Origin of the sequence: Paraburkholderia sp. J76 (genome assembly GCF_905220295.1) — a bacterium.
Lineage (GTDB): Bacteria > Pseudomonadota > Gammaproteobacteria > Burkholderiales > Burkholderiaceae > Paraburkholderia.
Genome location: NZ_CAJMZJ010000015.1, coordinates 57,157 through 113,847, shown reverse-complemented (window position 1 = coordinate 113,847; position 56,691 = coordinate 57,157). Strand labels below are relative to the sequence as shown.

Genomic DNA, 56,691 nt, shown 5'->3' with positions numbered 1-56,691 from the left:
CTCAGAGCGAGCGCCGCCAAGGCGCGAGCCTGAATTACGACGCCCAGGCTCAGACCGATCATGAAGCCGTGCGGGCCGAGTTTGAGCGCCGGTTCGGTCCCGGTAGCGTCGGCCCGACAGGCGGGCACCTGTGACAACCCTGTGGCGCTGTACGCCAACCATCATTGCCCCGGAAGGTCGCTGGATTTATCGCGGCCCGTGGGGCGAGGTGCTGGCCGAAGCAGTTAGAGGCGACTGGCGCGAGACAACCTGGCGACAAGAAGGCCCAGGCGATCCGTGGCAGCTAGTCGATGTCGAGGCAGTCCCAGAGCAGCCCAAGCCCGTAGCGGCCCGCTCAAGCGGTCCAGAGCCGTCCCCCTTCCTGACCCGTAACCAGCTTGGGCTTTCCAGGCGCGATCACTGACCATTCAAGCTATGTCCGACTCCCTGCACTCAAACATCATTCTAGTCAGCACCACCATTGCGAGCGGCGCTTGCGAAGGCAACGCCGCGACGCCGGAAGCATCCCCGAAGCGCGTACGCAAGCCCGCGACCCCGGCGCAGATAGCGCGATGGCGGGGCAACGCGCGGCAGCGGCGGGTAATGGCGCAACTGCGAGAGAAGGCCGTCGCATATCGAGCGAGTGAGCCCGAGCCTGGCATGAAGCGCAAACGCGAGCCCGAGCAGGTACCACAGACCGGCACCTCACTGGGCATGCTTGCTGCGTTCGAGATCGAAGTCCGAAGCCCTGCGCGGTCCTTGCGATTCCGTAAGGACTGGGTCGAAGTTCCGCTAGCTGATTCGGCCTACCATGTGCGCGTCGCTTTGTGGGACTTCCAGTGGCTTTACCACGTGAAGGGCATCGCCCGCCGAGGGTGGACGTGCGGGCCGCAAGGCGAGATACGCGCGGCACTCCGGGGAGCACATCTCGTCGGACATCACGACCACGGCTACGACTACGACGTCGGGGCGCTCCTGCTTGGCCTGAGGGACGGCGAGAGCTACGAGCAGGACTATCCCTATTGTCTGACGCCCGGGACGCTGCGCAAGGTCGAGAAGCCGCGGCAATCGCGCAAGGTCGCTTGATGCCCGCTGGCCTTCAAATACGGGACGAGAATGGCTTCGTCATCTGGGACACCAGCGACTACACGTGCCGAACCCTGGGGTATGTGGACGCGGGGACTGGCGCTGGTTCCGTTACGGACGACCGCTTCACCACCGGGACGCCGTGGGCGTTCCCCGTGATGTCCGCGAACGTCAATGCGAGCACGGGCTCATCTTCCGGGATGGTTGACGTCAACTTCTGGGCAACGGCTCCGGCCATCGCCTTCTCGGGGAACCTGATGACCTGGAATCGCGATGGCAGCAAAAACCCCGGCTTCTGGACTACTCCAGGGTGTCGAATCTACTACGGAGTACGCTGAATGTCCGCAGGTCTTCAAGTCTGGAATGACGCCCTTACGTTCCAGATCGACGGGTCGACGCCTATGGTTACGCTCGCCCGTAAGGGTACAGCGGCGAGCCAGGGGACGGACTTTCCGACCAACGGAGCGAACGCGTTTTGTCTAGTTCGAATCCCGATTAGCGATGGTGAAATTCTTGCGGTCGATTGCGGGCTCCCTTTCCATATGACAGGCATTCGCAACGGTGCCGCCGAGTTCGCCATTCTGGGCGCAACTTCGACGTCGATGGACTATTGGGTCTTCGCGCCTCATACGGACTCCGGGATCAGGTTCGGTATGAAGGTGTTCTCGGAGACGGGGGCGCTGATCTATGACACCGGACGCCCGCCCATGCGGGTCGCCGGGACCGTCGAAGGTGTCGGGACGTTCGGCGGATTCCCAACGGGGCGCAGGCTGGCCCTGGTTGTCTGGGCGCAGCACACGTATATCCAACGGCGCGTCCTGGTGAATCCCATCCCGAACACCGGCTTCACGTCTGTCTCGGGGAACTTCGCGCGGTGTGCCCAGGACGGCACGGTCTATATCAGCCCCGACACCAGCTACGCCATTTACCAGGCCGCATTGTCCGGTAGCACCATCTCCTTCGCCGGCGATTGGGACAACGGGCTACAGAACAAATACACCGTCGCCGATGTCACCGGCATGTAAGCGCCCGCCATCGAGCGGGCTATTTTATTCACGGAACCGAACATGGAAACCACGAAGCAATGCAGTAAGTGCAAGGCCCACAAGCCGCGCGAGGAATTTTATGTAGACCTGAGCCGCCGCACCGGTCTCACGGCCTCGTGCAAGGTCTGCAATGACGCCGCCCGCAATGAGCGCCGCCACCGCGTCGCACTCGCCAGAGCCGTCGCCAAGGCCCAGAACCGCGCAGCGAACCCCGTGGCCCGAGAGGTCGCTGGTTTGGCCGGGGCGCTCAGGGAGGCACTGGCCGCGCGGGGTGTGCAATGAGCCTTCATCTAGAATGCGCCGAGAAGCGCTTGGCCGCTTCACATGCCGATGTTGTGGAAGCGGAGGCGACAGCGTGCGGCCCCGAGGACTGGGCGATTCTCTTGGACGCCTATGACGCGCACGCCCGCCTCCTCCACGAGTTGGCTATAGATACCCGAGACTGAATGATCTGTCCGTGTTACACTCGCCGCCACTGTGTCAATTCATGCGGCGGATTGCACTGACGCAAACCCCGGGAGGCCTTATTCCACGGTGGTCTCAGGTAGGTTCGAATCCTATCGCTCCGACCAGTCATACCGAGGGGTTACACGCCATTGGCCTGTAGCCCCTTTTCTTTTTCTTCCGTTTGGTGTCGTACGCGCTCGCGTTTCGTCGGACGCCTTTCGGTCCATTTGAAAAGCCGCCGAGCTTATAAAATACGGATCGGCCACAACCTCGTGGCTTTTCGCACCCTGGCAGCCATGTTACGTTTATCCGAAGTCAAACTCCCCCTCGACCACGCCGAAAGCGAACTTGAAGCCGCGATTCGGGGACGTCTCGCGGAACTCGGCGTGGCGGCTGATGCGCTCGTCCGCTACACCGTCTTCCGCCGTGCGCACGATGCGCGCAAGCGCTCGGATATCAAGCTGACCTACATCGTCGATCTCGAAGTCAGGGACGAGGCGAAGGTGCTCGAGCGGATCGCCGGCAAGCCGCATTGCGGCGTGACGCCGGACATGACCTACCGCTTTGTCGCGAAGGCGCCGGAGCACTCGGCGCGTGCGCGGCCGGTCGTGATCGGCATGGGGCCGTGCGGCCTGTTCGCGGGACTGATCCTCGCGCAGATGGGCTTTCGTCCCATCATCCTCGAACGCGGCAAGGCCGTGCGCGAGCGCACCAAGGACACCTTCGGCCTGTGGCGCAAGTCCGTGCTCAACCCGGAATCGAACGTGCAGTTCGGCGAAGGCGGCGCCGGGACATTCTCCGACGGCAAGCTGTACAGCCAGATCAAGGACCCGCACCACTACGGCCGCAAGGTGCTCGAGGAGTTCGTCAAGGCCGGCGCGCCGGAAGACATCCTGTATCTGAGCCGCCCGCACATCGGCACGTTCCGCCTCGTCAGCATGGTGGAAAAGATGCGCGCCACCATCCACGAACTGGGCGGCGAAGTGCGCTTCGAAACGCGCGTCGAAGACATCGAGATCGAAAAGGGCAAGGTGCGCGCGCTCAAGCTGTCGAACGGCGAGACGCTGCCGTGCGATCACGTCGTGCTGGCGGTGGGCCACAGCGCGCGCGATACGTTCCAGATGCTCCACGATCGCGGCGTGTTCATGGAAGCGAAGCCGTTTTCGCTGGGCTTTCGTATCGAGCATCCGCAGGGCCTGATCGATCGCAGCCGCTTCGGCAAATTCGCGGGCCACAAGCAGCTTGGCGCGGCCGACTACAAGGTCGTGCACCACGCCAACAACGGCCGGGCTGTCTACAGCTTCTGCATGTGCCCCGGCGGCACGGTGGTCGCGGCGACCTCCGAACCGGGGCGCGTGGTCACCAACGGCATGAGCCAGTATTCGCGGGCCGAGCGCAACGCGAATGCGGGCATCGTCGTCGGCATTACGCCGGAGGATTATCCGGGCGGGCCGCTCGCGGGCATCGCGTTCCAGCGCAAGTGGGAAGAGCGCGCGTTCGAACTCGGCGGCGGCAATTACCAGGCGCCGGGCCAACTGGTCGGCGACTTTATCGCGGGCCGGCCGTCGACGTCGCTCGGTTCCGTGGTGCCGTCGTACAAGCCCGGCGTGCATCCGACCGATCTGGGCACGGCGCTGCCCGATTACGTGATCGAGGCCATCCGCGAAGCGCTTCCGCAGATCGACAAGAAGATCGCGGGCTTCGCGATGCACGATGCGGTGCTCACCGGCGTCGAGACGCGCACGTCGTCGCCGCTGCGGATTCGCCGCAAGGACGATTACCAGAGCGTGAACGTCGAAGGTCTGTATCCGGCCGGCGAAGGCGCCGGATATGCCGGCGGCATCTACTCGGCGGCCATCGACGGCATCGAAGTGGCGCAAGCCGTGGCGCTCGATCTGACGTCGGCGCACGCGTCCTGATCCTGACAGGCGGGAAAAGGCGGCCGGGCGCGATGCCCGCCTGCCTGCGCGATTCCGCAATGGGTCGCATGGGTCGTAATGGGTCGCATGGATCGCATGGATCGCGAAATTTATCCTTCCCTTATTTCCCGCCTTCCTCCAATCCTGAAAAATACTGTATAAATATACAGGTGGAGGCGAATCGACCTCCTTCCTGCCGATGCCCCATTTTCTTGCCGGGCAGGGCGGAGCATTCCCTATTCCCATTAACCAGGCCACGAACCATGGCAGCAGCCCAAACCACTGCTCAGCTTGCCGCGCACTTGCCTCCCCGGCTGCAAAGCCGCGTATGGCAAGGCGATCAGCTCGCGCATGCCAGCGAGCGCTCGATGCCGAGCGGCCACGCCGTGCTCGACGCCCAGCTTCCCGGCGCGGGCTGGCCCGCAGGCAGCCTGACCGAACTGCTCGTCGAGCAGGGCGGCGTGGGCGAGATGCGGCTCGTCGCTCCTGCGCTGCGCGCGCTTACCGCGCAGGCGGGCCGGCATGTGCTGCTCGTCGCGCCGCCGTGGCGACCCTACGCCTGCGCGCTCAAGGCGTGGGGGCTTGCGCTGGAGCGCGTGATCTGGGTGCGCGCTGCCGAGGACGAGGCCGCATGGGTAGCCGAGCAGGCGCTCAAGCAGGAAGGCATGGGCGCCGTGCTGCTCTGGCAGACGAAGGCGCGCGCCGACGCCGTGCGCCGCTTGCAGGTCGCCGCCCAGGATTCGCAGGCGCTCGCGTTTCTGGTGCGCCCGCTCGCCGCGCGCAATCAGTCGTCGCCGGCGCCGCTGCGCATGACTTGCTCGCCCGTGCCGTCGCCCGACGACGGGAGCGTGAACCGGCGGCAATGGATGCAGCTCGCCGCGCTTTCCGTCGATATCTTCAAGCGCCGCGGGCCGCCGCCCGCCCAGCCACTCGTCATTTCATTGCCGCTGCAGGACGCGGTGCTGCCCCAGCCGGATGCAGCTTCCGCCGTCATGCCGTGGCCCGGGATCAATCATGCTGTGGATCGCCGTCACCTTGCCGTTGTTGCCGCTGGAGGCCGTCAGACCTCTAGTGCCGCCGGCGCCGTCAACATCGCGCCTGCCTGAAAACGCCGATGCCGATGCCGATGTGGCGAGCGCGCCGCGCTGTTATGCGCTCGCCGACCACTCGCGCATCCTGATTGCCGATCTCGACGCGTGGCGCCTGGGCGTCGAGCCCGGCAACACGCGCTCGCATGCGCTCGCGCTCGCGCCGGGGCTCGTGCTGCTCGAAGCCGATCCGGCGCGCGAGACCCGCGCGTTCGAGGCGCTCGCGCTCGCATTGCTCGCCTATACGCCCAAGGTGTCGTTCGCGCAGTCGCACACGCTCTTGCTCGAAGTCGGCTCGGGCTTGCGTCTTTTCGGCGGCATGCGCGCGCTGCTCGGCAAGGTCGCGGCAACCGTGGCCGGTTGCGGGCACGCCGCGCGCATAGCCTGCGCGCCCACGGCGTGGGGCGCGTGGACGCTCGCGCAGGCGCGCGTCACGCGCTCGTCGCGCCGCTGGCGCGTGCTCAAGGAAACGACGCTCGCGCGCGTGCTCGATGCGCTGCCTGTCACGCTTGCGCCGTTCGCCGCGCAGCACGATCACGCGCTCACGCAGATCGGCTGCGCGACGCTCGGCGATCTGCGGCGGCTGCCGCGCGACGGCATCGTGCGGCGTTTCGGCGATGGCGTGCTCGGCTGGCTCGCGCAGGCGCGGGGCGAAGCGCCCGATCCGCGCGTGTGGTTCGCCGCGCCGCCGTCGTTTCACGCGTCGCTCGAATTGCAGGCGCGCGTGGAGAGCGCCGAGGCGCTGCTCTTTGCCGCCCGCCGGCTCGTGATGCAACTGGCCGGGTGGCTCGCCGCGCAACACGCGGCGTTGAGCGGCTTCGAACTGCGTCTGGAGCACGAGCTGGCTTCGCGGCACGCGCCGCGCACGTCGAGCCTCGCGATCGCCTGGGCGTCGCCTTCGCGCGATGCCGAGCATCTGCTGTGGCTGCTGCGCGAGCGCCTGAATCAGACGGAGCTTGCCGCGCCCGTGATCGGGCTTGCGCTCGTGGCCTCGCACGTGAGCGAATACGCGGCGCCCACCGACACGCTCTTTCCGATGGCCGAGGCCGCCGAGGCATCGCTCGGCCAGCTCTTCGAGCGCATCGGCGCGCGGCTTGGCGAGCAGAACGTGCTGCAGCTTTTCGTCGAAGACGATCATCGGCCCGAACTGGCGATGTCGGCGCGCCCTTACCGCGAGAGCGGTGCGAAGCGCGCGCGCAAGCCGCGCAAGGCAGGCAAGCCGCAGCAGGAAACCGGCGCGAGCGCGCCCGTGCAAAGCGCCTTCGACCTGCCCGAGGTGCCGCTGCCGGCCCAGCCGCGCCCGGCGTGGCTGCTCGAAAAGCCGCTCAAGCTCGCCATGCGCGGCGACCGGCCGGTCTATCGGCGGCCACTCAAGACGCTCACGCGCACCGAGCGCATCGAGTCCGGCTGGTGGGACGGCGAGGGCGTGGAGCGCGATTACTACGTCGCCGCCGACGATCAGGGCCGCATGTTCTGGCTGTATCGCGAGCGCATGGGCGGCCAGTGGTATCTGCAAGGGCTTTTCGGCTAGCGCTCAGGTTTCAGGAATCATGTCGCCGCCTTCACCGTTGCCCGCGCAGTTGCCTCACTACGCGGAACTGCACTGCCTGACCAATTTCACCTTCCTGCGCGGCGCGTCGCGCCCGGGCGAGATGGTCGATCAGGCGATCCGCCACGGCTACCGCGCGCTCGCGATCACCGACGAATGCTCGTTCGCGGGCGTGGTGCGCGCCTGGAGCGCGCTCAACGAATACGACGAGCCGCGTAAAAAAGCCTATGACGAAGCCGTGCGCGCGGCCGGCGAACGCGGCGGCGATACAGCCGCGGCGGCATTGGGCCCGTTCGAGCCGTCGCTGCATTTGCTGATCGGCAGCGAGCTGAATCTTGTCGATGAACATGGCGCGCCATTCTGCACGATAGTTGCGCTGGCAACGAACCGGGAAGGCTACGGCAACTTGTGCGAGCTGATCACGCTTGCGCGCTCGCGTGCGGCGAAAGGCAGCTATCGCGTGCACCCCGCCGATTTCACCGCGCCGCAGCCGGGCTTCGAGCATTTGAAGCATTTGCGCGACTGTGTGCTGCTGCTCGTGCCGCAGCGCGCGGCCACGCTCGCGCAAACGCTGCGCGCCGCGCACTGGCTCGCAGGCTTCGCGGCCGACCGCGCGTGGCTCGCGCTCGAACTCTGGCGAACCGGCGGCGACGAGGCGCAGACCGAAGTGCTGCGCCACGTTTCGCAGGAAAGCGGCTTGCCGCTCGTCGCGGCGGGCGGCGTGCTGATGCACGTACGTTCGCGCAAGCCCCTGCAGGACACGCTGAGCGCGATCCGCATCGGCAAGCCGCTCGCGTCGTGCGGGTGCGCGCTGGAGGCGAACGCCGAGCGGCATCTGCGCTCGCGCGTGGTGCTCGGCTCGATTTATCCGCGCGAGGCGCTCGACGCGACGCTCGACGTCGCGCGCCGCTGCACGTTCTCGCTCGGCGAGCTGGCCTACGAATATCCCGAGGAACTGGTGCCGCCCGATGAGACGCCCCAGACGTGGCTGCGCAAGCTCGTGATGAAGGGCGCGCTGGAGCGCTGGCCGGACGGCCTGAACGACAAGCGCCGCAAGCAGATCGAGGCGGAACTCGTGCTCATCGAGGAGTTGAAGTACGAGAAGTACTTCCTCACGGTGCACGACATCGTCCACTTCGCGCGCGAACAGAAGATTCTGTGCCAGGGGCGCGGATCGGCGGCGAACTCGGTGGTTTGCTACTGCCTGAAGATCACCGAGATCGACCCCGTTCACATGAACATGCTCGTCGCGCGCTTTCTGTCCCGCGCGCGCAACGAGCCGCCCGACATCGACGTCGACTTCGAGCATCAGCGGCGCGAAGAAGTCATTCAGTACATCTATCGCAAGTACGGCACGCGCCGCGCCGCGCTGGCCGCGACGCTCATCACCTATCGCTCGCGCAGCGCGTTGCGCGACGTGGGCAAGGCGCTCGGCCTCGACAATGCGCTCGTCGAAAAGCTCTCGGGCGCGCATCAGTGGTGGGACGGTCCCGATTCGATCGCGCGCCATCTGGAGGAGGCCGGCTTCTCGCCGGACTCGCACGTCACGCAGCAGTTGATCCGCCTCACGCGCGAGCTGCACGGTTTTCCGCGCCATCTCTCGCAGCACGTGGGCGGTTTCGTGATCGCGCGCGACAAGCTCTCGCGCCTCGTGCCGATCGAAAACGCGGCGATGAAGGACCGCTACGTGATCGAGTGGGACAAGGACGATATCGACGCGCTACGTCTGCTGAAGATGGACGTGCTCGCGCTCGGCATGCTCTCGGCGATCCGGCGCTCGCTCGAATTCGTGGCGCTACGGCGCGGGCTGCCCGAGATGCGCGTGCAGGACATTCCGGGCGAGGACCGGGCGGTGTATCGCATGTGCGCGAAGGCCGATACGGCAGGCGTGTTCCAGATCGAGTCGCGCGCGCAGCAGAGCATGTTGCCGCGCTTGCGGCCGCGCACCTATTACGACCTCGTGATCCAGGTGGCGATCGTGCGGCCGGGGCCGATCCAGGGCGACATGGTGCATCCGTACCTGAAACGCAGGCACGGAGACGAGGTGGTGGAATACGCGAAGGAAGACTTGCGCCCCGTGCTCGAACGCACGCTCGGCGTGCCGATCTTCCAGGAGCAGGTGATGCATCTCGCGATGATCGCCGCCGGCTATTCGGGCGAGGAAGCCGACAGGTTGCGCCGCGCGATGGCCGCGTGGCGGCGCGACGGCGATCTGAGGCCGTATCAGGCCGACCTTACGGCTCGCATGCTTGCCAAGGGCTATGAAAAGGCCTTCGCCGATCGCATCTGCAAACAGATCGAGGGTTTCGGCGACTACGGCTTTCCGGAAAGCCACGCGGCGAGCTTCGCGCTGCTCGTCTATACGAGTTCGTGGCTCAAGCGTTACGAGCCGGCCGCCTTTCTCGCAGGACTCCTGAACAGTCAGCCGCTCGGGTTCTATTCGCCTTCGCAGCTCGTGCAGGATGCGAAGCGCCACGGCGTGCCGGTGCGCGCGCCCGACATCGCGCTAAGCGACTGGGAATCCGTGCTGGAAGTGCGCGGCAAACCCGGCAAGCGGCTCGACGACCAAACGGGCCGCATCCGCCGCACGCGAGCCGCGCATTACCACGCGCAATTGCTGGCCGCGCTCGCGCGCCGCGCGCGGCCCCGCCTTGGCGAACTCATGAGCCGCCATCGGCGCCTCGTCCGCGTGCGCGCCGCGACGGCGCCGCAGTATTACGGGCTTGGCGGCCCGGCCGTGCGCCTCGGCTTCAGTCTCATCAAGGGCTTTTCCGAAGAGGCCGCGCGGCGTGTGATGCAGGCGCGCGAGCACGCACCCTTCACCGATGTCGACGATCTCGCGCGCCGCGCGGCGCTCACGCGGCGCGAACTGGAGGCGCTGGCTGCGTCGAATGCGCTGGCGAGCATCGCGGGCCACCGGCGCGAGGCGTGGTGGGCCGTGACCGCGCAGCACGCGGTGCCCGCGCTGTTGCGCGATGCGCCCGTGGCCGAAGCGCCGCTCGCGTTGCCGCGTGCTTCCGAGGGCGCGGAAATCGTCGCCGATTACGCGAGTCTGCGGCTCACGCTCAATCGCCATCCGCTCGAACTGCTGCGCCACGGCCTCGCAAAACAGGGGTTTCGCACTGCGGAGCAACTCGCGCATTGCACGCACGGCAAGCGCGTGCGCGTGTGCGGAATCGTCACGGTGCGGCAGCGGCCGGGCACGGCGAAAGGCACGATCTTCGTGTCGCTCGAAGACGAGACCGGCAGCATCAACGTGATCGTGCACGCCACGCTCGTGGAGTCGCAGCGCAAGGAGTTGCTAGGGTCTTCGCTGCTGGCGGTGGCGGGCGTGGTGCAGCGCCAGGACGAAGTGGTGCACCTCGTGGCGCACCGGTTGGAGGACCACAGCCGGCTGCTCGGACGGCTCGCGACGGAGAGCCGGAATTTTCACTGAAGCGCGGGCGGCAGGGCGCTAGCCGTTTTTCATGAAAGCGTCGAGCACGGCGCGAATCGCCGCGTCGAACGGCGTGCGGCGGCCCATGCCCAGTGTTTCGAGGCGGCTCGAATCGAGATGACAGTCGCGCGGGCGCGGCGTCGCGTCGGCGGGCGTCGGTTGCGCGAGCAGACGCGCCTGAACGCCAAGCGTCTGCGCGATCCGCTGGGCGATGTCGTACTTCGTCATCGGCTCGTCGCCGGACCATTGCGCGACGCCGCGTACGGGCTCGCCGTCCGCGCAACGCAGCAGTAGTTCGCGGATCACGAACGCCACGTCGGGCGTGAAGGTGGGAAAGCGCGTGGCCCATGCGTCCATCGGCGCCGCCTGAGCGCCGGGCCGCGCCGAAGCGAGGATGGCCGGCACGAGGCTCGTGACCGCGGACTCGTGCCAGCCGACGATCGGCCCGTACAGCAGCGGCAGGCGTAGTACGAGGGCGTTGTCGCTCGCTTCGAGCAGGGCGCGCTCGCCTTCGAGCTTGCTGTGACCGTAGGCGTTGAGCGGATTCGGGGTGTCGTCCGCGCGATAGGGCGGCTGCGTGCCGTCGAACACGTAATCGGTGGAGATCGAGAGCACCCACGCGCCGCGCTGCCGCGCCGCCGCGGCGATGCTGCGCACCGCATCGACATTGAGCGCGCGCGCTGCCGCCGGATCGTGCTCGCACACGTCGGGGCGGCGCTCGGCGGCGGCCAGCACGATCGCGTCGGGCGCCTCGCGCTCGACGAATGCATTTACGGCCTGCGCGTCGCGCACGTCGAGCACGGTCTGCTGCGGGCCGCCGTTGCGGAACGCGGTCGGGACGACTTGCCAGGGGGTATCGGCGGCGAGTTCGCGCACCACGGCGCGCCCGAGCAAGCCGGACGCGCCGATCACGGCAACCTTGAACATGGCGCGGCCTGTCAGACGTTGACCGTGCCGACCACGGTGTAGCCGGCTTCGTCGATCGCCGACTTCAGGACTTCGGCGCTCTGGCTCGATTCGACCTTGACGCGGCCCGCGGCCAGATCGATCTCGACTTTTGCCTGCGCGTCCTGCTCGTGAATGGCGCGGGTGACGGCGCCTACACAGTGCTGGCAGCTCATGCCTTCGACGTTGAACTGGATCATCGTGTGTTCCTTTTTCAGAGATTGCGGCTGGTGACTACGCCATACGAGCGATATGAGGCCGCGGGCGGATTATGCCAGCCGAGGGCGATCGCCGTACTGGAGCTTCCCATCATGGGAAGGTGTACGATCAGACCATTCATCAAAAAGCGGGAGAACGGCGTGAACATCGGCGAAGCGGCGCGCGAATCGGGCGTCACGGCAAAAATGATTCGCTACTACGAAAGTGTCGGGCTGCTGGCGCCCAAAGGGCGCACGGAGTCCGGCTACCGCGTTTATGGCGCGCAAGAGGTGCATTCGCTGCGCTTCATTCGCCAGGCGCGCCGGCTTGGCTTTCTCGTGGACGACATCCGGCGCCTGCTGGCGCTTTGGCACGACCGCTCGCGCGCGAGCGCCGAGGTCAAGTCGATTGCGCTCGAACATGTCGCCGAACTCGATCAGCGCATCGCGGAACTGTCCCAGATGCGCGATACGCTCGCTCACCTGGCCTCGCATTGCCAGGGCAACGACCGGCCCGACTGCCCGATCATCGAACGGCTCGCCGAAGCTACCGCGACAGATTGTCACGAATCCGGTCACTCGCCGTGAACGAAGGTGCAACCGCAGCGGGCAAATTGAAGCAGCGTTAAAAGGTGATTGCACCATATTGGTGCTGTTGTTCCTTCTTCACGCCAGGCATTCGCGAAATCGCTCGGAAATGTGTCGATAAAACATGAAGTTGCCGATCCGTGGCCGCCAGTCATTCCAAAATGGAATGCCCGGCATTCGGGCAATTCACTAGCAAATTTGGGTGCAACCGCTACAATACGGGTTATCCCTGATGAGGGTTATCCCTGATGCGATTTCACCGGGGATCGCCGAACCGAATCCTTGGAGCACACCATCATGTTTGCATTCCTTCTCGAAAAGCTGAGCAACTGGTTTGAAACTGCGGAACGTCGCCGCCGCGAAGCGTATCTGGCATCGTCGGCCGATATCGTGCAACTCGAACAGCGCATTCGTTCGATCGAGTCGAGCGGCTACTCGCTGTAAGCCGGTTTCAAGCCGTACCGCTTCAAGCCCCGCATTTGGCGGGGCTTTCTCATTCCTGCACCGCCGATTGAAGCGAGTCTGAGCCTTCCCACCGGGGTAAGGTAAAGTCTTTTTGCGACAAGCCGTCATAGCAATGGTGTCGCTTTCTCTCCGGGGGCCGTTATGGTGCAAAACCGCATTTCCCAACGCTTGCTGCGTCGTTTTTCTGCTGCGCGAGCGTGTCTCGTGGCTGTCGTCGTGGCGTGCGCCAGCGCCGGCGCGCAAGCGGGGCAGCCGCTGATTCTGGATACGCAACGAGGGATCAGCGACGGCCAGCCGGGCGTGGTTCTGCAAAATGCGCCGCTCTCGCACGAGCCGATGGTTCAGGCGACGCAGCCGGCCGGTCTTGCGCCGGATTCGTCTCAACCCTTCATCGTCGCGCCGTATGTGGAAGTGCAGCAGGGCGGCGGCCGTCCGAATCCGCCGCCGCGTCCGCCGCGGCCTCCTCATCGCCCCACGCCGCTTCCGCAACCGGTGCCCTCCGGGCAGTGACGCGGCTTGCGCGAGGTGAGTTCGCCGCTCAGTCGCCGCGCGACTCGATCCTGAATTGTGCGCCGGCGTCCTGGCCGAGCGTTTTCACGAGCCACGGCAGCGCTTCTTTCATCGCCGCTTCGAGCGTGTAGGGCGGGTTCAGGATGAACATGCCGCTGCCGTAAAGACCGAAGCCGTCTTCGGGTGGATGGCTCACCGAAAGCGTGAGGTGCAGCCAGTTCTTGTCCTGCAGACGCTTGAGTTGCTCCGGGAAGCGCTGCGACTCGGAGCGCGTGACCTGCGGATACCAGACCGCATACGTGCCGCTCGCGAAGCGCTTGAGGCTCTCCTCGACGCACGCGAGCGTGCGCGCGTAGTCGCGCTTGTCCTCGAAAGACGGATCGATCAGCACGAGCGCCCGGCGCGGCGGCGGGGGCAGAAGCGCCTTGATGCCGTCGAAGCCGTCGCCCTCGTAGATCATCACGCGGCGCCCCGCGTCGTGGAAGCGGTGGCGCAGCACGTCGATTTCCGTGCTGTGCAACTCGAAGAGCCGCATGCGGTCCTGCTCGCGCATGAGACGCCATGCGAGATACGGAGACCCCGGGTAGAAGCGCAAGTCGCCATCGGGGTTCAGCGCCGCCACTTCGTCGACGTAATCCGCGAGCGCCGCAGGCAGGTCGTCGCAGCCCCACAGCTTGCCGATGCCCGTGTCGAATTCGGCGTTCTTCGTGGCGTAGCCTTCGCGCAATGCGTAGGCGCCGGCGCCCGCGTGGGTGTCGATGTACCAGTACGCCTTGTCCTTCTTGCCGAGGTAACGCAGCAGTTGCACGACGACGGCGTGTTTCAGGACATCGGCATGATTGCCGGCGTGGAAGGCGTGACGGTAGCTCAGCATGATGGACGGTGAGAACGGGGAAGACGGCAGCGGCGGCGCGATTGCTGTACGGCCGGCGAGGCCGCGTATTGTACGCCACGCACGTAAGCCATGTACGCCGCCGCCATGCGTCGCACGCGGTACGGCGGCCGCGCGTCAGTCGTAAGCGTCGCCGACGATCGCCTCGATCTGCGCCTTGATGTCCGGCGTGATCTTTTCCGCCACGTCGCGCGCCTTCATGTTTTCGCCGATCTGCTCGATGCGCGACGCGCCAGTGATGACCGTGCTCACGCGAGGGTTCTTCAGGATCCACGCGAGCGCCAGTTGTCCCACCGAGCAGTCGAGTTGTTTAGCGAAGTCGGCAAGCTTTCCGACGATCTCGTTCTTTTGAGGATCGGTGACATTCTTGCGCAGCCAGTCGTAGCCCTGCAGTTCCGCGCGGCTGCCCGACGGCACGCCGCCGCGGTACTTGCCGGTGAGCAGGCCCGAGGCAAGCGGGCTCCAGGTGGTGAGGCCGAGGCCGATGTCCTCATAAAGCCGACGGTATTCGTCTTCCACGCGCTTGCGATGGAACAGGTTGTATTGCGGCTGTTCCATGACTGGCTTGTGCAGGTGATGGCGCTCCGCGATTTCCCACGCGGCGCGGATTTCGTCGGCGCTCCATTCGGACGTGCCCCAGTAGAGCGCCTTGCCGCGCGTGATCATGTCGCTCATCGCCCAAACGGTTTCTCGACCGGCGTGTTCGGGTCGGGGCGGTGGCAGAACACGAGATCGACGTAATCGAGCTGCAGCCGTTTGAGCGAGCCGTCGATGGCGTTCATCAGGTACTTGCGGTTGAGCGTGTGGTACTGGTTGGGCGCTTCGTTCAAGCCCCAGAAGAACTTCGTGGAGACCACATAGCTCACGCGCGGCCATGCGAGTTCCTTGAGCGCCTCGCCCATGAGTTCTTCTGACTTGCCGCCGGCGTAGGCCTCGGCGTTGTCGAAGAAGTTGATGCCCGCGTCGCGCGCCGCCGCGAGCGATTCGCGCGCGAGCCTTGCGTCGACCTGGTTGCCGTAGGTGACCCACGAGCCGATGGACAGTTCGCTTACCTGCAGGCCTGAGCGGCCCAGTCGCCGATAGTTCATTAACGCCTCCTTGTGAGCCGACAACGCTAGCACGACTTGGCCTTTGCTGCCGAGCGGGCTCGCGAGCGCTGGCTTTCCGCGCCGCGCCTTGCAGTGCGGCGAAAATGGCCTTTGCCTGTCTTGCTCGCTGCTTCGACATGACGTGTTCATGCACAATAGCCCGGTTGGCCGCGACGCAACATCCGGCCGGATGGCATAAGCCATTCGTCAGGTTTGACGGCGCGCGCTCCCAGGTTTCATTCTGTTGCGTTCACTCACATGGAGGTGCCCGATGTCGTCTCTCTCTCTGAACACGAAACTCGATGGCAAGGTCGCGGTCGTTACCGGCGCGGCCAGCGGCATCGGCAAGCAAATCGCTCTCACGCTCGCGCAGGCGGGCGCCGCGGTCGCCATCGCCGACCTGAACCAGAGCGGTGCGGACGCCGTGGCCGAAGAGATCAAGGGCGCGGGCGGCAAGGCCATGGGCGTCGCCATGGACGTCACCAATGAGGACGCCGTGAACCAGGGCATCGACCGCGTCGCGGCCGAATTCGGCCCGGTCGACATCCTCGTTTCGAACGCCGGCATCCAGATCGTGAACCCCATTGAAAACTACGCGTTTTCCGACTGGAAGAAGATGCAGGCCATTCATGTGGACGGCGCGTTCCTCACCACGAAGGCGGTGCTCAAGCACATGTACAAGGACGACCGCGGCGGCGTGGTGATCTACATGGGTTCGGTGCATTCGCACGAAGCGTCGCCGCTCAAGTCCGCGTATGTCGCGGCCAAGCACGCGCTGCTCGGCCTCGCGCGCGTGCTTGCGAAGGAAGGCGGCAAGCACAATGTGCGCTCGCACGTGGTGTGTCCGGGCTTTGTGCGCACGCCGCTCGTGGAAAAGCAGATTCCCGAGCAGGCGAAGGAGCTGGGCATCTCCGAGGAAGAAGTGATCAAGCGCGTGATGCTCGGCGGCACGGTGGACGGCATTTTCACGACCGTCGAAGACGTCGCGCAAACCGTGCTGTTCCTCTCGGCGTTCCCGAGCGCCGCGTTCACGGGCCAGTCCTTCGTGGTGAGCCACGGCTGGTTCATGCAATAACGCAAACATCGGGCGCAGGAGGCGCAGCAATGGCGCAACGCAGGAAGGAGCAGGTTCAGTCGAGCGCGGTCGACGACGAGGTCGGCGCGCACACCGGTGCATACACCGGCGCGCACATCGCTCGCGCGCCGCAGCCGCGTGATTCGCAGTGCGGCGCGCAGGCCCGCGAGTGGGAAACCATCGCGCTCACGCTGCAAGGGGGCGGTGCGCTCGGCGCGTATCAGGCGGGCGTGTACGAAGGGCTTTTCGAGGCGGGCGTGGCGCCCAACTGGATCGCGGGCATTTCGATCGGCGCGCTCAATACCGCCATCATCGCGGGCAATGCGCCGGAGCATCGCGTGGCGCGCCTGCGCGAGTTCTGGGAGACGATCTGCCAGCCGGCCTATAGCCTCCCCCTGCCGCCCTTCGTCGAGCATGCGCTATTCAATTCGACTGCCGCCGTGCGCAAGACCTTCACGGCCATGCAGGCGGCGGGCGCGCTCGTGGAAGGGCAGAAGGGCTTTTTCGTGCCGCGCTTTCCGCCGCCGCTGCCCAATGGATCGGGTTCGCCCGAAACGGCCAGCTATTACGACACGAAGCCGCTCAAAGCCACGCTGGAGCGTCTGTGCGACTTCGAGCGCATCAATTCCGGCGAAACGCGCGTGTCCATCGGCGCGGTCAACGTGGGCAGCGGCAACTTCGTCTACTTCGACAACACGATCACGACGTTGCGCCCCGAGCATTTCATCGCCTCGGGCGCGTTGCCGCCGGGCTTCGCGGCAGTGGAGATCGACGGCGAGTATTACTGGGACGGCGGCCTGATGTCGAACACGCCGCTCTACGAAGTGATCCAGACCACGCCGCGGCGCGACACGCTCGCGTTCCAGGTCGATCTCTGGAGCGCGCGCGGGCCGGTGCCCGACAACCTCATCGACGTGCAGGGCCGCATGAAGGACATTCAGTATTCGAGCCGCACGCGTCTCGTGACCGACATCCTGCAGCGCTCGCAGCGTTACCGGCACGTGCTGCGCGAGGTGCTGGAGCGCGTCGCGCCCGAGCATCGCAACGATCCGTGGATCGCGCTCGCCGACGAACTCTCGTGCTCGAAGAAGTACAACGTGATCCACCTCATCTACCGGCAAAAGGAATACGAGGGGCACTTCAAGGACTACCAGTTCGGCCTCTCGACCATGCAGGAGCATTGGGCAAGCGGCTTGCAGGACATCCGCGCGTCGCTCGCGCAGCCGGGCTGGCTTGAGAAGCCCGATAACGAGTCGGGCTTCGTCACGCACGATATTCACCGCGACAGGCGCGGTCACGGCGTCTGAGTTTTCCGGGTTCGTTCGCCAAAGAAAAAGGCGTCCGTTCTTTAGAACGGACGCCTTTTTTATCGCATCAGCACACCGCTTTGCGAGCGGCGCTAATGGACGGCCTTACTTCAGCACTCGCGCGACCGCGCCCGCGACGACGTCGAGGTTGCGCGTATTCAGCGCGGCCACACAGATGCGGCCCGTGCTGACGGCATAGATGCCGAACTCTTCGCGCAGGCGGTCGACCTGCGCAGCCGTCAGGCCCGAGTACGAGAACATGCCGCGCTGCACGTTGATGAAGTTGAAGTCGCGGTCCACGCCGGCAGCCGTGAGGCGCTCGACGAGGCCCGTGCGCATGGCGCGGATGCGGTTGCGCATTTCGCCGAGTTCCGCTTCCCACATGGCGCGCAGGTCGGCCGAGCCGAGCACGGCTGCGACCACCGAGCCGCCGTGCGTCGGCGGGTTGGAGTAGTTCGTGCGGATCACGCGCTTGAGCTGCGAGAGCACGCGCGACGATTCTTCCTTACTGGACGTGAGGATCGACAGCGCGCCCACGCGCTCGCCGTACAGCGAGAACGACTTCGAGAACGACGACGACACGAACACGTTGAGTTCCGAAGCGGCGAACAGACGCACGACTTCGCCGTCTTCCGCGATGCCGTCGCCGAAGCCCTGATACGCGATGTCGAGGAACGGCACGAGGTTGCGCGCCTTCACGACTTCGATGATCTGCTTCCACTGGTCGACCGTGAGGTCCACGCCGGTCGGGTTGTGGCAGCACGCGTGCAGCACGATGACGGTGCCTGCGGCGTAGCCGTTCAGCGCGGTGAGCATGCCTTCGAAGTTCACGCCGTTGGTTTGCGCGTCGTAGTATGGATACGCGACGACTTCAAAACCCGCGCTTTCGAAGAGGGCGCGGTGGTTTTCCCAGCTCGGGTCGCTGATCGCGACCTTGGCGTCCGGATTCACGCGCTTGAGGAAGTCCGCGCCGATCTTGAGCGCGCCCGTGCCGCCCAGCGCCTGCGCCGTGACGACGCGGCCCGCGGCGATCAGCGGCGAGTCGTCGCCGAGCAGCAGTTTTTGCACGGCGGCGTCGTACGCGCCGAGACCTTCGATCGGCAGATAGCCGCGCGGCAGACCGGCTTCCACGCGTGCCTTTTCGGCTTCCCGCACCGCGCGCAGCAGCGGAATCTTGCCTTCTTCGTTGGTGTACACGCCCACGCCGAGGTTCACCTTGGTCGCGCGCGCGTCGGCGTTATAGGCTTCGTTCAGACCCAGGATCGGGTCGCGGGGGGCGAGTTCGACTGCGGAAAAGAGGGACATGATCGTTCGGCAAAAGTGAGGGAAGATCGGTTGGGCCACAAGTTGCGCCGGCCACGGAACTCGCTATTGTAACGAATCCTCCAGCCGGGTTTTCGCGGATTTGCCATTCTCCGCGCCGCTTTCAGGGCTATTTCCGGCTCGATTGGGCGATTTTTGGCACGCGCGACCCTGGCGTTCGCCGCGGCCGCGCCGTGCGGCCCTTGCAGGCGCGCCGTTACGCCCCATGTAGGATTCATCCCACCTCGTCTCGCCCCAGGCTCGCCCATGGGCCGGTTCCGGCGAGACGCTAGAATAGTTGTTTGCTCCGCGCACAGGATCTCCCATGTCCGACCACACCGTCGCCGACGCGAGCGCGCTCGACGAGTCGAAATTCGTCCAGTACGAAGGCTCGCCGTTCCAGCTCTACCAGCCGTATCCGCCGGCCGGCGACCAGCCTACGGCCATCGAAACGCTCGTGGAAGGCGTGGAAGACGGCCTCTCGTTCCAGACGCTGCTCGGCGTGACGGGCTCGGGCAAGACCTACACGATGGCGAACACCATCGCGCGCCTGGGCCGCCCGACTATCGTGTTCGCGCCGAACAAGACGCTCGCCGCGCAGCTTTACGCCGAATTCCGCGAGTTTTTTCCGCGCAACGCCGTCGAGTACTTTGTCTCGTACTACGACTACTACCAGCCGGAAGCCTATGTGCCGCAGCGCGATCTCTTTATCGAGAAGGATTCGTCGATCAACGAGCACATCGAGCAAATGCGGCTTTCGGCCACCAAGAGCCTGATGGAGCGGCGCGACGTGGTGATCGTCGCGACGGTTTCGGCGATCTACGGTATCGGCAATCCGTCCGAGTACCACCAGATGATCCTCACGCTGCGCCACGGCGACCGTATCGGCCAGCGCGACGTCATCGCCCGGCTGATCGCCATGCAATACACGCGTAACGAGCAGGATTTCCAGCGCGGCACGTTCCGCGTGCGCGGCGACACCATCGACATCTTTCCGGCCGAGCACGCCGAAATGGCCGTGCGCGTGGAACTCTTCGACGACGAAGTGGAAACGCTGCAGCTTTTCGATCCGCTCACGGGCCGCGTGCGCCAGAAGATTCCGCGCTTCACGGTCTATCCGTCGTCGCACTACGTCACGCCGCGCGAGACCGTGCTGCGCGCCGTCGAAACCATCAAGTCCGAACTGCGCGAGCGTCTGGAGTTCTTCCATACGGAAGGCAAGCTCGTGGAGGCGCAGCGCCTCGAACAGCGCACGCGTTTCGACCTGGAAATGCTTCAGGAACTGGGCTTCTGCAAGGGCATCGAGAACTACTCGCGGCACTTTTCGGGCGCGCTGCCCGGCGAGCCGCCGCCCACGCTCGTCGATTACCTGCCGACCGACGCCATGATGTTCCTCGACGAATCGCACGTGCTGATCGGCCAGTTCAACGGCATGTACAACGGCGACCGCGCGCGCAAGGAAAATCTCGTCGATTACGGCTTCCGGCTGCCCTCGGCGCTGGACAACCGGCCGCTCAAGTTCAACGAGTTCGAGCGCAAGATGCGCCAGGTGGTGTTCGTCTCGGCCACGCCCGCCGACTACGAAAAGAAGGTGACGGGCCAGATCGCGGAGCAGGTCGTGCGGCCCACGGGACTCGTCGATCCGGTGATCGAGGTGCGCCCCGCATCGACGCAGGTGGACGACGTGCTCGGCGAGATCAACGAGCGCGTGGCCGTGGGCGAGCGCGTGCTCGTCACGACGCTCACCAAGCGCATGGCCGAGCAGCTCACCGAGTTCCTCGCCGACCACGGCGTGAAGGTGCGCTATCTGCATAGCGACATCGACACGGTCGAGCGCGTGGAGATCATCCGCGACCTGCGTCTGGGCACCTTCGACGTGCTGGTGGGCATCAATCTACTGCGCGAGGGTCTCGACATTCCCGAAGTCTCGCTCGTGGCGATTCTCGACGCCGACAAGGAAGGCTTCCTGCGCGCCGAACGCTCGCTCATCCAGACGATCGGCCGCGCCGCGCGTAACGTGAACGGCAAGGCAATCCTCTACGGCGACCGCGTCACCGACTCGATGCGCCGGGCCATCGACGAAACCGAGCGCCGTCGCGCCAGGCAGATGGCCTTTAACGAGGAGCGCGGCATCGTGCCGCGCGGTGTCGTGAAACGCATCAAGGACATCATCGATGGCGTCTACAACGTCGACGAAGCGCGCGCCGAGTTGCGCGAGGAGCAGGAGCGCGCGAAGTTCGAGGACATGAGCGAAAAACAGATCGCCAAGGAAATCAAGAAGCTCGAAAAGCAGATGATGGACTACGCGAAGAACCTCGAATTCGAGAAGGCCGCGCAGACGCGCGACCAGCTTGCCGTGCTGCGCCGGCGCGTGTTCGGGGCGAACGTGGGCGATCATCCGATCTGAGCGGGCCCGAGCGGGTCTGGGCGCCCGTTCCTGGCGGGCCGGGCGCCGTTGCGCGGCACCCGTCATGTCCATGCCTTGTCAAGACCATTCGAATGTCTTTCGCCTGCTTGCGGCCCTGAAGGCGGTTTGCCAGCAGCCGTAAGCGGACGTTAACAAAACATCGCTAAAACCCTGTCGCGGTTAGGATTTCCGCGGCGCCGAATTTGTCCCTCATCTGCATCGGTGTTAAACTTCGCCATTATTGAGAATTGTTCGCATTAGCGTTATTACACGTGCGCGGCGAACGTAGGTCGGATGTAACCCTCATATAAAAACCAGGAGTTTCGATGCGGATTCACTCTCTCTTGCGCGGCACTGCCGTCATCGCGGCCGCCACGGCGGCATTTGCGGCCCAGGCCGCTGAATACCCGATCGGCAAGCAGGCAATCCAGGGCGGCATGGAAATCGGCGCGGTCTATCTGCAGCCGATCACGATGGAGCCGGAAGGCATGATGCGCAAGGCATCGGACTCCGACATTCACCTGGAATCGGACATCCACGCGGTCAAGAACAACCCGACCGGCTTCGCCGAAGGCGACTGGATGCCGTATCTGCAGGTTCGCTACGAACTCACCAAGCCGGGTTCGAGCTACGTGCAAAAGGGCGACCTGATGCCGATGGTTGCGAACGACGGCCCGCACTACGGCGACAACGTGAAGCTCGCCGGTCCCGGCAAGTACCACCTCAAGCTGATCGTCGAAGCGCCGATGCAGACGGGCCACATGGCGTTCGGCCGTCACGTCGACAAGGAAACGGGCGTGGGTCCGTGGTTCAAGCCGATCACGCTGGAATACGATTTCCCGTTTGCGGGCATCGGCAAGAAGGGCGGTTACTAAGTCGCCACTAAGTCGTTCCCCGGAAGCGCAAAGCGGCGGCGCCCATCTCGTGCAGCGCCGCCGCATGAATGGCAGCAAGGAGCAGGTAAAACCCATGACTGGATTGCGGAAGTTTGCGGCGCTCGCGCTCAGCGCGTCTTTTGCAGTGTCGCTGGCGGGCGGGGCAACGGTGGCGCACGCCGAAGACCTGCCGACGTTCAAGCTCGAAATGAACGACGGCAAGCTCAACCCCGCGCGTATCGAGGTGCCGGCGGGCAAGCGCATCAAGATCGAGGTGCGTAATGCGGGCAAGGGCGCGGCCGAGTTCGAAAGCGTTCAGTTGCGCAAGGAGAAGGTGCTGGCGCCGGGCGCGGATTCGTTCGTTGTGATCGCGCCGCTCGATCCGGGCGAGTACAAGTTTTTCGACGATTTCCATCAGCAGGCGCAGGGCGTGATTGTCGCGAAGTAAGGCCGCTGGCGCGTGTCGCCGGTAGCAGGAGGTGTTGAATGGGTCAGGTGATGTTCATCGTATGGCGGGAGAGCGTCGAGGCGCTGCTCGTCGTCGGGATTCTTTATGCGTGGCTGAAAAACGGCGACGCGGACGCGCGGCGCGGCGTGCCGTACCTGTGGGGCGGCGTGGCGCTCGGCATTCTTGCCGCGATCGCGCTCGGCGCGGCGCTGGTCGGCTTTACCGAAGTGCTGTCGGGCGACGCGCAGGATTATTTCCAGACCGGCATGGTGCTGGTGGCGTGCGTGCTGATCGTGCAGATGGTGCTATGGATGAAGAAACACGGCCGCACGCTCAAGCGCGAGATGGAAGAGTCGCTGGAAAAGAGCACGCGCGACGCGAACTGGTGGGGCGTGACGATCCTCGTCGCGCTCGCCATCGCGCGTGAGGGCAGCGAGACCGTGATCTTTCTCTACGGTCTCGGCTTCGGCCAGTCGGGCCACGTGGATGCGAGCCAGTACCTCGCCGTGCTGATCGGCCTCGCGCTCGCATTCCTCACGTTCTACCTGCTGCAACTGGGCGGCAAGATCTTCTCGTGGCGGCACTTCTTCCGCATCACCGAGATCATGCTGCTGTTCCTCGGCGCGGGCCTGTTCCAGACCGGCGTGGACAAGCTGATCGACAAGGAAATCCTGCCGACGATGATCGACCAGGTATGGAACTCCTCGGCGATCCTCGACGATTCGAGCACCTTCGGCGCGCTCGTCGCGACGCTCACGGGCTACCGCGCGCATCCGGCGCTCATGAACCTGGTCGCCTATGCCGCGTACTGGCTCGTGGTGTGGTTCCTCGTGAAGCGCGCCACCGGCGGCGCGGGCGCGATGGCGAAGAGGAAGGCAGCATGAGTTGTGCATCCGCCCGCCCGACGCAGGCAACCGGGCGCCCTGGCAAGCTCGCCCAGGCGGGCCAGTGGATGCAACGTCACGGCGCGGCGATCCGCGCCGTGCAGTGGGTCGTGGTCGCCGTCTACGCATTCCTGATTCTCGTGCCGGCGGCAATGCCGCTGCCCGGCGACACGGCGCACCTCTGGAACAATCTCACGCTCGCGGCGCAGTTCGTGTTCTGGGGCATCTGGTGGCCGTTCGTACTGCTATCGATGGTGATGCTCGGCCGCGTGTGGTGCGGGGTGCTGTGCCCCGAAGGCGCGCTCACGGAGTTCGCCAGCAAGTTCGGCCGCGGCCGCGCGATTCCGCGCTGGATGCGATGGGGCGGCTGGCCTTTCGTGGCATTCGGCCTCACCACGATCTACGGACAGATGGTGAGCGTCTACCAGTACCCCAAGGCGGTGCTGCTGGTGCTGGGCGGATCGACGCTCGGCGCGATGGTGATCGGCTTTCTGTACGGGCGCGAGAAGCGCGTCTGGTGCAAGTATCTCTGCCCCGTGAACGGGGTTTTTGCGCTTCTGGCGCGTCTCGCGCCGTTCCGCTACAAGGTCGACGAAGACGCGTGGCGCAACTCGTATACGCACGGCGAGCATGGCGGCCATCGCGTGATTCCCGTGAACTGCGCGCCGCTCGTGCCGCTGCGCAACATGAAGGGCGCCGCGCAGTGCCATATGTGCGGACGCTGCAGCGGCCATCGCGACGCCATTGCGCTCTCGTGGCGCTCGCCCGCGGAAGAAGTGGTCGAACTCGGCGACAGCCAGGCAAGCGCGTGGGACACCGCGCTGATTCTCTACGGGCTGCTGGGCGTCGCGATCGGCGCGTTCCACTGGACGGGCTCGCCGTGGTTCATCGGCATCAAACAGTGGCTCGCGGGCTGGCTCATCGACCACGACATCACCTGGCCGCTCGACACCAACGCGCCGTGGTTCCTGCTCACGCATTATCCGGCGCAGAACGACGTGTTTTCGTGGCTCGACGGCGCGATGATCGTCGGCTACATCGTCGCGACGGCGCTCGTCTACGGCACCGCGCTGCTTGCGATTCTCGCGGGCTCGACTGCAGTGCTCGGGCGCTTCGAGATGCGGCGTCTGCATCATTTCGCGCAGTCGCTGATTCCGCTCGCGGGCGCGGGCGTGTTCCTCGGCCTCTCGGCCACGACGCTTTCGCTGCTGCGCGCCGAGCACGTGCCGCTCGACTGGGCCGCGGCGGTGCGCATTGCGATTCTCGTCGTCACGAACCTGTGGAGCGCGTGGCTCGCGTGGCGCGTGACGGGCCGCTACAGCGCGCGCTTCTGGCAGCGCGCGCTCGCGCTCGCGGGCTTCGGGCTTGCACTCGCCGTGGTGGACAGCGCGTGGTGGCTCATGTTCTGGGGCTGGGTGCGCTGAGACGGTTTTTCATCTGCCGCTGATATAGGCGGCATACGCGGCATCGGAATGCTGTGGCGCGAGTCTGGGTTACTCTAAAAAACCGGATTGGCTATCTGGCCAAGCCCGGTTTTTGACTTTTCGGAGAGACGCATGCGAACGCGAGCAGTACTGACCGATGAAGACGTGATCCGGGTGGCCGAAGCCGCCGTTGCGCACGCCCGCGCCAATGAATGGAACGTGACGATCGCGATCGTCGACGATGGGGGCCATCTGCTGCACCTGCGCCGGCTCGATGGCGCTGCGCCCATCAGCGCCGAAATCGCCGTGGCCAAGGCCCGCACCGCGTCGTTGGGACGGCGCGAAAGCAAGGTCTACGAGGACGTCATCAAGCAGGGCCGCACGGCGTTCCTGAGCGCGCCGCTCACCGGCATGCTGGAAGGCGGCGTACCCGTGATCGTGAAGGGCGACGTAATTGGCGCGGTAGGGGTGTCGGGCGTGAAGTCCGATCAGGATGCCGCTATTGGCCGTGCTGGCATTGCGGCGCTTGGGGTGGCATAGGCGCGCTTGGCGGCATTGGAAAAACAAAAGCCGCGGACGCAGGCCGCGGCTTTTGTATCGGGCGGCGCACGCTTCGCGCGCCGCCCCGTGCTTTGCATGGGACCGGAGTAAGCGCTGAAGCGCTAACTCCGGATCGACACACATACAGTGGTGAGAACCAAAAAAATGGCGTGGCTTGCTTCGACGGCTGGCTTGAAGCTTGAAGGATGTCTGCACGAAGGGGTCTAGATCTCGCGTGCAAGCCGTCGTTGCTGGCTAATGCCCCAACGCCTCTCGGTGGAGGCGGTCCCCACAATACCCGGTTGAAATCTCTCAGTTCCTACTTCGTCAGGATCAGCTTGCCGAGCCGGGTGGCCCGCAACTGATACGTCTCGCCGTTGTGCATGATGCTCACATGACTGCGGCCTTGCAGCAGCGCCGCGCTATCGAGTTTCCGCTCGTCGCTTGCCGCGGCGCCAGCCGGTTCGGCGCTCTTGCGCGGCTTGGGCTGCGCAATGACGGCGGCAGGGTTCGGCCGCGCGCCGGTCAATGCCGAGCCGCCGGTTCGGCGCAAGCTTAGCGTGGAGGTGCGGTTCAGTTCGGTCATGAACGTGACGTCTTGGTCTCGATTCGATGGAAGAATTCTAAATGATAATCGTTTCTATTTTCAACTACGAACTATTCATCGAAATCGAGCGCCGATAGTCTCGGCCGGGCGGCGCGCCGCGGTACGACCGGAGTTTGCCGTGCCGCGCCAGGCGGCTGGCAAACGTCGGCGGACTTCAGTGCAGCGCGTTCGGCGCGCGGCCGTCGCCCTGCACGAACTGGCGGATGAGACGCACGGTGTCGATATCCGATTCGCGATACGCCGACTTCACGATCTCCGAAGTCTGGCGATCGTCCTCGGTATCGGCGGTCGGCAGCGTCGTACGGTACTCGAAGCGCAGGAAAAGCTGCAGCGGATCGGGCTGCTCGATCGTCATCGTGAGCGAGCCGCCCACGTATTCTGCGGTGGCCATGATGTCGTAGCGCACGCTCTCGTTGGTCGTGAGCGTGACGCTGTCTCGCACCGTGGCGTGGCCATAATGCAGTTCGCGCTCCATCGTGCTTTCGGTGCGCGAGAGGATCGTGCAGCTATCGAGCCCGATCACGAAAAGCTGCGGCTGCTCGGCGCGCAGCACCAGCCCTTCCCAGAGCTGCTCGCGCGTCATGGCTTCCACGAGCGGGTTCAGCGGATCGTTGATCTGGATGAGGTGTTCGAAATTCAAGGCGGCGCCTTCCTGTGTCTGTGTCCGTGCGCCGCCGCTTACGCGACGGCGAGACCCGAGCGGATCGTGATCGTGTTCGTGAGGACCTTGTGGACCGGGCACGCGTTGGCGATCTGCAGCAGGCGCTCGCGCTGCTCTTCGGTGAGCGGGCCTTCGAGCACGATCTGGCGGTCGATCTTCGTGCCTTCGCTGCCGGTTTCCATCGTGAGCTTCACGCGTACGCCTTCGAGCGGCCACTCCTTGCGCTGCGCGTACATCTTCAGCGTGATGGAGGTGCAGGCGCCAAGGCTCGAGAGCAAAAGCGAGAAGGGCGACGGTCCGCGGTCGCCGCCGCCGAGCGAGGCGGGTTCGTCCGCGATCCAGGTGTGGGTGCCGTCGTCGAACTGGACCTGATAGTTCGTCGAGCCAATGTGTGCGGTGACTGCGGGTTCGGCCATGCGCTCCTCGCGGGCGGGACGGTTAAAGAGGGACGGGCGCCCACCCTGCGGTGCGCGCCCCGGAAACCTTATTGTGACGGAAAGCGGGCGGCCCTGTGGCGTTGCATCGGAACCCGCGTCACGGCCCGCCTCGGCGTCAGTGTGCGATGCGTCCCATCCGTCCGGCCTGATAGTCGAGCACGGCCTGGCGGATCTCCTGCTCCGTGTTCATCACGAAGGGGCCGTAGCGCACGACCGGCTCGTTCAGCGGCACGCCGCCGATCAGCAGCACGTCGAGCGGCGCGCTCGCGTCGGCCGGGGCCGCAAGCGTGACGGTGTCGCCGTCGTTCGCGAACGTCACCATCTGCTGCGCTTCGATGGCCTGCGCTTCGGGGCCGTAAAGGCCCGTGCCCGAAAGCCCATACGCAAACACGCGATATTCGCTCGGCACCGGCTGGTCCACGCGCGCGCCAGGCGCGAGCGTGAAGTGCTGATAGAGGATGGGCGTGCGCGTTTCGATCGCGGCCTTCGCGCCCAGCGCCTCGCCGGCGATCACCTTCACCGAAACCTTGCCGTCCTTCGAGCGCCCCACCGGAATCTGCTCCGTGGGCAGTTCCTGATAACGCGGCGCCATCATCTTGTCGCGCGCGGGCAGGTTCACCCACAACTGCAGGCCATGCATGCGGCCGCCCGTGCGCGTGAATTCGGGGTCGGGCATTTCGCTATGAATCACGCCCGCGCCGGCTGTCATCCATTGCACGTCGCCGGGGCGAAGCAGCCCCGAGTGGCCCGCCGAGTCCTTGTGGCCGAAGCGGCCTTCGACCATATAGGTGACGGTTTCGAAGCCGCGATGCGGGTGGTCGGGCGCGCCTTTGGCCTCGCCGGGCGCGTAGTCGGTCGGGCCCATTTCGTCGAGCAGCAGGAACGGATCGAAGTCCATCAACTGGCGGGTCGGGAACGGCCGATGGACGATGAATCCGCCACCCTCGGTGGTGCGAACCGCGGGATACACGCGCTCGATCTTACGGGTCGTGGTCAGGGATATCACCTCCAATTATGGGAATTGCGTTATTTGCGAAACAAACCGCTATTATAGGTAGCCAATTTGGCCTGTTTTACGGCCTCATCGCAATGGATTGTCCCATCGCTGGAACGACGACATGAAGATCGATTCGCACAACCTCAACGACCTGATGTACTTTTCGCAGGTGATCGAGCATGGCGGCTTTTCCGCTGCGGAACGTGTGCTCGGCATCTCGAAGTCGCGTCTGTCGCGGCGGGTGAGCGAACTCGAGGCGTCGCTGGGCGTGCGTCTGTTGCAGCGTTCCACGCGCAAGCTCGCGCTCACCGAAGCGGGCGAACTGTTCTACGAGCACTGCCGCGCGATGCTCGCCGAAGCGCAGGCGGCGGTGAACGTCGTTCAGTCGCTGCGCTCGTCGCCGCGCGGCACCGTGCGCGTGAGCGTGCCCGTCACGCTTTCGCAGACCATCTTTTCGCAGATCATTCCTGAATTCATGCATCGCTATCCCGAAGTGCGGGTGGTGATGCGCGTGACGAACCGCGTGATCGATCTATTCGAAGATTCCGTGGATATCGCGCTGCGCGTGCGCTCGGAGCCGCCGCAGAACGCCAATATCGTGGTGCGTCCGTTGTGGCGCACCGAGCAGATGCTGGTGGGCGCGCCGAGCCTGCTCTCGCAAAACGCGCCGCCGCTCACGCCCGACGATCTCGCGCGTTTCGAAACGCTCGACACGCCTACGGGGGATGGACGCCACGTGTTCCAGCTCATCGCGCCCGATGGCACGCGTCATTCGCACGAGCACGAGCCGCGCCTCATCACGGCGGACCTCACCACGATCCGCGAAGCCGCGCTGCAAGGTCTCGGCATCGCCGCAATGCCGGAGATGATGTACGGCGCCGCGCTGCGCACGGGCAAACTTTCGCCGGTGATGCCGGGCTGGACGTTGCCGGTGCCGCAGCTCTACGCGGTTTTTCTCTCGCGCCAGGGCATGGTTCCGGCTGTACGCGCCTTCGTCGATTACCTCGTGGAAGTGCTCGATGCCGATAAGGGCTTGCAGCAGGAGTGCCCGCTAAGAAGCGACATCGCCGCGCTCGCGATGCATGGGGACGGGCAGGGCGCGCCGCGCGCGCAGGTTGGGCCGTCACGCACGAACCGCGCGAGCAGGATCGAAACGGCATGAAGCTTTGCGAACGTGAACGACGCCGTTTGTTTTTAGGCATTCAAGCAAGCCCACCCATCGCTACTTTCAATGGCCTGACTCTTGAACGCGCGCAGCGAGAGGAATATATTGAAATCCTTCTCGCCAAGCACCGGTCTTGAGCGGGAATTGATGGCCGCTATCATAGTGGGCCTTCAGGGCCGAAAGCGCAGTCCGTGTTGCCCACGGCAGTCGCATGTGCCGGTGTGAACCGATCGATAGTCGGGGAGTCGCCGCCACCGCCCGAATGCGCCGCGTGCGCACAAAAAAAGGCCTTCATCCGACGATGAAGGCCTTTTACTTTGTACGACTGAATTAAGCGTGTTGCGCGCAGTGATGCACGCAACGACCCATGCACGCAACGCCCCGCTCAGTGATGTGCCGGATCGGTCACGAAGCCGAGCTTCGTGAGACCGCCGCTTTGCGCGGCGGACATCACCTGTGCAACGCGTTCGTATTGCACCGTGCGGTCCGCGTTCAGATGCAGTTCCGGCTGCGGCGTGGTTTGCGCCGCGGCTGCGATCTTCTGGTTCAACGCCGCGTCGTCTACCTTCGTGCCGTCCCACAGCACCGTGCCGTCCGCTTCGATCGAAATGTTGATCTGCGCGGGTTTCGTGTCTTCCTTCTGGCTGCTCGCGTGCGGCAGGTCGATCTTCACGGCGTGACGGATCACGGGAATCGTCACCATGAAAACGATCAGGAGAACCAACATGACGTCGACGAGCGGCGTCATGTTGATTTCGTTCATCAGGCCATCGTCGTCGTCGCTGGCAAAGGGGCTCATCGCCATGATGCTTGCCTCCGCTCGTTAATGGCTGCGCGCAGCGACACGCAGGTTGCTCGCGTTGCCTTCCTTCGCGTGGCCGCGGCCCGTCGAGGAAAGGCGCGCGCCCGTCACGAAGAACGCGTGCAGGCCGTGCGCGAAGCGGTTGAGCTTCGTGACGATCGCCTTGTTGGCGCGCGTGAGGGCGTTGTAGCCGAGCACGGCGGGAATCGCGACGAACAGGCCGAACGCGGTCATGATGAGCGCTTCGCCAACGGGGCCGGCCACGGCGTCGATCGAGGTTTGACCCGTCGCGCCAATCGTAAGCAGTGCGTGATAGATGCCCCACACCGTGCCGAACAGGCCGACGAACGGCGCCGTGCTGCCGATCGAAGCGAGGATGGCGAGGCCGCTTTGCATCTTCGCGACGGATTCGTCCATCGTGTCCTTCAGGCAGCGCGTGACCCAGTCCGACACGTCCATGCGGTCGTGCAGATGCGGCTGCGTCTGGTGATGATGATCGGCGGCTTCCTGGCCCGAGAGCGCGAGGGCGAGGAACGGGTTGTCTTCGCGCGAGCCGCTGCCGAGCTTCTTCACGCCGTCGGCGAGATCGTCCGAGTGCCAGAACTGCTGCTCGGCGTTCTTCGTGAGACGCTTCAGGCGCGCGACGTTCCAGCCCTTCACGACGATCACGCACCACGACAGCACCGACATGATCAATAGCGCGAGCGCGATGCCGCGCGTCACGAAATCCCCTTGTGCCCAGACGTGGGCGATACCGTAGTTCTGCATTCCTGGTCCTCTATATTCAATTCATGAAAGCGCGTGAGTTCAGCCGGTCAATTGTCCAGGCTGAAATCGAATGGTGCGTTGGCGGCAGCGCGAACTGGCTGGCCATCTTCCCGATAGGGCGTGCAGTTGCCTTCGCGGGCGGCGGCGAGCGCGGCGTCGTCGAGGCGGCTGTAGCCGGTGCTCTTCGTCAGCGTCGCGCTCTCGATCTTGCCGGAGATTCCGACGACGATATGCACGAGTGCGCTGCCAGTTTCGCCGCGGCGCCGTGACAGCGCGGGGTAAGCGGGTGTATCAATGTGGCAGTCGATATGCGAAACGTTCTTCGGCGCCGAAATCGCCATCGTCGGCTTGCCTTGCGCGGGTGCGGCAGCCGGTGCGGGCGCGGGCGGCGTCGGAGCCGGCGGCGTGGGGGCGGCGGGCGCTGGCGTGTCGACCACGTGCTGCGAGGGCGCGTCTGCCACGGGTAGCGGGGTCGGCGTGGGCTTTGGCCTAGGCTGTACCTTCGGCTTTTCGCGCGTCACGTGCGGAACGGGCTTAGGCAGAGGTGGCGTGGGCGTGGACTGAATCGCGACCGGCACGGCAATGGGATCGGGTTTGAGCAGTTCGGCCGTGATCGTCGGCGATTGAATCGCCACGGTGCGCGGTTCGCGCTTCATCAGCACGACGGCGATGAGCGCGGCATGCAGCGCGACCACGATCGCGCTCGCGGTGACAATGCGGCGATTGACGCGAACGGAGGAAGACGGGAGCGTGCCAGCGGTGGTTTGGAAAGCCTGCATGTTTAACGTGGCTGCCATGCGGACGGCGGCGTGCAGGTGAACTGGCGCGTCGGGTCGGGCAGCTTTATTTGCGAAAGATCAACAGCGAGATGCACAACGTCGTTACGAATCCGATCAGCAATTCCATCACGGCCTCCTTTGAGGATCACGAGCGGTAGCTGGCTGGTCGGGAGACGGGCTTGCTGTCGGCAGCGGTTTGACGTCCGCGTTCGGTCAGGCGGGCGGACAGGACGGGCGCGCACCGGTGACCGGATGCGCGTCATGGCGTCAGGCAGCCTTGCGCTCGTAAAACGTGAGCGGAACCGCATGGGGGACCACGGCGGGGTGCGCCGGATGCGTGACCCCGCAGCGGCTCGCGCAGGCACCGCTTTGCGCCATCACGTCGCGAACGGATTCTTCGCACTTGCCGCAGCAGGTCGCGACGCCAAGCTCGAACTGCAGCTCGTCGAAAGAATCCATGCCATCCTCGATGGAGGCGCGGATCGTCCGGTCGGAGACGGATTTGCAAACGCAGACAATCATGATGGACCGCAATAGAGAGAGTTAATGCGAATTATTATCATTATGTTTGATGGGTTTGGCAAGCGCGCACACGGTTTTTTTGTAACAAAACCGGATGGTTAGCAGGGCTTTTGCTTTGCGTCAGAAAAGGACGAAAGCGGTGGGATGCCCGGGAAGGGGTTTGGCCGGGCTGTCAGGACCAGTACTGTTCTTCGGGCTACACATACTCGCGCAAGCTCGCGGGCGGCCTCTCAGGCAAGACCAGGCGGCGGAAAAAGATGGAGCGAGGGGCGAAAAAACGGGGTTGAAACACTAAGACGCCAGGGAACCGCCATTCGCACTGCCGGAATCGCGCGGCGCGTGGCGTCCTCGCGTCAGGCCGCGTTCGTTTCCAGTTCCCGCGTGCGGCGCGATGGAATGACCACACGCTCCACATCGGCGTCGAGACCCAGCAGCGCGGCCGCCAGTTCGCGCAAATGCGCGCCGTCGCTCGTCGAGCAGAAGCGAACGTCGTCGGCGCCCGCGGGCTCGCCGCTCGCGCGCAGGCCGTGCTGGTCGAGCACGCGTTCGAGCTGCCGGGCGATGGCGACGCTCGTATCGACGAGCGTCATGCGCTCGCCGACGATCGAGCGGATCGCGGTGTCGAGAAACGGGTAGTGCGTGCAGCCGAGCACGAGCGTGTCGGCGCCCGCATCGAGCATGGGCTCGACGTACGCGCGCAGCAGCGCGAGCAGCTCGGCCGACCCGATGTCGCAGCGCTCCACGGCCTCCACAAGGCCATGCCCCGGCTGGCACAACACGCGCAGGTCGGTTGCGTGGCGCTCCACGAGCCCCTGAAAGCGCGCGCTGCGCAACGTGACCTGAGTGGCGAGCACGCCCGCCACACGCGATTTCGAAACCAGCGCCGCCGGCTTGATGCCCGGCTCCACGCCAATGAGCGGAATGGAGAGCCGCTCGCGCACAAGCGCGATGGACTGCGCCGTGGCCGTGTTGCAGGCCACCACCAGCGCCTTCGCGCCCTGCGCGACGAGCCATTCGCAAATCGCGAGCGTGCGGTCGGCGATGAAGTCGTCGTCGCGCTGGCCGTAGGGCGCATAGCGCGAGTCGGCGACATACATGATCCGCTCGGCGGGCAGCAGCGCGCGCACGGCGCGCAGCACCGAAAGGCCGCCGAGACCGGAGTCGAAAATGCCGACGGGCGCAGCGCGGGAAGAGGCCGGTAGGTTCACGGAGAGGGGCGCGAAAGCGGTAGGCGCAAAAGCGAAAGTGCGATCAGGATTCTACCGAACCCATGGCCGATTGCTGGTAATTCTGGATGCCGATCTTGTCGATCAGGTCGAGCTGCGTTTCGAGCCAGTCGATGTGTTCTTCGGTGTCGTCGAGAATCTTCACGAAGATTTCGCGCGAAATGAAATCACGTACCGATTCGCAATACGCAATGGCTTCTTTGCAGGTGGACTGCGAAATCTGCTCGAGCTTCAAATCGCACTCGATGATTTCCTTCGTTTCCTCGCCGATCAGCAGCTTGTGCAGGTCTTGCAGGTTCGGCAGACCGTCGAGCATGAAAATGCGTTCGATGAGCCAGTCGGCATGCTTCATTTCGCCGATCGATTCGTCGTATTCGTGCTTGCCGAGTTTCTCGAGGCCCCAATGGCGGTACATGCGCGCATGCAGGAAATACTGGTTGATTGCCGTCAGCTCGTTCTTGAGCTGCGCGTTCAGATATTCGATGACTTTCTTGTCGCCTTGCATAGTCTTTCCTTTCTTTGTGGGGCGGTGACTGGTTTCCAACAATAAACGCTCATTACACAAAAGCCAAGGCCGAATCCACGTTAAAGCGCGGTAGTTATCGGCGATTGATTCAGTGCTGAGAATTAATCTCAGTACGCTTTGCGTGGTGCAAAAAAAACCGGAGCGCGCGGCCCCGGTTTTTAGGCTCAAGCCGGGTATCGACCCGGCGTCAACCCGGCATCAAACTGTGGCGACCGGAATCTTGCCGATTTTCGCCTGCCATTCGGCGGGGCCCGTCTTGTGCACCGAAGTGCCCGACGAATCGACTGCGACCGTCACCGGCATGTCCTGCACGTCGAACTCGTAGATGGCTTCCATGCCGAGGTCTTCGAACGCGACGACCTTCGAGCCGCGGATCGCCTTCGAGACGAGGTAAGCCGCGCCGCCGACTGCCATCAGGTAAGCCGCCTTGTGCTTCTTGATGGCGTCGATGGCGACCGGGCCGCGCTCGGCCTTGCCGACCATCGAGATGAGGCCCGTCTGCGAGAGCATGAGGTCCGTGAACTTGTCCATGCGCGTGGCCGTGGTGGGGCCGGCCGGGCCGACCACTTCGTCGCGCACCGGATCGACCGGGCCGACGTAGTAGATCACGCGGTTCTTGAAGTCCACGGGCAGCTTCTCGCCCTTCGCGAGCATGTCGGCAATGCGCTTGTGCGCGGCGTCGCGGCCCGTGAGCATCTTGCCCGAGAGCAAGAGCGTCTGGCCCGGCTTCCACGAAGCGACTTCTTCGGGCGTGAGCGTGTTCAGATCGACGCGCTTGCTGGTTTCCGTGTTCGGTTCCCAGTTGACCTTCGGCCATGCGTCGAGCGAGGGCGCTTCGAGCTTTGCCGGGCCCGAGCCGTCGAGCACGAAGTGCGCGTGGCGCGTGGCGGCGCAGTTCGGGATCATCGCGACGGGCTTCGAGGCCGCGTGCGTGGGCGCCGCGTGAATCTTCACGTCGAGCACGGTGGCGAGACCGCCAAGACCCTGCGCGCCGATGCCGAGCGCGTTGACCTTCTCGTGCAGTTCCACGCGCAGTTCTTCGATCCAGTCCTGCGGGCCGCGCTTGATGATGTCCTGAATGTCGATGGACTCCATCAGCGATTCCTTCGCCATCAGCATCGCCTTTTCAGCGGTGCCGCCGATACCGATGCCGAGCATGCCCGGCGGGCACCAGCCCGCGCCCATCGTCGGCACGGTCTTGAGCACCCAGTCGACGATCGAGTCGGACGGATTGAGCATCACGAACTTCGACTTGTTCTCCGAGCCGCCGCCCTTGGCCGCGACCTGAACGTCCACCTTGTCGCCCGGCACGATCTCGTAGTGGATCACGGCCGGCGTGTTGTCCTTCGTGTTCTTGCGGCCGCCTTCGGGCGGCGAAACGATCGAGGCGCGCAGCACGTTGTCCGGGTTCAGGTAACCGCGGCGCACGCCTTCGTTGATCATGTCGGTCACGCCCATCGTGGCGCCGTCCCAACGCACGTCCATGCCGACCTTCACGAAGATCGTGACGATGCCGGTGTCCTGGCAGATCGGGCGGCGGCCTTCGGCGCACATGCGGCTGTTGGTGAGGATCTGCGCGATGGCGTCCTTCGCGGCCGGGCTTTCTTCGAGTTCATACGCGCGGCCAAGCGCCTCGATGTAGTCCTGCGGATGGTAGTAGCTGATGTACTGGAGCGAATCCGCAATGCTCTGGATGAGGTCTTCCTGTTTGATGACGGTCATGGCTAGCTTCTGTGGGGACGGGTGTTTTGAATAGTGTGTCTGGCGCGTCGGAGGGGCTACTCCGATGTCGCCCTGGCGCGCACCTCCACGCTCCCGGCCACCGGATGGCGCGCGGCGAGGTCGTGGTAATGCTCGGGGTGCGTATGCGTGGTGATGCGGTCGATCCACGCCATCACGAGCGCCGAGAGCAGGAACGCGCAGTGAATGGCGACTTGCCAGATCACCGTGCGCTCGGATACGGCGTCGGGATTGATGAAGGTCTTGAGCAGGTGGATCGACGAAATGCTGATGAGCGCCATGGCGAGCTTTACCTTGAGCACGCCGGCGTTCACATGATCGAGCCATTCGGGCTCGTCGGGATGTCCTTCCAGATTCAGGCGCGAGACGAAGGTCTCGTAGCCGCCCACGATCACCATGATGAGCAGGTTCGAGATCATCACCACGTCGATCAGGCCGAGCACGGCCAGCATGATGCTGGTTTCGTCGAGCGTGGTGGCGTGGCTCACGAGGTGCCACACCTCCTTGAGAAACAGCACGCAGTACACGACTTGCGCGACGATCAAACCCAGATAGAGCGGCACCTGCAGCCAGCGGCTCATGAAGATGATGCTGGGCAGCGGACGCATGCGGCGACGGGCTTTACCCGGTGCGGCGGCGGAAGGCGGCTGGGGGCGTGCGGCGGACATGGGCAATCACGGTGACGAAATCGGGCGGCGGCGCCTGGGCGGGACCGTCTGGTCAGGGCCAGAAGGCGCGCGCAAGGGGTCGGGCGGGCGTTATTGTACAGCGTCGCAGCAAGGGCTCGCCGGGATTCCGGCAGCGCCGTCCGCGCGCCGATGCTTTCACAGCGCTTACGATGCCGCCGGCGGTAGCCGCTTCGTCTTGAGGCTCGCCAGCCCGATGCCGGCGACCACGCACGCGAGCGCGATGCCGTGCGCGGGCGTGGGGCGCTCGCCGAGAAACGCGATGCCGTATAGCGCAGCCGCCACCGGCAGCACGGCCGTGAACACTCCGGCGATGCTGCCCGGTACGTGTCGAATGCCCAGCATCCAGAGGCAGAACGAGAACACGCTCGCCGAAAGCCCGTACCAGAGCGCGAGCCAGCCGATGCCCGCGGGCACGCTCGAAAAATCGAACGACAGCGCGCCGGGCAGGCCCACGGGCAGCATCAGCAGAAAGCCGAACAGGTGGGTGTAGGCGCAGATATCGAGCGGCGCGAGCGTCTGCGTGAGACGGCGCGAAAGGATCACGTAGAGCGATTCGCAGCACACCGCGCCGAGCACCATCAGGTTGCCGCCGAACGAGTTTGCGCCGCTATCGCCACCGTTGCCGCCCACGTGCGCGAGATTGATGACCGCAATGCCCGCAATGGCGAGCACGATGGAAGCGAGCGCCCGTGCGTCGGGGCGCTCGCGCAGGAAAAGCCACGAGAAGAGGGCGACCACGGCGGGAATGGTGCTCGTGATGACGCCTGCCGCGACCGCGCTCGTGCGATGCACGCCGCCGAGCATCAGCAGCGTAAACCCGAATGTTCCAAACAGGGCCTGGAGGAACAGATTGACCCATTCGCCGCGCTTCACTTTCTGCATTTTGGCGCGGCGCAAGAGCGGCCCGAGCACGGCGAGAGCGATCACGAAGCGCAGCAGCGCGAAGAGCGGAACGGGGATGAAGGCGACGATCGACTTGCCGATGCCGACGTTGCTGCCCACGAGCAGCATCGAGGCGACGAGAAAAAAGGAATAGCGATTCAAGCTGGAATCCGGGTGCGCAGTTCAGTTAGCATTCTAAATGTCTGCTTACTTGCTTGCCATGGCGCGCGGCGCGGAATCTCCGCATGCGCGTGCGTAAGTGGCCGGTAAGTTGCTACGCTTACCCTTGCTGGCATGGGTGGTTGGCGAAGATCGCTTTGCCGCACGTTCGTGCTGCGAATCTCGCGCCCTCATGCATGCTGCGATGCCGCAATGGCGGCTCGCGGCGCAAGCCAATAGCATCGCGCCCGCAGGCAGGTTGCAAGCGGGCGGCGGTGCACGGAGACGGCGCGCGGGAGCCTGGAAATGCTCATGCGTGTCCACGAGTTTGACGTTTCATCTTCACCAGGGGATTGTCGATGTCTGCGATTGAATCGGTTCTTCAGGAACGCCGCGTCTTTGCGCCTTCCGAGCAAGCGGTGGCTGGCGCCACGGTGTCCGGCATGGACGCTTACAAGGCGCTGTGCGCCGAAGCCGAACGCGATTACGAAGGCTTCTGGGCGCGCCTCGCGCGCGAAACGCTGACCTGGCAAAAGCCCTTCACGAAGGTGCTCGACGAATCGAAGGCGCCGTTCTACACGTGGTTCGAAGACGGCGAGCTCAACGCCTCGTACAACAGCCTCGACCGCCACGTCGAAGCGGGCAACGGCGAGCGCGTCGCGATCGTTTTCGAGGCCGACGACGGCACCGTCACGAACGTCACGTACACGGATCTGCTCGCGCGCGTAGCGCGCTTCGCCAACGCGCTTAAGAAGCGCGGCGTGAAGAAGGGCGACCGCGTGGTCATCTACATGCCGATGTCCGTGGAAGGCGTGGTCGCCATGCAGGCTTGCGCGCGCATTGGCGCTACGCACTCGGTGGTGTTCGGCGGGTTCTCGTCGAAGTCGCTCAACGAACGCATGGTGGACGTGGGCGCGGTCGCGCTCATCACCGCCGACGAACAGATGCGCGGCGGCAAGGCGCTGCCGCTGAAGAACATCGCCGACGAAGCGCTCGCCATGGGCGGCTGCGACGCGGTGCACAGCGTGATCGTCTACCGGCGCACGGGCGGCAAGGTCGCCTGGCAGGAAGGCCGCGACCACTGGATGCACGAACTCTCGGCGGCTGAAAGCGAGACCTGCGCGCCGGTGCCCGTGGGCGCGGAACATCCGCTCTTCATCCTCTATACGTCGGGCTCGACGGGCAAGCCGAAGGGCGTTCAGCACAGCACGGGCGGCTATCTGCTGTGGGCCGCGCAAACGATGAAGTGGACCTTCGACTACAAGCCGGACGACGTGTTCTGGTGTACGGCCGACATCGGCTGGGTCACGGGTCATAGCTATATCGCCTACGGCCCGCTGACGATCGGCGCGACCCAGGTCATGTTCGAGGGCGTGCCGACGTACCCGAACGCGGGCCGCTTCTGGGAAATGATCCAGAAGCACAAGGTCACCGTGTTCTACACGGCGCCCACGGCGATCCGCTCGCTCATCAAGTCCGCGGAAGCCGATGCGAAAGTGCATCCGAAGAGTTACGACCTTTCCTCGCTGCGCATTCTCGGCACCGTCGGCGAGCCGATCAATCCCGAAGCGTGGATGTGGTACTACGAAAACGTCGGCGGCAAGCGCTGCCCGATCGTGGACACGTGGTGGCAGACCGAAACGGGCGGCCACATGATCACGCCGCTGCCGGGCGCGACGCCGCTCGTGCCGGGCTCGTGCACACTGCCGCTGCCGGGCATCATGGCCGCGATCGTCGACGAAACCGGCCAGGACGTGCCGAACGGGCAGGGCGGCATTCTCGTCGTCAAGCGGCCGTGGCCCGCGATGATCCGTAACGTGTGGGGCCAGCCGGAACGCTACAAGACGGGCTATTTCCCCGAGGAACTCGGCGGCAAGCTGTATCTCGCCGGCGACGGCAGCGTGCGCGACAAGGACACCGGCTACTTCACGATCATGGGCCGTATCGACGACGTGCTGAACGTCTCGGGCCACCGCCTCGGCACGATGGAAATCGAGTCGGCGCTGGTGGCGAACCCGCTCGTCGCCGAAGCCGCCGTGGTGGGCCGTCCCGACGACACGACCGGCGAAGCCGTGGTGGCCTTCGTGGTGCTCAAGGCCACGCGTCCGCAGGGCGACGAAGCCGTGAAGCTCGCCAACGATCTGCGCGCCTGGGTCGGCAAGGAGATCGGGCCGATCGCGAAACCGAAGGACATCCGCTTCGGCGAAAACCTGCCGAAGACGCGTTCGGGCAAGATCATGCGCCGCCTGCTGCGCTCGCTCGCGAAGGGCGAGGCGATCACGCAGGACGTTTCGACGCTGGAAAATCCGGCGATTCTCGACCAGCTCGGCGAATCGCTCTAAAAGCCAGGTTTCGCGCGGCGCCTTGTCGGGCGCCGCGCCCGCCGTCGATGCGCGCATGGGCCGCCACCTGGCCCATGCATTCCCCTGCATTGGCCCCCGCATTGGCCCCGATTGCCGGCCCAGCGCGTTTTTGCTACATAGGCGCATGGCCGCGCCACACACCCATCCGCAGAACAACCTCAATCCATTGCCTGAGCCACCGCCGGTGAGCGAGGCGATGGCGCGCGCGCATCGGCGCTACTGGCGCTTCAACGTCGCGCTGATCGCCGTGCTGATGACGATTGGCTTTCTCGCGTCGTTCGTCGCGCCGCTTTTTGCGCGCACGCTCGCCGGCGTGCGCTTCGCGGGCTTCAGCCTGCCGTTCTACCTCGGCGCGCAGGGCGCGATTCTGCTCTACGTGCTGCTCGTCGCGATCTATATCGTGCTGATGCAGCGCGCCGACCGCGTGCTGCAAGCCGCGCGCGAAGCCGACCTCGCCATCCGCGAAGCCAGCAAGGCGCAGCAACGATGAGGCTTGCGCACCGGCTCATTCGCTCCTACGCGTTGTACACGCTCGGCTTTCTCGCCTTCGTCTACGTCATGTGGCGCATCGAGCTTGCCACCGGCCCCGGCATGTGGATCGGCTACGTGTTCCTGTTCGTGCCGATCGCGGTGTACGCGGTCATCGGGCTGCTCTCGCGCACCTCGGACCTCGTCGAATACTATGTGGCGGGGCGGCGCGTGCCCTCGTTCTTCAACGGCATGGCGACGGCCGCCGACTGGCTTTCCGCCGCGTCGTTCATCGGCCTCGCGGGCTCGCTCTACGCGAGCGGCTATGACGGCCTCGCGTATCTGATGGGCTGGACGGGCGGCTACTGCCTCGTCGCGTTCCTGCTCGCGCCGTACGTGCGCAAGCTCGCGCGCTACACGATTCCCGACTTTCTCGGCACGCGCTTTTCGAGCAACCTCGTGCGCGCGCTCGCCGTGCTCGCCACCATCCTCTGCTCGTTCGTCTATCTCGTCGCGCAGATCCAGGGCGTGGGGCTGATCGCCACGCGCTTCATCGGCGTGGATTTCGCCATCGGCATCTTCTGCGGACTGGCGGGCATCCTCGTGTGTTCGTTTCTCGGCGGCATGCGCGCCGTAACGTGGACGCAGGTCGCGCAGTACATCATCCTGATCGCGGCGATCCTGATTCCCGTTTCGCTGATCGCGCATCGCGACGGCCTGGGCTGGCTGCCGCAAATCGACTACGGCAGCGTGATGCAGCGCGTGGAAGCGCTCGAGCGCGACGTGCGCGGAGCAAGCGCCGAAGCCAACGTGCGCGACGCTTACCGCACGCGCGCGGCGCAATGGCAGACGCGTCTCGACACGCTGCCGCAGTCGTACGTCGCGGAGAAAACGCATCTCGTCGAATCGCTCGCGGACCTGCGCCGCCACAACGGGCCGCTGCGCGACATCGATTCGCTGCAACGCGAACTGAACGCGTTCCCGCGCGACGTGGACGCCGCGCGCATGGTGTGGACGCGCCAGCGCGACGACCTGCTCGAGCGCGCCGCGCCGCCCGTGCCGATGAACGAGCCGTTCCCCGCCGCAGACGACGCCGAGCGGCGCCTTCATCAGCGCAACTTCCTCTCGCTGCTGCTGTGCCTTTCGCTTGGCACGGCGAGCCTGCCGCACATCCTCACGCGCTACAACACGACGACCTCGGTGGCGTCGGCGCGGCGCTCGGTGGGCTGGACGCTTTTCTTCGTCGCGCTCTTTTATCTGACCGTGCCCGTGCTCGCGGTGCTGATCAAGTTCGAGATCCTCACGCATCTGGTGGGGCAGCGCTTCGACGACCTGCCGCATTGGGTCATGCAGTGGCGGCGCGTCGAGCCGTATCTCATCAGCATCGCGGACGTGAACGGCGACGGCGTGGTGCGCTGGAGCGACATTCAGATGCAGCCCGACATGGTCGTGCTCGCCGCGCCGGAAGTTGCGGGGCTGCCCTATGTGATGTCGGGGCTCATTGCCTCGGGAGCGCTCGCGGCCGCGCTTTCGACCGCCGATGGGCTGCTGCTCACGATTTCGAACGTACTCTCGCACGACGTGTACTACCACATGGTCGACCCGGCCGCATCGAGCCAGCGGCGCGTGACGATGTCGAAGATCCTGCTGCTCGGCGTGGCGCTGTTCGCTTCGTATGTGGCGTCGCTCAATGCGGGCAATATTCTTTTTCTGGTGGGCGCGGCATTTTCGCTCGCGGCGTCGAGTCTCTTTCCTGTGCTCGTGCTCGGCGTGTTCTGGAAACGCACGACGCGCCTGGGCGCCGTGGCCGGCATGATCGCGGGCCTGACGGTGTGCGTCTATTACATCGTCTCGACGTATCCGTTCTTTACGCAGCTCACGGGCTTCGCGGGCTCGCGATGGTTTGGCATCGAGCCGATCAGCTCGGGCGTGTTCGGCGTGCCCGCGGGCTTTCTCGTGGCGATTGGCGTGAGTCTGCTCGACCGCAAGCCGGACGCTTATACGGTTGCGTTGGTGGACTATATCCGTCATCCATGAGTGCGAGGACGTGATTGCCGGTGTGCGGTCGAGCACTTTAAAAACGGGCTGGCGAGGAGATACTGAAGTCCTCTCGTTCCCGCGCCGGTCCTCGAAGCAGTACGCGGGAATTCGGCGTCGGGCTGCGGCCCGACGTTTTTTCTGTTCAATGGCTCGCCGTGCTGCTGTGCGCTTTCCCGGCGGACTATCAAGTCATTCTTCTTTTGTCCGATAACCAGATGGGTCGTCTCGTGTCGCGGGAGGGCCCAGGTGCCATTCCGTGCGCTGCGCGGGAATTTGCGTTGAATCGAGCCAGAAAAAGGGCGTTTGGTCGGGGAAGTCATTGAAGCGCATTGCACTCAGTCTTATCGTTTTCGGCGCCTTTGCGGCGCCCGACGCATTTGCCAAATGCTGGGGCAACGACGCCTTCCAGAACTGCATCGACGAATCGGGCAACTCGTATACGGTACAGCGCTTCGGCAATACGTCTACGGTCAACGGGTATCAGCAGAAGCTGCCGGGCGAGGCGTGGGAGCAGACGGGGGCTTCGATTGGCGATACGACGGTCATCACCGGGCAGGCTGCCGATGGGTCGACGTGGACCGAGACGATCACGAACTATGGCAACGGGACGCGGACTATCTCGGGGATGGATGGGAAAGGGCTTGTGTACAACAGGTATTGCACGGTGAGTGGGTGCAATTGAGGGGGACGCGCTCGCCGCGTGAGCCGTGGCGCAGGACGTCGCGGGTTTCGCTGGAGTAGCCGATACCCTGTTGAATCACCCGAAACGATAAGGCTCCCTCATGGGGAGCCTTATGTGTTCGGTGGCGGAGAGACGGGGATTCGAACCTTTCGCCGACTGCGCATCCGCTTCGAACAGCTCGCTTTCATCCACGAGGCTTTCCTCAGAATCCCCTGCTGCATCATATGCTGGCGACGCCTGCAAAAGTCATTCTGTTAACGCCTCTAAGTGCACAACTAGCATAGCCTCCTCCCCAAGGTACAAGCCCTGAGACACTGCTGTACGCAAGATCGCAGGTTCTAGACTGCCGTTTTGGACGTCCTCCAGCATTCTCTTGCGCAATGGCTGGGAAGTGGCGGCCGCCGTGCTGATCTTCAATCTGGCGCTTCAAACGTGCCGCCAGCCGTGAGAAATGCCGCTTCAGGCAAACGATGGGCGCGAGCCGGATATTGCCGCATCTTCGACTAACCGGGGGGTGACGGTCAACCTGGTTTTCAGTCTGTCGTCTCCGGCTCGCAGTCGCCCGAAAGCAGATCGGAGAGTTCTTCCGGTCGCAGTTTGCGCAGGGTCTTTTCGGTGCGCCTGACGTGGCGGCGGTCATTGGGCTTGTAGATGTTGCGCGCCTTGCGGGCGTACCGTTTCTGTACGAAACAGCCCAGTTCCCCGGCAAGACGGATTTGCTTGCGGTTCGTGCTCATGACGGCGACCCGCACCTGAACGACCGCGCCCGCTCGCCTGCTGAGACGTTGCCCGCGCCGTCGCGCGCGACGCCATTCACGCTTGTTCTGTTGCCTGCCCCGATGATCTTGTCCATCGCCCCTCTCCTGACTGCTGGCAGCGTTGCCGGTTATCAGGTGATGAGTAGCGCGACTCAAGACAACGGCCCTTGCGCGAGATCCATGTTTGCCTGTTCACCGCCAGCCACAACGAAGCTGAAAGGTGACGTGGCAATCAAGAACGCGGCATGAACAACGCGCAGCGGTACCGACCAATTGCACAGCGAGGATCCTGTGCGCAAAAAAAACGCCATCTCACTTTCGGACATATCTGATTGCTGGCAGCACACCGCCTTGCCAGCATGAGCATTCGACCGATTAAGGGGACGCATAAGAATGGCGGAAATTGATCCGGTTTCAAACCTGCTCACTGGCCGACAGGCGTACCGCCTCGACGTGCCAGGAACGCCCGCCGCCGCCGCGCTCTCGGTGGTGTCGTTCACGGCCACCGAAAAAATGAGCGAGGCAAGCGTAGTGCTGATCGTGGCGACGCATCCGCAGCAACTCGCGCGGTCTGACTTCCTCAACCAGGACGCCACATTTTCCATCACACAGGAAGATGAAACCACGCGGGAAATGAGCGGTGTCATCGAGCGTATCTCGGTGCTTCAAACCTCGCACGACGAGGTTACGCACGAATTCCTGCTCAGGTCGCACATTGGACGGCTGGCGACGACGACGCGCACGAAAATCTACCAGCACGCGAGCACGCCTGACATCCTGGCGGCGGGGCTGCGCGAGCATGGGCTGCGCGAACATCAATTCGCTTTTCGGCTGCGCGGCACCTATCCGAAGCACGATTTCCGTATGCAATACGGCATGACCGACGCCGCATACGGTCACATGATGCAGGAGAAATCAGGCATCTTTTTCTATATTCAGGAGAGCGAACACGGCGATCAGGTGGTCTATGGCGATGACGTGGATCATTACATCTATGAACCCCGCCTGATCGTGCCGTACCGCGAAGCGGCGGGACTCGAATCGGGCGGCGTAGAAGCGGTCACGTCGATCAAGACCCACTCCGTTGTCGTGTCGAAGTCGGTGATTGTCGCGGACTATAACCCTCAAGAGGCTTGGGAGCGTTTTCGGGATACGGCCAACGTTGCCCCGGGCGATACCACGACCTACGGCCAGCCCTATGTGTACGGGACTCACCACCTCGACCAGACCGGGGCGAAACGGGAAGCCCAACTGCGGCACGAAGCGGCCATCGCCTGGCAGGTCGTCTATGAAGGCGAAAGCAACGTACTGGCCTTGCAGCCGGGGCGCGTGTTCGAAACGGATATGGTGCTGCCCGATGCGCCGGAAGGCCAGCTTATTGTCGAGATCACGCACAGCGGCGCACGCGACAAGCCCTATACGAACCGCTACAGGGCCATCCCCGCCGACCGGCGTTTCCGCCTGAAACTGGAACCCGAGAATTGGGCCAGGGTGAGCGGCACACTTTCAGCGCGCGTGACCAGTCCGGATTCCTACACGTATTCCTACATTACGTCGGAAGGCCACTATGTCGTTCGTTTCGATGCGGACTTCGAAACGTGGCCCAACGGCGGCGAAAGCGTACCGCTGCGCCTTGCAAAACCGTTCGCGGGCAAGCTGCAAACCGGTATGCACTTCCCTGCGCTGGACGATGCCGAAGCCGTGATTACCTGCCGCGACGGCAACCCGGACAAGCCGGAAATTACCGGCTTTCATCACCACAGCCAGGCGCGCGACCGCATCACGAATGACCGGCGCTGGCTCTCGCGCAACATGATCCGCACGCAGAAGAACAACAAACTGCGGATGGAAGACTGGGCAGGCCAGGAAGGCATCAAACTTGGCACGGAACATTCGGGCAAGTCACAACTGAATCTCGGCTACCTGATTAACAACAAACTCGAATACCGGGGCGAAGGCTTCGAGGCGAGAACATCGGGCTACGGGGTGAATCGCGCGGGCAAGGGCATGATGCTGACCGCCTACGACCGCCCCGCCGCGACCGGCAAGCAACTGGACATGCAGGAGACCATTGCACAGCTTGAAAGCGCGCTGGCGACCGCGAAGGCACTGGCCGCATCCGCCAGCAGCGCGAAGGCCGAACCCGCCGATACTGACGCCCAGCAGCAGATGAAGGACGATCTGGACGGTCTCAAGCAGCCGGGGCTGCTGATGAGCACGCCCGCATCGGCGGGCCTCGTCGCGGGCGGTGGCGTGCAGTTTTCGACGCAGGGCGGTATCTCGTACGTGGCCGGGAAAAACGCCGACTGGAGCGTGCTCAAGCGTTTCACGGTCGCGGCGGTCGAGAAGATATCGGTGTTCGTGCAGAAGGCCGGCATCAAGATTTTTGCGGCCAAAGGCCCGGTCGATATCCAGGCCCAGGGCGGTCCCATGTCGCTCACGGCTGCAAAGGACGTGAACTTTGCCAGCGTCAACGGCAAGGTCAATCTCGCGGCCGCGAAGGAAATCATCCTGGAATGTGGCGGCGCGTTCGTGCAAATCAAGGACGGCAGCATTACGCTTGGCGGTCCCGGCGATCTGTTCCTCAAGACCATCACGGTGCAAAAGCAGGGCAAGGCATCGCAGGGGCCCAACCTCCCCGTGCTGCCTTCCGGCAGGGTCGGCGACCTGCCTCACTTCCTCGAAATCAGTCACCACTACGAGGACCTTGAGCCGGTCAAAAACGCGCCCTACACGGTGCGCCTGAAGAATGGCACGACCCTGTCAGGCACGCTTGACGACGAGGGTTTTGCGCGTCTCGAGGGCATGCAGCCCGGTCAGGGCACCGCCTGTCTGGGCGAGGACGCGCGCCAGTGGGCGGGCGAACCGAAACGCCCCAACAGCGACTCCGGCGCAGCCACCGACGCGCAGTCCGGTATCAACCTTGTCAGGACGTTCCTTTCATGATCGCAAGAGTGTTGCCCATCACCCAGGTCAAACCGGACCTGAGGGACGCAGTACGCATGTCCGTAGCGGAAATCGAACGCTTTCTCGCCTTGTTCTACCCCATCGACGTGATCCGCCAGCAGCAGTCCGCACTGGCGATTGCCGGTCAATGGCTCTCCCGCGTGAAGGGGTTTCACGACGACGACGATTTCCTGCATCTGGTGCGCGATTTCCTGTCGTGGGTGCTCAGTGGTGGCGAGCGATCGCTTGCCTCGGACCACCTCTCGTTTTTCTTCTCGGGTTTCATGCCGAGTTACGGCACGGCGCGCACCTTTCTCGGCATCGTGAACGACGGCGGGACCTGGCCTGCCGTACGGGCGTTCATGCACAGCCAGGCATACGGCAATGCGAAGCAATACGTAGAGAATTTCGACTGGTCAGGAGGCCGGAAGACGGCGCAGGCCGAAGCCCAGGCGTGGCTGGACGTGCTGAAGATGGAAGACGGCACGTTGCAGGCGGCGACCCAGGGGGGCGCGGTCCTGCTGGCGCAGGCGCTCCCTGCCCCCAATGCGCCGGTGACCGATTTTCCGGCCAATGATCCCGTATTTCCAAAGCCGCCGCCGTCGCTGAGGGTGGTGCCGCCGGTTGAGGCCCCTGCGGCGGTCGAGGGAATTGGCGAGGCTGCGGCCAGTCGTCTCGGTCCGCTATTGCTGCGGCTTGGAGGGATGGCGCTGTTCACGGTAGTTATCGTGGTGATGCCATCGAATGCCTTTGAGCACAATACCGAAGATGAGGACATGCGCAAATTGCATGCGGAGTATCTTCGCAAGCAGCAACTGCCCATCCCCGCGCCCGAAGTCCGGACTGACGTAAAGGTCGATACACAAACCCAGGAGTGCAAGCCGCAGACCGAGGTCAACAAGCAGAACGGCGCGAAGTGTGAGAACGATGGCTATATTCTGATGGAGAAGTCGCTGGGCTACCAGCGGCTTGTCGATCCGCCGAAGGGGCGAGGCCTCGACGGTCTGTTTGAGAAGCAGGCCGATATGAGCGCGCCGAACCCGATGCCGAAGGACGTGAGCGAGCCGCCGCCTGGAGGCAAGCTGGTGTTCATTCCCGAAGCGATCAGGCCACCCAGGCCACACTATGCGGCACTCAACCCGGAGACTACGAGTGCGATAGCCTATCCACTGTTCGTGGTGTTTGAGGCGAAGCACATATCGAAAAGCTTCGATCCCAGTGATACCGATGGTATCCAGAAGGAAGCCAAGCGGCGGCTGGGCGAAACCTGCGACGGCACGCAGATGAGCGAGCCTTGGAGTGAGAGGCGAATTCCACAGGCGCTGAATCGAAAGGTGAAAAGTGGTGACATGACGCGTAGGGAAAGCAAGGCTCAATATCAAAAAATAAAAGATTCAGGATATGTCCGCTGGATGTTCATCTGCTTACCTGGTCCAACGGGATCGTCGTCGAAGCTGTTTGTGCTGATCGATGTTGTGGGTGCTGGAATGAACCTCGAAAAGACCTCGCAATCTGCCCCGGCTCAGTCGGAAAGCGATACATCAGGGAGCTTTGAATGACTGACTTTAGCAAGAACCGGCGACAGAAATTTCTGAGCGAAAAAGACTATCGCGAAGATGAAGATGCTTATAAATATGGGATCCAACTGGCTTACGACTCGCTGTCGTCAAGTACGCACAAAGCGCCTGGCGCGGATTCACGTAATCGATGGTCAATTGCCTCTGACAGTCTTGAATCGCTATTGCTCGATTACACGGCGGGTAAGCCTATCGAGGAATTGAGGACGCAGTTCCCCGACGTGATCAGGCGCTTCGATATCTACGTTGAGAGCGCTATATCTCCGCGTGGGAAGAATCCGCCCGAGAACGTGGCGGATACGTTTGAGATCACCCAGCTAGACGCCTACGTGTATGTGTTCTGGCTGCTCGCGCTGTGCAGGTTGCTGGGCCATTCGGAGTTCATCCCAACCGTCATCGGCTGGGTGGACAAAACACTCGAATTCAACCGAGGGCGTGACGGGCTGTTCGAAAATGTGGTGCAGGCGCTGACGGGTACGCATGTCGAAGCGCCGCGCGTGGTGCTCCATGCTGTGCCGTATCGGCCACTTGCCAGCGCCACGATAAGGAAACCCGACGAACGGCCCGCGCTGGTCAAGGAGTTTGTCGAGGGCTGGTACAAGGGCATGAAGCCGACCTACTGGTACGGCGCGCATACGGACGGTCTCTATTTCGGTTACTGGTGCCTGGAGGCCGCGCTGGTGACGGTGCTGTGGGACATTGACGACAGCAGCTATCGCGACAATCTCGTGTATCCGAAGGACCTAGTGGATTTCGCGCGTGAGCGCGAGGCCGCAGCAAGCGCCGCCGACACCCCGAAGCCCCACATTTCCCGCAGGACCGGCGAGCAATGCCCGCACACGGGGCGCTGGGGCGTGCTCGAATCGCCGGGGGCGTTCCTCCAGGAACGCATGTTCAAGAAGGGCGACACCTTCCCCGAGGGCATTCGCCGCGACCGTAGCGAAGGCCCGGTTACGTGGATCGTGATGGGGCGTGAGGACGGCGGCCCGACCCGCGAAGCGTGAGCGCATGAGTCTAGAGGGCAAATTCCGGCACCCGGACGCGGTGCCGTTTCTCGTTTCGCCGCCAGCCTGGGTGCGTATCCATGAACCCGCGCCGGGTGAATTGCGCGTCGCGACCGAGAGCGCAGACGAAGGCCGCGCGATCCTCTGCTTTCTGCCGCCTCTCGACGCGCCGACTGACGCAACACCATGACGACTTCACCGAGAAAAAATTCGGTCGGTCTGCCGCGCCTGACGATAGGGAAAATGCAAGCTATGGCCGCGAAGCATGGCGGCAAATGCCTGTCGGCGCAGTATGTCAACGCAAGAACGCATCTGGAGTGGGAATGTGCCGAAGGGCACCGGTGGCTCGCACGTCCGAACAATATCAAGAACGGGACGTGGTGCCGGATCTGCTGGCTACAACGGCGCAGGCTGGATCTGTCCGCCATCCAGGCAGACGCGCAGAAGCGCGGAGGACGCTGCCTGTCTGATGAGTATGTCAACAGCAGGTTGGCGCTGCTTTTCGAGTGTTCGGCGGGACACCGCTGGAAAAGCTCGGCTGCGGGGATTCGTGCGGGGAACTGGTGTCAGGAGTGCCTGTTTGCGGAGCGGCGTGTCACCCTGGACAAGATACGGGCAGTCGCGGCAGGCTACGGCGGAGAATGCCTGTCCGATACCTACGACCCCAAACAGCCATTGCGCTGGCGTTGCGCGGAAGGCCACGAGTGGGAGGTTACGGCCGACCACGTGCGCAGTGGTAACTGGTGCCCCCATTGCCAGCGTGAAAACCGGCGCAGAAAGGAGCTTGACCGGGTATGCGCGTTAGCGGCGGAACGCGGCGGGCGGTGTCTGTCGAAGCGCTACATTGATGGGGAGACGCCGCTGGAGTGGCAGTGCAGGCGAGGCCATACATGGCGTGGCAGGCCGGTGAACGTGATAAGAGGATTCTGGTGCCCGGACTGCGAGCGCGAAGACCACTCCGAGAGGGGTATCGAACGCATGCGCAAGCTGGCAGCAGCACGCGGGGGCGAATGCCTGTCCGACACCTACGTCAACGTGAAGGAGAAGCTGCGCTGGCGCTGTGCACGCGGTCACGAGTGGGAGTCGACGGCCGCGACTGTGCTCACTGGTTGCTGGTGTCCGAACTGCGCGGTGCTGGGGCGCACGAAGAACCGCGTGAAACGTCTGCGATATGACTTTGAGGGGGGCGTGTGAGAAGGCCAGAAGTGCGGAGAGTTGCCCTCTGTGTGCGTTGCAGTGTCAGGGTGGCCGGACCGTACGTATCCTGCTACGCCCAGGCGGCGCGTTGCGCCGGCGCAGTCAGACGATTCATATATGGGCGAACGATCCACCCTGATTCGAGGGCGATCCGGCAACCGTCAAGATGATTGACAGCCTGCACGAACAGGCGCGCCTGTTCGCCAGGCGCGAGACGCACCAGGCCGTCCACGAACGGAACCCATCGCACTAAGGCGGTGCGCCAGGCGCTTCGCACTGCGCCGGTTAAGGTCGTTGCCGACGCATCGAAGTGCGGCGGGATTGGGCTGTTCGACCCGGAGTTCGTGCAGTGGCACATTGCGGCCGCGCCCGAGCTTTAGGCGATGCGGATATCGACGCGCAAGTGGGTCGGTTTGTGGGTCGAAAAAACAAAAACCCCGCAAGTCATTGACTATACGGGGCTTTTGTCCTGAATCTGGCGGAGAGAGGGGGATTCGAACCCCCGATAGGCTATTAACCTATACACGCTTTCCAGGCGTGCGACTTAAACCGCTCATCCATCTCTCCGGCGGGACGCGAATTATAGCAGGTTCCGTGCGAGGGAGGAAAGCGCTCACGCAGAACCTGGCGCGATGCGCGCTTTGCAAAGTCCGCCGCCCTCCCTGAGCAACGCAGAAATCGTTCGTTCTCCGCCTGCCAGGAAGGCGAGCGGCCACACGCTCGACGCGAAGGGTTGCAGTATCGTTGCGCAGGCATCGATCGGCGCCTTCGGCGCGAGTTCGGGCGCCGACAATCAGGCGCTCGTCGTGGTGGGAATCCGTCATAAATTCTGACGCCAGCCCGCACTCCCTGCTTTCGAGCGCCGGCAGCCGGGCGGGGTATCGCCGATAATGCATCGTCGATCCCCCGAGGAGAATCTGCTTGAAGGTCAGCGAAGCCGTTACCAGCCGCAAGTCCGTGCGCCAGTTCCTGCACGATCCGGTGGACCCCGCCATCATTCGCCGCGTGCTGGCTACCGCTGCGCGCGCGCCTTCGGGCGGCAATCTGCAGCCGTGGCATGTTCATGTCGTGGGCGGCGAATCGCTCGCGAAGCTCAAGTCGATCATGGCCGATCGCATAGCGCAGGCGCCCGGCGGCGAGCAGATGGACTACGACGTGTATCCGCGCGAACTGGGTTCGCCGTATCGCGAGCGTCGCTACCAGGTGGGCGAGGATCTATACCGCAGCATCGACATTGCGCGCGAGGACCGGCCGGGCAGGCTGCGCCAGTTCGCGCGCAACTACGCGTTTTTCGACGCGCCGCTCGCGCTCTTTTGCAGCGTGGATCGGCAGATGGGCCCGCCGCAATGGGCCGATCTCGGCATGTTCCTGCAAACGGTCATGTTGCTCCTGCGCGAAGCCGGCCTGCATAGCTGCGCGCAGGAATGCTGGGCGCGCTATGCGCAAAGCGTGGGTGGCTTTCTCGCTTTGCCGCGCGAACGCATGGTGTTCTGCGGCATGGCGATCGGTCACGAAGACACGCACGCGCCCATCAACCAGTGGCGCTCGGCTCGCGTACCGCTCGACGAATTCGTTCAGTTCGACGGTATTTAAGCCTGAATAAAAACTAACGTTAGTAATACATATTGCTTACATAGCCGCGCGAATACGCGCGGCGAGCGCTTCGAGTTGCGCCATGTCCGCCATCTCGCGAGCATGCGGACGCAGCTCTTCGCCCGCGCGCCGCGGAATCAGATGGAAGTGCACATGCGGTACGGTCTGCCCCGCGGCGGCGCCGTTGAACTGCGCGATCAACAGGCCTTCGGGCGCAAGCACCTTGCGCATCGCGGCCGCCATCTTCTGCACCGTCGCCATCGCGGCGGCGCCGGCTTCGGGCGAAAGATCGTAGATCATCCCGGCGCTTTCCTTCGGCAGCACGAGCAGATGGCCTTCGGCCTGGGGCATGACGTCCATGATCGCGAGCGTCGCGTCATCTTCGTACACCTTGATGCAGGGAGCTTCGCCGCGCAGGATGCGCGCGAAGATGTTCTTGTCGTCGTAGGCCATGGTCGGGTTCTCCAGATCGGGCGCGCCGTTTGCCCTCGGCAGGCGCGGCGGGTTTTGTCGAGTTTGCGATTATGGCCCGCCCAGTAAGGGCTGTGCGTGTTCCTGCACGTTTTTTGAAGTGGGTGCATCATAGAGCCTCTCGCAGCGCGCGCGACGACGAATGTCTTGATAGCAACCTCTTGAATGGCATCGGAGCAAGGTACCAAGGACCCAACTCCTGCCGACATGGAGCACGTATGGCAACGACTGATCTCGAAGCAGTTCATCCCGTTCGTGAGGCCACCGTTTCGGGGGCCTGGCGGTTTACCGCCCAGCTATTGGCGCGCGCGGACGTGAAGTTCAACGGCACCCGGCCGTGGGACATGCAGATCCACGACCCGCAGTTGCCCGAGCGCGTGCTGGCGCTCGGCAACCTGGGCCTGGGCGAAGCCTATATGGACGGCCAGTGGGACTGCGAGCAGCTCGATGAATTCTTCGCGCATGTGTTGCGCGCGCATCTGGACGACCAGATCGATCCGTCCCGTCTCGTCTTCTACGCGCTCAAGGCGCGCCTCATGAACCGCCAGACCGTGCGCCGCGCATGGAAGGTGGGTCAGCAGCACTACGATATCGGCAACGAGTTCTACGAGGCGATGCTCGACAAGAACATGGCCTACACCTGCGGCTACTGGTCGGGCGGCGCGAAGACGCTCGACGAAGCGCAGGACGCCAAGCTCGATCTCATCTGCCGCAAGCTCGGCCTGAAGCCCGGCATGCGCCTGCTCGACATCGGCTGCGGCTGGGGCAGTCTCATGAAGTTCGCCGCCGAAAACTATGGCGTGTCGTGCGTGGGCGTGACGATCTCGAAGGAGCAGGCCGCGCTGGGCGCCGAACGCTGCAAGGATCTGCCCGTCGAATTCCGTTTGCAGGACTACCGGTTGCTCGACGAGAAGTTCGACCGCATTGCGAGCGTGGGTATGTTCGAGCATGTGGGGCCGAAGAACTATCGCACCTATATGGAAGTCGCGCAGCGCTGTCTGGTCGACGACGGTTTATTCGTACTGCATACGATTGGCAAGAACCGCCGCGACACCACGCCCGACCCGTGGATCGACAAATACATTTTCCCGAACGGCGAACTGCCGACTATCGGCCAGATCGCCGACGCATCGGGCGGTCTCTTCGTGGCCGAAGACCTGCATAACTTCGGCGCCGATTACGACCGCACGCTCATGGCGTGGCACGCGAATTTCGAGGCCGCGTGGCCGCGTTTCAAGGAGCAGATGGGCGAGCGGTTCTACCGCATGTGGCGTTACTACCTGCTTTCGTGCGCCGGTGCGTTCCGCGCGCGTGATATCCAGCTTTGGCAGTGGGTGTTTTCGAAGGACGGTTTGCCCGGCGGCTATCAACGTCCTGTCTGAGCGTCCTGTCTGATCGTTCCGTCGCGTCGTCAGTCGCTTCATCGGCACGGCCGCGTTGCGCCAATGGCGAACGCGGCCGTTGTTTTATCCATCAGCGAATCAATGCCGAGACCGTGGCGATGCCGAGAATCGTCATGATGACGGAGGCGCACACGTGAATGGCGATCTCGCCCGCGGCCCAGCCGAAACGCCCGTTCTGCAGATGCGAAACGACTTCGGCGGAGAAGGTCGAGAACGTGGAGAGGCCGCCCATGAGGCCGGTGATGACGAAGAGGCGCCATTCGGCGGATAGCTGCGGCATGCGTCCGAAGTACGCGACCGCGACGCCGATCACATAGCCCGCAATGATGTTCGACGCGAGCGTGCCGAGCGGCAACTCGGGGTAGAGGGCGTTCAGGCGTAGCCCGAGAACCCAGCGCAACAGCGAACCGAGCGCGCCGCCAATGCCGACGGCGAGAATGGACAGATACATGGTCTGGAGTCGTTGAGGCGCGCTGTTGAGCGCGCAACGCGAGCCGGCGCGCCATTGCGCCGGCTCGGTTCTTCTACCGTTTTCGAGCACGGAGTGTAGCATCGGCGGGGACACGCGGCTCCTTGCCACGGCTACCTGCTCTCAGACCTAGTTCTGCCCACGCGCTGTCGTGAATGAGCGCCGCGCGGCGTGTCAGACGATTCCGCCGTTCGCGCGCAGCACCTGGCCGTTGACCCACGCGCCGTCCGGGCCCGCAAGGAACGAGACGACGCTCGCAATGTCGTCGGGTTGGCCAAGACGCTGCAGAGGCGGCATGTTCGCGAAATGCTGGACCTGCTCTTCGGTCTTGCCGCTGAGGAATAATTCCGTCGCCACCGGCCCCGGCGCAACCGCGTTCACGCATATTGAGCGTCCGCGCAACTCGCGCGCGAACACGCGTGTGATCGTCTCCACGGCGGCCTTGCTTGCCGTATAGAGCGCGTAGCCGGGCAGATTCATCGCGAGCGCGGAAGTCGAGAAGTTGATCACGCGGCCGCCTCGCGCGAGCTTCGTCGCCGCTTCGCGCAGTGTGTTGAGCGTGCCGCGCACGTTGATGTCGAAGGTCTCCTCGTAGATCGCGTCGGTGGATTCGGCGATCGTGACGGTCTTCATGATGCCCGCGTTGTTCACGAGCAGCGTGGGCTGGCCCAGCGTTTCGGCTGCGGTGTCGAAGAGCCGGCGCACCTCGTCGGCCTTCGCGATGTTCGCCTGCACGGCTATCGCGCGGCCGCCGTCCGCCGCGATCTTCGCGACGAGCGCATTGGCTTCGGCGCTGCGCGAAGCGTAGTTGACGACAACGGCGTAGCCGTCGCGCGCGAGACGTTCGGCAATGGCGGCGCCGATGCCGCGCGAAGCGCCCGTGACAATGGCAACGCCGCGCGAATTCGTGGATGCGTTCATGATCGGAGTCCTTCTCGTGAGTGGTGTGAGCAGGCTCGATCATGAACGAAACCACGGCGGCGATCATTGCATGCCGCTGGGTTTCATCGTTCCATTTCGATTAACAATGTGTCGCGACGCTCAATAGCATCAATAGGCGATGCAGACGGATTTCGTCTCCGTGTACGCGTCGATGATCGCGCGGCCATGCTCGCGGCCGATGCCCGAGGCCTTGAAGCCGCCGAAGGGCAGCGCCGGATCGACCATGTTGTGCGTATTCACCCATACGGTGCCCGCCTGCACGCCGTCCACTACGCGCAGCGCGCGGTCGAGCTGGTTGGTCCAGACGCTCGCACCCAGTCCGTACTCCGAAGCATTCGCCGCGGCGACGGCCTCCTCCACATCGTCATACGGCATGGCGACGAGCACGGGCCCGAACACTTCTTCGCGCACGACCGTCAGCGCCTTGTTGGCCGCGTTCGAAATCACCGTGGGCTCGACGAAGAAGCCCGGCCGATTGCCGTCGCCGCCGCCCGCCACGATTTCGCCGCCTTCCGAGCGGCCCTGTGCGATCATGCCCGCCACCTTGGCGCGGTGGCGTGCGGAAACTAGCGGGCCCATCTGCGTGGCGGCGTCAAAGCCGGAGCCGAGCACCGTTGTGCGCGCAACCTGTGCGATGCCGTCGACGATCTCCTCGAAACGCGCGCGCGGCAAATACAGTCGCGAGCCGGCCGTGCACACCTGACCGTGATTGAAGAAGATGGCGCCGGCCGCGCCTTCGATGGCGCGCTGCGGATCGCAATCGTCGAGTACGATCACGGGGCTCTTGCCGCCCAGTTCCAGCGACACGCGCTTGAGATCGCTCGCGCATTGCTTGCCGATGATACGGCCCACTTCGGTGGAGCCGGTGAAAGTGACCTTGTCGACCTGCGGATGGCGCACGAGCGCCGCGCCCGCCGTTTCGCCCTGGCCTGTGACGACATTGAATACGCCCGGCGGAAAGCCGGCTTCGTGCGCGAGTTCGGCAAGGCGTATGGCCGTGAGCGGCGTTTCCTCGGCGGGTTTGAGCACCACGGTGCAACCGCAGGCGAGTGCGGGCGCGATTTTCCAGACCGCCATCAGCAGCGGGAAATTCCACGGCACGATCGCGGCCACCACGCCCGCGGGCACGCGCCGCGTGGACGCGTTGTAGCGCACGCCGGGCGGGAACGCGAGCGAGAGATCCACGGTGCTGCCCTCGATCTTGGTCGCCCAGCCGGCCATATAGCGCAGCCATTGCACGCTGCCGCCCACTTCGAGCATCTTCGAGAAGCCCAGCAGCTTGCCCTGGTTGAGCGTTTCGAGCGCCGCGAGTTCGTCGCCG

At 64.2% G+C, this 56,691-nt stretch carries 52 protein-coding genes, 1 tRNA gene and 2 pseudogenes (2 of these 55 cut by a window edge); 31 read left to right on the top strand and 24 right to left on the bottom strand.

What is annotated here, in order from left to right; all coding sequences use genetic code 11:
* The 8 genes from U5768_RS25695 to U5768_RS25660 form a co-directional block, all read left to right on the top strand.
* On the top strand, positions 1 to 134 hold the end of the coding sequence (locus tag U5768_RS25695) for a hypothetical protein (protein ID WP_322033190.1). It extends 217 nt beyond the left edge of the window; 134 of the gene's 351 nt are visible here — the last part of the coding sequence; the start codon falls outside the window, past its left edge; its stop codon occupies positions 132 to 134.
* Positions 135 to 414: 280 nt separating this feature from the next.
* Positions 415 to 1,065 (top strand): hypothetical protein, encoded by a 651-nt coding sequence (locus tag U5768_RS25690; RefSeq protein WP_322033189.1) that lies wholly within the window; start codon positions 415 to 417, stop codon positions 1,063 to 1,065.
* Positions 1,066 to 1,403: 338 nt separating this feature from the next.
* On the top strand, positions 1,404 to 2,090 hold the full coding sequence (locus tag U5768_RS25685; protein ID WP_322033188.1) for a hypothetical protein: 687 nt from the start codon (positions 1,404 to 1,406) through the stop codon (positions 2,088 to 2,090).
* Between the two features lie 42 nt (positions 2,091 to 2,132).
* Entirely contained in the window at positions 2,133 to 2,393 is a 261-nt protein-coding gene (locus U5768_RS25680; RefSeq protein ID WP_322033187.1) for a hypothetical protein, read from the top strand.
* A 461-nt stretch (positions 2,394 to 2,854) separates the two neighbouring features.
* Positions 2,855 to 4,477: an NAD(P)/FAD-dependent oxidoreductase gene (locus U5768_RS25675; RefSeq protein ID WP_322033186.1), complete on the top strand. Its 1,623-nt coding sequence runs from the start codon at positions 2,855 to 2,857 to the stop codon at positions 4,475 to 4,477.
* Positions 4,478 to 4,740: 263 nt separating this feature from the next.
* A complete protein-coding gene (gene imuA / locus U5768_RS25670) occupies positions 4,741 to 5,583 on the top strand; it encodes a translesion DNA synthesis-associated protein ImuA (protein ID WP_322033185.1) in 843 nt (280 codons plus the stop codon).
* Positions 5,492 to 7,096, top strand: coding sequence for a DNA polymerase Y family protein (locus U5768_RS25665; protein WP_322033184.1), 1,605 nt, complete (start codon positions 5,492 to 5,494; stop codon positions 7,094 to 7,096). Before imuA ends, U5768_RS25665 begins: the two co-directional genes overlap by 92 nt.
* A 19-nt stretch (positions 7,097 to 7,115) precedes the next feature.
* Entirely contained in the window at positions 7,116 to 10,550 is a 3,435-nt protein-coding gene (locus U5768_RS25660) for an error-prone DNA polymerase (protein ID WP_322033183.1), read from the top strand.
* An 18-nt stretch (positions 10,551 to 10,568) separates the two neighbouring features.
* Here U5768_RS25660 and U5768_RS25655 read toward each other — a convergent pair whose 3' ends face one another.
* A complete protein-coding gene (locus tag U5768_RS25655; RefSeq protein WP_322033182.1) occupies positions 10,569 to 11,477 on the bottom strand; it encodes an SDR family oxidoreductase in 909 nt (302 codons plus the stop codon).
* An 11-nt stretch (positions 11,478 to 11,488) separates the two neighbouring features.
* Positions 11,489 to 11,695: a heavy-metal-associated domain-containing protein gene (locus U5768_RS25650; RefSeq protein ID WP_322033181.1), complete on the bottom strand. Its 207-nt coding sequence runs from the start codon at positions 11,693 to 11,695 to the stop codon at positions 11,489 to 11,491.
* Positions 11,696 to 11,854: 159 nt separating this feature from the next.
* On the opposite strand from U5768_RS25650, the gene cueR reads away from it, so the two are divergent.
* The 3 genes from cueR (at position 11,855) to U5768_RS25635 (ending at position 13,255) form a co-directional block, all read left to right on the top strand.
* Entirely contained in the window at positions 11,855 to 12,280 is a 426-nt protein-coding gene (gene cueR, locus U5768_RS25645; RefSeq protein WP_322033180.1) for a Cu(I)-responsive transcriptional regulator, read from the top strand.
* Between the two features lie 297 nt (positions 12,281 to 12,577).
* A complete protein-coding gene (locus U5768_RS25640; protein ID WP_322033179.1) occupies positions 12,578 to 12,724 on the top strand; it encodes a DUF3563 family protein in 147 nt (48 codons plus the stop codon).
* Positions 12,725 to 12,949: 225 nt separating this feature from the next.
* Positions 12,950 to 13,255: a hypothetical protein gene (locus U5768_RS25635; protein ID WP_322033178.1), complete on the top strand. Its 306-nt coding sequence runs from the start codon at positions 12,950 to 12,952 to the stop codon at positions 13,253 to 13,255.
* Positions 13,256 to 13,283: 28 nt separating this feature from the next.
* Here U5768_RS25635 and U5768_RS25630 read toward each other — a convergent pair whose 3' ends face one another.
* Positions 13,284 to 14,129, bottom strand: a complete 846-nt coding sequence (locus U5768_RS25630) for a 23S rRNA (adenine(2030)-N(6))-methyltransferase RlmJ (protein WP_322033177.1) — start codon at positions 14,127 to 14,129, stop codon at positions 13,284 to 13,286.
* A 135-nt stretch (positions 14,130 to 14,264) separates the two neighbouring features.
* Positions 14,265 to 15,235: pseudogene (locus U5768_RS25625) on the bottom strand (potassium channel beta subunit family protein).
* A gap of 271 nt (positions 15,236 to 15,506) precedes the next feature.
* Between U5768_RS25625 and U5768_RS25620 the strand changes: the two are divergent.
* Positions 15,507 to 16,310, top strand: coding sequence for a 3-hydroxybutyrate dehydrogenase (locus tag U5768_RS25620; RefSeq protein WP_322033176.1), 804 nt, complete (start codon positions 15,507 to 15,509; stop codon positions 16,308 to 16,310).
* 29 nt (positions 16,311 to 16,339) lie between these two features.
* Positions 16,340 to 17,617 (top strand): patatin-like phospholipase family protein, encoded by a 1,278-nt coding sequence (locus U5768_RS25615; RefSeq protein ID WP_322033175.1) that lies wholly within the window; start codon positions 16,340 to 16,342, stop codon positions 17,615 to 17,617.
* A 105-nt stretch (positions 17,618 to 17,722) separates the two neighbouring features.
* Here the strand turns inward: U5768_RS25615 and U5768_RS25610 are convergent, their stop codons facing one another.
* The gene (locus U5768_RS25610; RefSeq protein WP_322033174.1) at positions 17,723 to 18,922 is read right to left on the bottom strand and encodes an amino acid aminotransferase; all 1,200 of its coding nucleotides are present in this window, start codon (positions 18,920 to 18,922) and stop codon (positions 17,723 to 17,725) included.
* A gap of 322 nt (positions 18,923 to 19,244) precedes the next feature.
* On the opposite strand from U5768_RS25610, the gene uvrB reads away from it, so the two are divergent.
* From uvrB to U5768_RS25580, 6 genes are all read left to right on the top strand, one after another.
* Positions 19,245 to 21,326, top strand: coding sequence for an excinuclease ABC subunit UvrB (gene uvrB, locus U5768_RS25605; protein WP_322033173.1), 2,082 nt, complete (start codon positions 19,245 to 19,247; stop codon positions 21,324 to 21,326).
* 326 nt (positions 21,327 to 21,652) lie between these two features.
* Positions 21,653 to 22,201, top strand: a complete 549-nt coding sequence (locus U5768_RS25600; RefSeq protein ID WP_322033172.1) for an iron transporter — start codon at positions 21,653 to 21,655, stop codon at positions 22,199 to 22,201.
* Between the two features lie 94 nt (positions 22,202 to 22,295).
* The gene (locus tag U5768_RS25595) at positions 22,296 to 22,649 is read left to right on the top strand and encodes a cupredoxin domain-containing protein (RefSeq protein ID WP_322033171.1); all 354 of its coding nucleotides are present in this window, start codon (positions 22,296 to 22,298) and stop codon (positions 22,647 to 22,649) included.
* Positions 22,650 to 22,687: 38 nt separating this feature from the next.
* Complete coding sequence (locus tag U5768_RS25590; protein WP_322033170.1) at positions 22,688 to 23,533, top strand: FTR1 family iron permease; 846 nt, start codon at positions 22,688 to 22,690, stop codon at positions 23,531 to 23,533.
* Entirely contained in the window at positions 23,530 to 24,957 is a 1,428-nt protein-coding gene (locus U5768_RS25585) for a 4Fe-4S binding protein (RefSeq protein ID WP_322033169.1), read from the top strand. Before U5768_RS25590 ends, U5768_RS25585 begins: the two co-directional genes overlap by 4 nt.
* Positions 24,958 to 25,089: 132 nt before the next feature.
* Positions 25,090 to 25,497, top strand: a complete 408-nt coding sequence (locus U5768_RS25580) for a heme-binding protein (protein WP_322033168.1) — start codon at positions 25,090 to 25,092, stop codon at positions 25,495 to 25,497.
* Positions 25,498 to 25,816: 319 nt separating this feature from the next.
* On the opposite strand, the gene hemP is transcribed toward U5768_RS25580, so the two are convergent.
* The 4 genes from hemP to U5768_RS25560 all read right to left on the bottom strand — a co-directional run bounded on the left by hemP (position 25,817) and on the right by U5768_RS25560 (position 28,199).
* Positions 25,817 to 26,083 carry a hemin uptake protein HemP gene (gene hemP / locus U5768_RS25575; protein WP_322033167.1) on the bottom strand — a complete coding sequence of 89 codons (267 nt, stop codon included), beginning with the start codon at positions 26,081 to 26,083 and terminating at the stop codon, positions 25,817 to 25,819.
* A 175-nt stretch (positions 26,084 to 26,258) separates the two neighbouring features.
* A complete protein-coding gene (locus U5768_RS25570; RefSeq protein ID WP_322033166.1) occupies positions 26,259 to 26,744 on the bottom strand; it encodes an SRPBCC family protein in 486 nt (161 codons plus the stop codon).
* A gap of 38 nt (positions 26,745 to 26,782) precedes the next feature.
* Positions 26,783 to 27,181 (bottom strand): OsmC family protein, encoded by a 399-nt coding sequence (locus U5768_RS25565; protein ID WP_322033165.1) that lies wholly within the window; start codon positions 27,179 to 27,181, stop codon positions 26,783 to 26,785.
* A 136-nt stretch (positions 27,182 to 27,317) separates the two neighbouring features.
* A complete protein-coding gene (locus U5768_RS25560) occupies positions 27,318 to 28,199 on the bottom strand; it encodes a pirin family protein (RefSeq protein ID WP_322033243.1) in 882 nt (293 codons plus the stop codon).
* A 121-nt stretch (positions 28,200 to 28,320) separates the two neighbouring features.
* Between U5768_RS25560 and U5768_RS25555 the strand changes: the two genes are divergently transcribed.
* A complete protein-coding gene (locus U5768_RS25555) occupies positions 28,321 to 29,361 on the top strand; it encodes a LysR family transcriptional regulator (RefSeq protein WP_322033164.1) in 1,041 nt (346 codons plus the stop codon).
* A gap of 388 nt (positions 29,362 to 29,749) precedes the next feature.
* Here the strand turns inward: U5768_RS25555 and U5768_RS25550 are convergent, their stop codons facing one another.
* The 9 genes from U5768_RS25550 to U5768_RS25510 form a co-directional block, all read right to left on the bottom strand.
* Positions 29,750 to 30,169: a biopolymer transporter ExbD gene (locus U5768_RS25550; RefSeq protein ID WP_322033163.1), complete on the bottom strand. Its 420-nt coding sequence runs from the start codon at positions 30,167 to 30,169 to the stop codon at positions 29,750 to 29,752.
* 18 nt (positions 30,170 to 30,187) lie between these two features.
* Positions 30,188 to 30,934 carry a MotA/TolQ/ExbB proton channel family protein gene (locus U5768_RS25545; RefSeq protein WP_322033162.1) on the bottom strand — a complete coding sequence of 249 codons (747 nt, stop codon included), beginning with the start codon at positions 30,932 to 30,934 and terminating at the stop codon, positions 30,188 to 30,190.
* 47 nt (positions 30,935 to 30,981) lie between these two features.
* Positions 30,982 to 31,713, bottom strand: coding sequence for a TonB family protein (locus tag U5768_RS25540; protein ID WP_322033161.1), 732 nt, complete (start codon positions 31,711 to 31,713; stop codon positions 30,982 to 30,984).
* A gap of 267 nt (positions 31,714 to 31,980) precedes the next feature.
* Positions 31,981 to 32,235 (bottom strand): bacterioferritin-associated ferredoxin, encoded by a 255-nt coding sequence (locus tag U5768_RS25535; protein WP_322033160.1) that lies wholly within the window; start codon positions 32,233 to 32,235, stop codon positions 31,981 to 31,983.
* Positions 32,236 to 32,588: 353 nt separating this feature from the next.
* Positions 32,589 to 33,443 carry a glutamate racemase gene (gene murI / locus U5768_RS25530; RefSeq protein WP_322033159.1) on the bottom strand — a complete coding sequence of 285 codons (855 nt, stop codon included), beginning with the start codon at positions 33,441 to 33,443 and terminating at the stop codon, positions 32,589 to 32,591.
* A gap of 43 nt (positions 33,444 to 33,486) precedes the next feature.
* Entirely contained in the window at positions 33,487 to 33,966 is a 480-nt protein-coding gene (bfr, locus tag U5768_RS25525) for a bacterioferritin (protein WP_322033158.1), read from the bottom strand.
* A gap of 219 nt (positions 33,967 to 34,185) precedes the next feature.
* Positions 34,186 to 35,709 carry a fumarate hydratase gene (locus U5768_RS25520; protein WP_322033157.1) on the bottom strand — a complete coding sequence of 508 codons (1,524 nt, stop codon included), beginning with the start codon at positions 35,707 to 35,709 and terminating at the stop codon, positions 34,186 to 34,188.
* A gap of 56 nt (positions 35,710 to 35,765) precedes the next feature.
* Positions 35,766 to 36,395, bottom strand: a complete 630-nt coding sequence (locus U5768_RS25515) for a TIGR00645 family protein (RefSeq protein WP_322033156.1) — start codon at positions 36,393 to 36,395, stop codon at positions 35,766 to 35,768.
* A gap of 165 nt (positions 36,396 to 36,560) precedes the next feature.
* Positions 36,561 to 37,460 carry a DMT family transporter gene (locus U5768_RS25510; protein ID WP_322033155.1) on the bottom strand — a complete coding sequence of 300 codons (900 nt, stop codon included), beginning with the start codon at positions 37,458 to 37,460 and terminating at the stop codon, positions 36,561 to 36,563.
* Between the two features lie 356 nt (positions 37,461 to 37,816).
* On the opposite strand from U5768_RS25510, the gene acs reads away from it, so the two are divergent.
* The 5 genes and pseudogenes from acs to U5768_RS25485 form a co-directional block, all read left to right on the top strand.
* Positions 37,817 to 39,799 (top strand): acetate--CoA ligase, encoded by a 1,983-nt coding sequence (gene acs, locus U5768_RS25505; RefSeq protein ID WP_322033154.1) that lies wholly within the window; start codon positions 37,817 to 37,819, stop codon positions 39,797 to 39,799.
* A gap of 145 nt (positions 39,800 to 39,944) precedes the next feature.
* On the top strand, positions 39,945 to 40,310 hold the full coding sequence (locus tag U5768_RS25500; protein ID WP_322033153.1) for a DUF4212 domain-containing protein: 366 nt from the start codon (positions 39,945 to 39,947) through the stop codon (positions 40,308 to 40,310).
* A complete protein-coding gene (locus U5768_RS25495) occupies positions 40,307 to 42,325 on the top strand; it encodes a VC_2705 family sodium/solute symporter (protein WP_322033152.1) in 2,019 nt (672 codons plus the stop codon). Before U5768_RS25500 ends, U5768_RS25495 begins: the two co-directional genes overlap by 4 nt.
* Before the next feature lie 322 nt (positions 42,326 to 42,647).
* Complete coding sequence (locus U5768_RS25490; RefSeq protein ID WP_322033151.1) at positions 42,648 to 43,010, top strand: hypothetical protein; 363 nt, start codon at positions 42,648 to 42,650, stop codon at positions 43,008 to 43,010.
* A gap of 147 nt (positions 43,011 to 43,157) precedes the next feature.
* Positions 43,158 to 43,268, top strand: a pseudogene (locus tag U5768_RS25485) (IS5/IS1182 family transposase); the annotation flags it as partial.
* A gap of 275 nt (positions 43,269 to 43,543) precedes the next feature.
* Here U5768_RS25485 and U5768_RS25480 read toward each other — a convergent pair.
* Positions 43,544 to 43,747, bottom strand: a complete 204-nt coding sequence (locus U5768_RS25480; protein WP_322033150.1) for a hypothetical protein — start codon at positions 43,745 to 43,747, stop codon at positions 43,544 to 43,546.
* A gap of 414 nt (positions 43,748 to 44,161) precedes the next feature.
* Here U5768_RS25480 and U5768_RS25475 point away from each other — a divergent pair, with 414 nt between their 5' ends.
* The 4 genes from U5768_RS25475 to U5768_RS25460 all read left to right on the top strand — a co-directional run bounded on the left by U5768_RS25475 (position 44,162) and on the right by U5768_RS25460 (position 50,489).
* Positions 44,162 to 46,714 carry a type VI secretion system tip protein VgrG gene (locus U5768_RS25475; protein WP_322033149.1) on the top strand — a complete coding sequence of 851 codons (2,553 nt, stop codon included), beginning with the start codon at positions 44,162 to 44,164 and terminating at the stop codon, positions 46,712 to 46,714.
* Positions 46,711 to 48,273, top strand: a complete 1,563-nt coding sequence (locus U5768_RS25470) for a hypothetical protein (protein ID WP_322033148.1) — start codon at positions 46,711 to 46,713, stop codon at positions 48,271 to 48,273. Before U5768_RS25475 ends, U5768_RS25470 begins: the two co-directional genes overlap by 4 nt.
* The gene (locus tag U5768_RS25465) at positions 48,270 to 49,295 is read left to right on the top strand and encodes a PoNe immunity protein domain-containing protein (protein ID WP_322033147.1); all 1,026 of its coding nucleotides are present in this window, start codon (positions 48,270 to 48,272) and stop codon (positions 49,293 to 49,295) included. Before U5768_RS25470 ends, U5768_RS25465 begins: the two co-directional genes overlap by 4 nt.
* 186 nt (positions 49,296 to 49,481) lie before the next feature.
* A complete protein-coding gene (locus U5768_RS25460; RefSeq protein WP_322033146.1) occupies positions 49,482 to 50,489 on the top strand; it encodes a hypothetical protein in 1,008 nt (335 codons plus the stop codon).
* A 479-nt stretch (positions 50,490 to 50,968) separates the two neighbouring features.
* Here the strand turns inward: U5768_RS25460 and U5768_RS25455 are convergent.
* A tRNA-Ser gene (locus U5768_RS25455) sits at positions 50,969 to 51,059 on the bottom strand.
* A gap of 354 nt (positions 51,060 to 51,413) precedes the next feature.
* On the opposite strand from U5768_RS25455, the gene U5768_RS25445 reads away from it, so the two are divergent.
* Positions 51,414 to 52,085, top strand: coding sequence for a nitroreductase (locus U5768_RS25445; RefSeq protein ID WP_322033145.1), 672 nt, complete (start codon positions 51,414 to 51,416; stop codon positions 52,083 to 52,085).
* A gap of 36 nt (positions 52,086 to 52,121) precedes the next feature.
* On the opposite strand, the gene U5768_RS25440 is transcribed toward U5768_RS25445, so the two are convergent.
* Entirely contained in the window at positions 52,122 to 52,538 is a 417-nt protein-coding gene (locus tag U5768_RS25440; protein ID WP_322033144.1) for an HIT family protein, read from the bottom strand.
* Positions 52,539 to 52,774: 236 nt separating this feature from the next.
* Here U5768_RS25440 and cfa point away from each other — a divergent pair, with 236 nt between their 5' ends.
* The gene (gene cfa / locus U5768_RS25435) at positions 52,775 to 53,938 is read left to right on the top strand and encodes a cyclopropane fatty acyl phospholipid synthase (RefSeq protein ID WP_322033143.1); all 1,164 of its coding nucleotides are present in this window, start codon (positions 52,775 to 52,777) and stop codon (positions 53,936 to 53,938) included.
* A 91-nt stretch (positions 53,939 to 54,029) separates the two neighbouring features.
* Here cfa and crcB read toward each other — a convergent pair whose 3' ends face one another.
* From crcB to styD, 3 genes are all read right to left on the bottom strand, one after another.
* Positions 54,030 to 54,410 (bottom strand): fluoride efflux transporter CrcB, encoded by a 381-nt coding sequence (gene crcB / locus U5768_RS25430; protein ID WP_322033242.1) that lies wholly within the window; start codon positions 54,408 to 54,410, stop codon positions 54,030 to 54,032.
* A 192-nt stretch (positions 54,411 to 54,602) separates the two neighbouring features.
* Positions 54,603 to 55,349: an SDR family oxidoreductase gene (locus U5768_RS25425; RefSeq protein ID WP_322033142.1), complete on the bottom strand. Its 747-nt coding sequence runs from the start codon at positions 55,347 to 55,349 to the stop codon at positions 54,603 to 54,605.
* 129 nt (positions 55,350 to 55,478) lie between these two features.
* Positions 55,479 to 56,691, bottom strand: partial view of a phenylacetaldehyde dehydrogenase StyD gene (gene styD, locus U5768_RS25420; protein ID WP_322033141.1) — the 3' portion only. The gene runs 266 nt beyond the window's last position; only the last 1,213 of its 1,479 coding nucleotides appear in the window; its start codon lies beyond the right edge, outside the window; the stop codon is at positions 55,479 to 55,481.

Bases quoted from the DNA above. Each gene is read 5' to 3' on its own strand.
- U5768_RS25690 (WP_322033189.1), top strand. From the start codon at position 415: ATGTCCGACTCCCTGCACTCAAACATCATTCTAGTCAGCACCACCATT.
- U5768_RS25685 (WP_322033188.1), top strand. From the start codon at position 1,404: ATGTCCGCAGGTCTTCAAGTCTGGAATGACGCCCTTACGTTCCAGATC.
- U5768_RS25680 (WP_322033187.1), top strand. From the start codon at position 2,133: ATGGAAACCACGAAGCAATGCAGTAAGTGCAAGGCCCACAAGCCGCGC.
- U5768_RS25675 (WP_322033186.1), top strand. From the start codon at position 2,855: ATGTTACGTTTATCCGAAGTCAAACTCCCCCTCGACCACGCCGAAAGC.
- imuA (WP_322033185.1), top strand. From the start codon at position 4,741: ATGGCAGCAGCCCAAACCACTGCTCAGCTTGCCGCGCACTTGCCTCCC.
- U5768_RS25665 (WP_322033184.1), top strand. From the start codon at position 5,492: ATGCTGTGGATCGCCGTCACCTTGCCGTTGTTGCCGCTGGAGGCCGTC.
- U5768_RS25660 (WP_322033183.1), top strand. From the start codon at position 7,116: ATGTCGCCGCCTTCACCGTTGCCCGCGCAGTTGCCTCACTACGCGGAA.
- U5768_RS25655 (WP_322033182.1), bottom strand. From the start codon at position 11,477: ATGTTCAAGGTTGCCGTGATCGGCGCGTCCGGCTTGCTCGGGCGCGCC.
- U5768_RS25650 (WP_322033181.1), bottom strand. From the start codon at position 11,695: ATGATCCAGTTCAACGTCGAAGGCATGAGCTGCCAGCACTGTGTAGGC.
- U5768_RS25640 (WP_322033179.1), top strand. From the start codon at position 12,578: ATGTTTGCATTCCTTCTCGAAAAGCTGAGCAACTGGTTTGAAACTGCG.
- U5768_RS25630 (WP_322033177.1), bottom strand. From the start codon at position 14,129: ATGCTGAGCTACCGTCACGCCTTCCACGCCGGCAATCATGCCGATGTC.
- U5768_RS25620 (WP_322033176.1), top strand. From the start codon at position 15,507: ATGTCGTCTCTCTCTCTGAACACGAAACTCGATGGCAAGGTCGCGGTC.
- U5768_RS25615 (WP_322033175.1), top strand. From the start codon at position 16,340: ATGGCGCAACGCAGGAAGGAGCAGGTTCAGTCGAGCGCGGTCGACGAC.
- U5768_RS25610 (WP_322033174.1), bottom strand. From the start codon at position 18,922: ATGTCCCTCTTTTCCGCAGTCGAACTCGCCCCCCGCGACCCGATCCTG.
- uvrB (WP_322033173.1), top strand. From the start codon at position 19,245: ATGTCCGACCACACCGTCGCCGACGCGAGCGCGCTCGACGAGTCGAAA.
- U5768_RS25600 (WP_322033172.1), top strand. From the start codon at position 21,653: ATGCGGATTCACTCTCTCTTGCGCGGCACTGCCGTCATCGCGGCCGCC.
- U5768_RS25595 (WP_322033171.1), top strand. From the start codon at position 22,296: ATGACTGGATTGCGGAAGTTTGCGGCGCTCGCGCTCAGCGCGTCTTTT.
- U5768_RS25590 (WP_322033170.1), top strand. From the start codon at position 22,688: ATGGGTCAGGTGATGTTCATCGTATGGCGGGAGAGCGTCGAGGCGCTG.
- U5768_RS25585 (WP_322033169.1), top strand. From the start codon at position 23,530: ATGAGTTGTGCATCCGCCCGCCCGACGCAGGCAACCGGGCGCCCTGGC.
- U5768_RS25580 (WP_322033168.1), top strand. From the start codon at position 25,090: ATGCGAACGCGAGCAGTACTGACCGATGAAGACGTGATCCGGGTGGCC.
- hemP (WP_322033167.1), bottom strand. From the start codon at position 26,083: ATGACCGAACTGAACCGCACCTCCACGCTAAGCTTGCGCCGAACCGGC.
- U5768_RS25565 (WP_322033165.1), bottom strand. From the start codon at position 27,181: ATGGCCGAACCCGCAGTCACCGCACACATTGGCTCGACGAACTATCAG.
- U5768_RS25555 (WP_322033164.1), top strand. From the start codon at position 28,321: ATGAAGATCGATTCGCACAACCTCAACGACCTGATGTACTTTTCGCAG.
- U5768_RS25550 (WP_322033163.1), bottom strand. From the start codon at position 30,169: ATGGCGATGAGCCCCTTTGCCAGCGACGACGACGATGGCCTGATGAAC.
- U5768_RS25545 (WP_322033162.1), bottom strand. From the start codon at position 30,934: ATGCAGAACTACGGTATCGCCCACGTCTGGGCACAAGGGGATTTCGTG.
- U5768_RS25540 (WP_322033161.1), bottom strand. From the start codon at position 31,713: ATGCAGGCTTTCCAAACCACCGCTGGCACGCTCCCGTCTTCCTCCGTT.
- U5768_RS25535 (WP_322033160.1), bottom strand. From the start codon at position 32,235: ATGATTGTCTGCGTTTGCAAATCCGTCTCCGACCGGACGATCCGCGCC.
- bfr (WP_322033158.1), bottom strand. From the start codon at position 33,966: ATGCAAGGCGACAAGAAAGTCATCGAATATCTGAACGCGCAGCTCAAG.
- U5768_RS25520 (WP_322033157.1), bottom strand. From the start codon at position 35,709: ATGACCGTCATCAAACAGGAAGACCTCATCCAGAGCATTGCGGATTCG.
- U5768_RS25515 (WP_322033156.1), bottom strand. From the start codon at position 36,395: ATGTCCGCCGCACGCCCCCAGCCGCCTTCCGCCGCCGCACCGGGTAAA.
- acs (WP_322033154.1), top strand. From the start codon at position 37,817: ATGTCTGCGATTGAATCGGTTCTTCAGGAACGCCGCGTCTTTGCGCCT.
- U5768_RS25500 (WP_322033153.1), top strand. From the start codon at position 39,945: ATGGCCGCGCCACACACCCATCCGCAGAACAACCTCAATCCATTGCCT.
- U5768_RS25495 (WP_322033152.1), top strand. From the start codon at position 40,307: ATGAGGCTTGCGCACCGGCTCATTCGCTCCTACGCGTTGTACACGCTC.
- U5768_RS25480 (WP_322033150.1), bottom strand. From the start codon at position 43,747: ATGAGCACGAACCGCAAGCAAATCCGTCTTGCCGGGGAACTGGGCTGT.
- U5768_RS25475 (WP_322033149.1), top strand. From the start codon at position 44,162: ATGGCGGAAATTGATCCGGTTTCAAACCTGCTCACTGGCCGACAGGCG.
- U5768_RS25470 (WP_322033148.1), top strand. From the start codon at position 46,711: ATGATCGCAAGAGTGTTGCCCATCACCCAGGTCAAACCGGACCTGAGG.
- U5768_RS25465 (WP_322033147.1), top strand. From the start codon at position 48,270: ATGACTGACTTTAGCAAGAACCGGCGACAGAAATTTCTGAGCGAAAAA.
- U5768_RS25460 (WP_322033146.1), top strand. From the start codon at position 49,482: ATGACGACTTCACCGAGAAAAAATTCGGTCGGTCTGCCGCGCCTGACG.
- U5768_RS25440 (WP_322033144.1), bottom strand. From the start codon at position 52,538: ATGGCCTACGACGACAAGAACATCTTCGCGCGCATCCTGCGCGGCGAA.
- cfa (WP_322033143.1), top strand. From the start codon at position 52,775: ATGGCAACGACTGATCTCGAAGCAGTTCATCCCGTTCGTGAGGCCACC.
- crcB (WP_322033242.1), bottom strand. From the start codon at position 54,410: ATGTATCTGTCCATTCTCGCCGTCGGCATTGGCGGCGCGCTCGGTTCG.
- U5768_RS25425 (WP_322033142.1), bottom strand. From the start codon at position 55,349: ATGAACGCATCCACGAATTCGCGCGGCGTTGCCATTGTCACGGGCGCT.